Annotated in this window: 52 protein-coding genes and 3 pseudogenes (1 of these 55 running past the window's edge); 35 read left to right on the forward strand and 20 right to left on the reverse strand. The window is 29.2% G+C overall.

Annotated elements, in window-relative coordinates; all coding sequences use genetic code 11:
• Positions 1–136: 136 nt before the first annotated feature.
• The 3 genes and pseudogenes from N5A56_RS00300 to N5A56_RS00310 all read right to left on the reverse strand — a co-directional run bounded on the left by N5A56_RS00300 (position 137) and on the right by N5A56_RS00310 (position 4,120).
• Positions 137–1,108, reverse strand: a complete 972-nt coding sequence (locus N5A56_RS00300) for a transposase (RefSeq protein WP_265724304.1) — start codon at positions 1,106–1,108, stop codon at positions 137–139.
• 427 nt (positions 1,109–1,535) lie between these two features.
• Positions 1,536–2,528: an IS110 family RNA-guided transposase gene (locus N5A56_RS00305; protein WP_265724292.1), complete on the reverse strand. Its 993-nt coding sequence runs from the start codon at positions 2,526–2,528 to the stop codon at positions 1,536–1,538.
• A gap of 620 nt (positions 2,529–3,148) precedes the next feature.
• A pseudogene (locus tag N5A56_RS00310) lies at positions 3,149–4,120 on the reverse strand (IS110 family RNA-guided transposase).
• 368 nt (positions 4,121–4,488) lie between these two features.
• Between N5A56_RS00310 and N5A56_RS00315 the strand changes: the two are divergent.
• The 3 genes from N5A56_RS00315 (at position 4,489) to N5A56_RS00325 (ending at position 6,129) form a co-directional block, all read left to right on the forward strand.
• Entirely contained in the window at positions 4,489–5,310 is an 822-nt protein-coding gene (locus N5A56_RS00315) for an AraC family transcriptional regulator (RefSeq protein WP_265724303.1), read from the forward strand.
• A gap of 87 nt (positions 5,311–5,397) precedes the next feature.
• Positions 5,398–5,772 carry a VOC family protein gene (locus tag N5A56_RS00320; RefSeq protein WP_265724302.1) on the forward strand — a complete coding sequence of 125 codons (375 nt, stop codon included), beginning with the start codon at positions 5,398–5,400 and terminating at the stop codon, positions 5,770–5,772.
• Between the two features lie 3 nt (positions 5,773–5,775).
• Positions 5,776–6,129, forward strand: a complete 354-nt coding sequence (locus N5A56_RS00325) for a TfoX/Sxy family protein (protein WP_265724301.1) — start codon at positions 5,776–5,778, stop codon at positions 6,127–6,129.
• Positions 6,130–6,299: 170 nt separating this feature from the next.
• On the opposite strand, the gene N5A56_RS00330 is transcribed toward N5A56_RS00325, so the two are convergent.
• Positions 6,300–7,292 carry an IS110 family RNA-guided transposase gene (locus N5A56_RS00330; RefSeq protein WP_265724292.1) on the reverse strand — a complete coding sequence of 331 codons (993 nt, stop codon included), beginning with the start codon at positions 7,290–7,292 and terminating at the stop codon, positions 6,300–6,302.
• A 195-nt stretch (positions 7,293–7,487) separates the two neighbouring features.
• Between N5A56_RS00330 and N5A56_RS00335 the strand changes: the two are divergent.
• Positions 7,488–8,381, forward strand: a pseudogene (locus tag N5A56_RS00335) (sulfatase-like hydrolase/transferase); the annotation flags it as partial.
• Positions 8,382–8,547: 166 nt separating this feature from the next.
• Here N5A56_RS00335 and N5A56_RS00340 read toward each other — a convergent pair.
• Together N5A56_RS00340 and N5A56_RS00345 are read right to left on the reverse strand one after the other, a co-directional pair.
• Positions 8,548–9,099, reverse strand: coding sequence for a DinB family protein (locus N5A56_RS00340; RefSeq protein ID WP_265724300.1), 552 nt, complete (start codon positions 9,097–9,099; stop codon positions 8,548–8,550).
• Between the two features lie 53 nt (positions 9,100–9,152).
• Positions 9,153–9,689, reverse strand: coding sequence for a Crp/Fnr family transcriptional regulator (locus N5A56_RS00345; protein WP_265724299.1), 537 nt, complete (start codon positions 9,687–9,689; stop codon positions 9,153–9,155).
• Between the two features lie 317 nt (positions 9,690–10,006).
• Here N5A56_RS00345 and N5A56_RS00350 point away from each other — a divergent pair, with 317 nt between their 5' ends.
• Positions 10,007–10,999, forward strand: a complete 993-nt coding sequence (locus N5A56_RS00350; RefSeq protein ID WP_265724298.1) for an IS110 family RNA-guided transposase — start codon at positions 10,007–10,009, stop codon at positions 10,997–10,999.
• 362 nt (positions 11,000–11,361) lie between these two features.
• Positions 11,362–12,333 (forward strand): transposase, encoded by a 972-nt coding sequence (locus tag N5A56_RS00355; RefSeq protein WP_265724297.1) that lies wholly within the window; start codon positions 11,362–11,364, stop codon positions 12,331–12,333.
• A 161-nt stretch (positions 12,334–12,494) separates the two neighbouring features.
• Here the strand turns inward: N5A56_RS00355 and N5A56_RS00360 are convergent, their stop codons facing one another.
• From N5A56_RS00360 to N5A56_RS00375, 4 genes are all read right to left on the reverse strand, one after another.
• Entirely contained in the window at positions 12,495–12,923 is a 429-nt protein-coding gene (locus N5A56_RS00360; protein ID WP_274270113.1) for a hypothetical protein, read from the reverse strand.
• Between the two features lie 277 nt (positions 12,924–13,200).
• Positions 13,201–14,103: a glyoxalase III HchA gene (gene hchA / locus N5A56_RS00365; protein WP_265724295.1), complete on the reverse strand. Its 903-nt coding sequence runs from the start codon at positions 14,101–14,103 to the stop codon at positions 13,201–13,203.
• Positions 14,104–14,129: 26 nt separating this feature from the next.
• Positions 14,130–15,113 carry an NADP-dependent oxidoreductase gene (locus N5A56_RS00370; protein ID WP_265724294.1) on the reverse strand — a complete coding sequence of 328 codons (984 nt, stop codon included), beginning with the start codon at positions 15,111–15,113 and terminating at the stop codon, positions 14,130–14,132.
• A gap of 83 nt (positions 15,114–15,196) precedes the next feature.
• On the reverse strand, positions 15,197–15,772 hold the full coding sequence (locus tag N5A56_RS00375; RefSeq protein WP_265724293.1) for a Crp/Fnr family transcriptional regulator: 576 nt from the start codon (positions 15,770–15,772) through the stop codon (positions 15,197–15,199).
• Between the two features lie 233 nt (positions 15,773–16,005).
• On the opposite strand from N5A56_RS00375, the gene N5A56_RS00380 reads away from it, so the two are divergent.
• Positions 16,006–16,998 (forward strand): IS110 family RNA-guided transposase, encoded by a 993-nt coding sequence (locus N5A56_RS00380; protein WP_265724292.1) that lies wholly within the window; start codon positions 16,006–16,008, stop codon positions 16,996–16,998.
• A gap of 8 nt (positions 16,999–17,006) precedes the next feature.
• On the opposite strand, the gene N5A56_RS00385 is transcribed toward N5A56_RS00380, so the two are convergent.
• Entirely contained in the window at positions 17,007–17,321 is a 315-nt protein-coding gene (locus N5A56_RS00385; protein ID WP_265724291.1) for a sulfatase-like hydrolase/transferase, read from the reverse strand.
• 120 nt (positions 17,322–17,441) lie between these two features.
• Between N5A56_RS00385 and N5A56_RS00390 the strand changes: the two genes are divergently transcribed.
• From N5A56_RS00390 to N5A56_RS00405, 4 genes are all read left to right on the forward strand, one after another.
• Positions 17,442–18,119, forward strand: coding sequence for a tetratricopeptide repeat protein (locus tag N5A56_RS00390; protein ID WP_265724290.1), 678 nt, complete (start codon positions 17,442–17,444; stop codon positions 18,117–18,119).
• A gap of 82 nt (positions 18,120–18,201) precedes the next feature.
• A complete protein-coding gene (locus N5A56_RS00395; protein WP_337994749.1) occupies positions 18,202–18,657 on the forward strand; it encodes a YfiT family bacillithiol transferase in 456 nt (151 codons plus the stop codon).
• A gap of 63 nt (positions 18,658–18,720) precedes the next feature.
• On the forward strand, positions 18,721–19,143 hold the full coding sequence (locus tag N5A56_RS00400) for a nuclear transport factor 2 family protein (RefSeq protein ID WP_274270114.1): 423 nt from the start codon (positions 18,721–18,723) through the stop codon (positions 19,141–19,143).
• Positions 19,143–19,481 (forward strand): tRNA-binding protein, encoded by a 339-nt coding sequence (locus N5A56_RS00405; protein WP_265724288.1) that lies wholly within the window; start codon positions 19,143–19,145, stop codon positions 19,479–19,481. Before N5A56_RS00400 ends, N5A56_RS00405 begins: the two co-directional genes overlap by 1 nt.
• Before the next feature lie 111 nt (positions 19,482–19,592).
• Here the strand turns inward: N5A56_RS00405 and N5A56_RS00410 are convergent, their stop codons facing one another.
• Positions 19,593–19,751, reverse strand: coding sequence for a YqaE/Pmp3 family membrane protein (locus N5A56_RS00410; RefSeq protein ID WP_076686390.1), 159 nt, complete (start codon positions 19,749–19,751; stop codon positions 19,593–19,595).
• A gap of 232 nt (positions 19,752–19,983) precedes the next feature.
• Positions 19,984–22,473, reverse strand: a complete 2,490-nt coding sequence (locus tag N5A56_RS00415; RefSeq protein WP_265724287.1) for a M14 family zinc carboxypeptidase — start codon at positions 22,471–22,473, stop codon at positions 19,984–19,986.
• A 191-nt stretch (positions 22,474–22,664) separates the two neighbouring features.
• On the opposite strand from N5A56_RS00415, the gene N5A56_RS00420 reads away from it, so the two are divergent.
• Positions 22,665–25,583 (forward strand): FAD-binding and (Fe-S)-binding domain-containing protein, encoded by a 2,919-nt coding sequence (locus N5A56_RS00420; RefSeq protein ID WP_265724286.1) that lies wholly within the window; start codon positions 22,665–22,667, stop codon positions 25,581–25,583.
• Positions 25,584–25,661: 78 nt separating this feature from the next.
• Here the strand turns inward: N5A56_RS00420 and N5A56_RS00425 are convergent, their stop codons facing one another.
• Positions 25,662–26,513, reverse strand: a complete 852-nt coding sequence (locus N5A56_RS00425) for an OmpA/MotB family protein (RefSeq protein ID WP_265724285.1) — start codon at positions 26,511–26,513, stop codon at positions 25,662–25,664.
• A gap of 140 nt (positions 26,514–26,653) precedes the next feature.
• Between N5A56_RS00425 and N5A56_RS00430 the strand changes: the two genes are divergently transcribed.
• From N5A56_RS00430 to N5A56_RS00445, 4 genes are all read left to right on the forward strand, one after another.
• A complete protein-coding gene (locus N5A56_RS00430) occupies positions 26,654–27,313 on the forward strand; it encodes an MFS transporter (protein ID WP_265724284.1) in 660 nt (219 codons plus the stop codon).
• Positions 27,314–27,609: 296 nt separating this feature from the next.
• Positions 27,610–27,879: a hypothetical protein gene (locus N5A56_RS00435; RefSeq protein ID WP_265724283.1), complete on the forward strand. Its 270-nt coding sequence runs from the start codon at positions 27,610–27,612 to the stop codon at positions 27,877–27,879.
• Positions 27,880–28,134: 255 nt separating this feature from the next.
• A complete protein-coding gene (locus tag N5A56_RS00440) occupies positions 28,135–30,042 on the forward strand; it encodes a collagen-binding domain-containing protein (protein ID WP_274270115.1) in 1,908 nt (635 codons plus the stop codon).
• Between the two features lie 35 nt (positions 30,043–30,077).
• Positions 30,078–31,613 carry a T9SS type A sorting domain-containing protein gene (locus N5A56_RS00445; RefSeq protein ID WP_274270116.1) on the forward strand — a complete coding sequence of 512 codons (1,536 nt, stop codon included), beginning with the start codon at positions 30,078–30,080 and terminating at the stop codon, positions 31,611–31,613.
• A gap of 60 nt (positions 31,614–31,673) precedes the next feature.
• Here the strand turns inward: N5A56_RS00445 and N5A56_RS00450 are convergent, their stop codons facing one another.
• Positions 31,674–34,310, reverse strand: a complete 2,637-nt coding sequence (locus N5A56_RS00450) for a valine--tRNA ligase (RefSeq protein ID WP_274270117.1) — start codon at positions 34,308–34,310, stop codon at positions 31,674–31,676.
• Positions 34,311–34,417: 107 nt separating this feature from the next.
• Here N5A56_RS00450 and N5A56_RS00455 point away from each other — a divergent pair, with 107 nt between their 5' ends.
• Entirely contained in the window at positions 34,418–34,780 is a 363-nt protein-coding gene (locus N5A56_RS00455; protein ID WP_265724281.1) for a DUF1573 domain-containing protein, read from the forward strand.
• Between the two features lie 4 nt (positions 34,781–34,784).
• On the forward strand, positions 34,785–35,192 hold the full coding sequence (locus N5A56_RS00460; RefSeq protein WP_265724280.1) for a DUF1573 domain-containing protein: 408 nt from the start codon (positions 34,785–34,787) through the stop codon (positions 35,190–35,192).
• A gap of 33 nt (positions 35,193–35,225) precedes the next feature.
• Here the strand turns inward: N5A56_RS00460 and N5A56_RS00465 are convergent, their stop codons facing one another.
• Positions 35,226–36,527: an aspartyl protease family protein gene (locus N5A56_RS00465; protein WP_265724279.1), complete on the reverse strand. Its 1,302-nt coding sequence runs from the start codon at positions 36,525–36,527 to the stop codon at positions 35,226–35,228.
• 155 nt (positions 36,528–36,682) lie between these two features.
• On the opposite strand from N5A56_RS00465, the gene N5A56_RS00470 reads away from it, so the two are divergent.
• Together N5A56_RS00470 and murB are read left to right on the forward strand one after the other, a co-directional pair.
• Complete coding sequence (locus N5A56_RS00470) at positions 36,683–37,873, forward strand: pyridoxal phosphate-dependent aminotransferase (protein WP_265724278.1); 1,191 nt, start codon at positions 36,683–36,685, stop codon at positions 37,871–37,873.
• A gap of 70 nt (positions 37,874–37,943) precedes the next feature.
• Positions 37,944–38,950 (forward strand): annotated as a pseudogene (murB, locus tag N5A56_RS00475) (UDP-N-acetylmuramate dehydrogenase).
• A gap of 114 nt (positions 38,951–39,064) precedes the next feature.
• On the opposite strand, the gene N5A56_RS00480 reads toward murB, so the two are convergent.
• A complete protein-coding gene (locus N5A56_RS00480) occupies positions 39,065–39,895 on the reverse strand; it encodes a mechanosensitive ion channel family protein (protein WP_274270118.1) in 831 nt (276 codons plus the stop codon).
• Positions 39,896–40,090: 195 nt separating this feature from the next.
• On the opposite strand from N5A56_RS00480, the gene N5A56_RS00485 reads away from it, so the two are divergent.
• The 6 genes from N5A56_RS00485 to lipA all read left to right on the forward strand — a co-directional run bounded on the left by N5A56_RS00485 (position 40,091) and on the right by lipA (position 44,096).
• Positions 40,091–40,294: a membrane or secreted protein gene (locus N5A56_RS00485; RefSeq protein ID WP_265724274.1), complete on the forward strand. Its 204-nt coding sequence runs from the start codon at positions 40,091–40,093 to the stop codon at positions 40,292–40,294.
• Positions 40,295–40,309: 15 nt separating this feature from the next.
• Positions 40,310–40,969: a glycosyltransferase gene (locus tag N5A56_RS00490; protein WP_265724273.1), complete on the forward strand. Its 660-nt coding sequence runs from the start codon at positions 40,310–40,312 to the stop codon at positions 40,967–40,969.
• On the forward strand, positions 40,966–41,121 hold the full coding sequence (locus N5A56_RS00495) for a hypothetical protein (protein WP_265724272.1): 156 nt from the start codon (positions 40,966–40,968) through the stop codon (positions 41,119–41,121). Before N5A56_RS00490 ends, N5A56_RS00495 begins: the two co-directional genes overlap by 4 nt.
• Before the next feature lie 278 nt (positions 41,122–41,399).
• The gene (locus N5A56_RS00500) at positions 41,400–41,963 is read left to right on the forward strand and encodes an RNA polymerase sigma factor (RefSeq protein WP_274270119.1); all 564 of its coding nucleotides are present in this window, start codon (positions 41,400–41,402) and stop codon (positions 41,961–41,963) included.
• Positions 41,964–41,965: 2 nt separating this feature from the next.
• The gene (locus N5A56_RS00505) at positions 41,966–43,186 is read left to right on the forward strand and encodes an Nramp family divalent metal transporter (protein WP_265724271.1); all 1,221 of its coding nucleotides are present in this window, start codon (positions 41,966–41,968) and stop codon (positions 43,184–43,186) included.
• Between the two features lie 40 nt (positions 43,187–43,226).
• A complete protein-coding gene (lipA, locus tag N5A56_RS00510; protein WP_265724270.1) occupies positions 43,227–44,096 on the forward strand; it encodes a lipoyl synthase in 870 nt (289 codons plus the stop codon).
• Positions 44,097–44,968: 872 nt separating this feature from the next.
• Here lipA and N5A56_RS00515 read toward each other — a convergent pair.
• Both N5A56_RS00515 and N5A56_RS00520 read right to left on the reverse strand, forming a co-directional pair.
• On the reverse strand, positions 44,969–46,327 hold the full coding sequence (locus N5A56_RS00515; RefSeq protein ID WP_265724269.1) for a pyridoxal-phosphate dependent enzyme: 1,359 nt from the start codon (positions 46,325–46,327) through the stop codon (positions 44,969–44,971).
• Positions 46,328–46,449: 122 nt separating this feature from the next.
• A complete protein-coding gene (locus N5A56_RS00520) occupies positions 46,450–47,685 on the reverse strand; it encodes an ABC transporter permease (RefSeq protein ID WP_265726083.1) in 1,236 nt (411 codons plus the stop codon).
• Between the two features lie 4 nt (positions 47,686–47,689).
• Between N5A56_RS00520 and N5A56_RS00525 the strand changes: the two genes are divergently transcribed.
• From N5A56_RS00525 to N5A56_RS00535, 3 genes are read left to right on the forward strand one after another with little or no spacing between them, the layout of a single operon-like run.
• Complete coding sequence (locus N5A56_RS00525; protein ID WP_265724268.1) at positions 47,690–48,949, forward strand: exo-beta-N-acetylmuramidase NamZ family protein; 1,260 nt, start codon at positions 47,690–47,692, stop codon at positions 48,947–48,949.
• Between the two features lies 1 nt (position 48,950).
• Positions 48,951–49,325 (forward strand): serine hydrolase domain-containing protein, encoded by a 375-nt coding sequence (locus N5A56_RS00530; protein ID WP_265724267.1) that lies wholly within the window; start codon positions 48,951–48,953, stop codon positions 49,323–49,325.
• A gap of 26 nt (positions 49,326–49,351) precedes the next feature.
• On the forward strand, positions 49,352–50,017 hold the full coding sequence (locus N5A56_RS00535; RefSeq protein ID WP_265726082.1) for a serine hydrolase domain-containing protein: 666 nt from the start codon (positions 49,352–49,354) through the stop codon (positions 50,015–50,017).
• Between the two features lie 4 nt (positions 50,018–50,021).
• Here the strand turns inward: N5A56_RS00535 and N5A56_RS00540 are convergent, their stop codons facing one another.
• Positions 50,022–50,546 (reverse strand): YkgJ family cysteine cluster protein, encoded by a 525-nt coding sequence (locus tag N5A56_RS00540; protein ID WP_265724266.1) that lies wholly within the window; start codon positions 50,544–50,546, stop codon positions 50,022–50,024.
• 88 nt (positions 50,547–50,634) lie between these two features.
• Here N5A56_RS00540 and argS point away from each other — a divergent pair, with 88 nt between their 5' ends.
• From argS to N5A56_RS00570, 6 genes are all read left to right on the forward strand, one after another.
• Positions 50,635–52,410, forward strand: a complete 1,776-nt coding sequence (gene argS / locus N5A56_RS00545; protein WP_274270120.1) for an arginine--tRNA ligase — start codon at positions 50,635–50,637, stop codon at positions 52,408–52,410.
• A 186-nt stretch (positions 52,411–52,596) separates the two neighbouring features.
• Positions 52,597–53,985 (forward strand): dihydrolipoyl dehydrogenase, encoded by a 1,389-nt coding sequence (gene lpdA, locus N5A56_RS00550; protein ID WP_265724265.1) that lies wholly within the window; start codon positions 52,597–52,599, stop codon positions 53,983–53,985.
• 118 nt (positions 53,986–54,103) lie between these two features.
• Positions 54,104–55,234 (forward strand): HEAT repeat domain-containing protein, encoded by a 1,131-nt coding sequence (locus N5A56_RS00555; RefSeq protein WP_274270121.1) that lies wholly within the window; start codon positions 54,104–54,106, stop codon positions 55,232–55,234.
• Positions 55,235–56,260: a glycosyltransferase family 2 protein gene (locus N5A56_RS00560; RefSeq protein WP_274270122.1), complete on the forward strand. Its 1,026-nt coding sequence runs from the start codon at positions 55,235–55,237 to the stop codon at positions 56,258–56,260. It abuts the gene before it with no gap.
• Complete coding sequence (locus N5A56_RS00565; protein WP_274270123.1) at positions 56,229–56,762, forward strand: hypothetical protein; 534 nt, start codon at positions 56,229–56,231, stop codon at positions 56,760–56,762. Before N5A56_RS00560 ends, N5A56_RS00565 begins: the two co-directional genes overlap by 32 nt.
• Before the next feature lie 21 nt (positions 56,763–56,783).
• Positions 56,784–57,671, forward strand: the start of a protein-coding gene (locus N5A56_RS00570) for a tetratricopeptide repeat protein (RefSeq protein ID WP_265724262.1). It continues 2,103 nt past the right edge of the window; 888 of the gene's 2,991 nt are visible here — the first part of the coding sequence; it begins with the start codon at positions 56,784–56,786; its stop codon lies beyond the right edge, outside the window.

Below are 57,671 nucleotides of genomic sequence, written 5' to 3' on the forward strand. Positions count from 1 at the left end.
CTGAGTTAAAAACCAAACAAATTCTTCATTAAATTTAGGCAATAGTCTTCTAGCATTGTTGAAGTAGAATAAATCTCCTTTGGTCGATTTATTTCCAATTCAACAAGCTAAAATTATCATTATAACTTTTATTTTTTTATTTCACTTTTAAGACTGAAACGTGAGCTTCATCATAAGGAATTCCTGATTTAACTATCGAAAAACATTGTTTTAATAGTTTATTGGAAACTGCGATTAATGCTAGTTTTTTACTCTTTCCTTTGTTGGTTATTCGTTCAAATATTGCTGCACAACCCTTATTATGTTTATAGGCGCTAAAAGAACATAAGAAAAGTAAATTCCGTAATTTTCTATTACCAACTTTGCTTATTCTGGCTCTACCTCTTACACTGCTTCCACTTTCTCTAATTGTGGGTGTTATTCCTGCATAACTACACAATTGTGATGACGTCTCAAACTTCTTAAAACCATCTGTAACTACTATTAAAAACAACGCTGTCTTCAAACCAATACCAGGAATACTTTGCAATAGCGTCAACTGTTTTTGATGTTCTTTCTTTACTAAAGACAACAATTTATGCTCTATTCCTTTTAACTCTTTATCTAAATATTTAAGCGTTCGTTTTAGTGAACGATACACATAAGGTGATGGGATTCCTAAAACTTTTTCGCCGTGAATTTTGTTTTTTGTAGCCGTTCTTATTTTTAATTGATTATCCATCAAGCGAAACAACTGCAAACATTCACTTTGAACATCTGTAAGTGCAGTATAAAAAGGTACTTCTTGGGTTAATCCATAATTACAAATCGCTTTTGCATCAGCCTTATCCGTTTTTATCTTTGCTAATTTCATCTGTACAAATCGCTTGATAGACAAAGGATTTACAACTGAAACACAAATACCTTGCTTGTACAAAAACTGAGCAAACCTGTAATGATAATAACCTGTAGCCTCCATAACTACTAAACTATTTTTGGGTAGTAATTTGCGAAACTTTTTAAAGCCTAATTCATCATTCTTGAATTGTAAATGACCTTGTATACTACCATAACAATCGAAGACATTTTTACTAATGTCAATTCCAAAAATTTCACTATATTTATTCATAAGAAAATGTTTTATGAAAGAATAACCTACTGGAATCACAACAACTTAAAATCGAGATCTAAAGTCTCACAGAACTGAACGTAATTTTAGTAGAAAAGAGAGAGGATTATCAGTGTTGTCTGAGTCTAAACTCAACCGTATATAGTAACCTTAATTCTCTCTTTTATTCTTTCTGATTAAGTATCAAATTTATTAAAAGACAAACTTAAGACGTATATAGCTCATAGCTAATTAGTTGCTTAATCGATGTTAAGGTATATTTGGAAAGTCGCCAAATTTTTAAATTTGACGACTTTCCAATAAAAAAGATAAATAGTAAAATTTAAAAATCTGGCTTGTGCTCAATCCGAAAATAATTTTCCAATTTGCACGCTACGAGCCATATACACGACCGAAGATCAAATCCTAATAAAATTTAGTTTTTATTTTAAGCAGCATAATTTTGAAGAACAACATACGGTGTTCCTCTTTTAACTACTGCAAAAGCTCTCGCTATTAGTTTGTTTCTAACATTATTTATTGCTAACATTTTATCTTTTCCTTCTGCTAACTTTTTTTGATAATACAATTTTAGTTCGCTATCATGTTGTATTGCAGAAACACTTGCCATACTTAGTAAACTTTTCATCTTTCTATCTCCTAAATAATGACATTGTTTTCGTCTATGAATACTTGTACCAGAGCGATGCTCAAAAGGTGCAGTTCCACAATAACTGGAGAAAGCACGCCAACTTTTAAAACGTGTAAAGTTACCTGTATGATAAATTAATTGACAAGCAACCACAAGACCAATCCCTTTCATACTTTTTAATAATTCGTAGTTTTTACTCATAGAAATATCATCAAAAATTATTTCTTCAATTCTAATTTCTATTGCCTTTACTTGCTTAGATAAATAGTCAATACTTCGCTTTAAACTGATACAACCTAAATCTGTTGTAGAGCTTGTTAAAAGCTCTTTCATCTCTTTTAAAGTACCTTTTAAACCCGCGTTATTTCTAACTAACTGATCTCTTAAAGCTAACAATCTACCTAACTCTAAATGAGAGCTACTTTTAACAGTACTTGGAGTTAACTCTTCTCTGTAAAGCCAACCATATCTTGCTATTACTTGAGCATCTAGTTTATCTGTTTTCTCTTTTACAATCCCTGAAGAACGCTTAATTTTTAACGGACTTTCCTCAACATAAACTACTTTCTTACTATGCAAATAAAGCGCAAGTTTTAAGGAATAATAACCTGTATTCTCAAAACAATAAAAAACAGCACTTTCTTTTGTTGCTTGTAAAACCCATTTTAAGAGGCTTTTGTAACCAACTAAATCGTTCTTAAACTCTTTATGAACTTGGGCATGATAACAATAAGCATCAATCGTCTTTTTTGATACATCAATTCCTACTACTTCTCTGTAATTTTTCATATTTTTACAATTAGAGTGAATAAATATGTTGCAAAAACTACTTCCTTTATCGGGATTTTTTAAACCTGGTATTCCAAATGGTTCTTTGCAACTTTATAACAACAGAGGACTCGTACGTGTAAGGGAACTACAATTCTAAAACACGTTATAGTTCTCCTCTGTTATTACATAAAGATATTTATTACAAACTAAAGAAACACGTTACAAACAAGTACTCCGAAATTGTAACTCCAAATTAAATAGATTTAAAAAAAACTAAAATTATCGAATTCTTACTCCTGCGGAATTTTTGCATCAAATAGATTTCTATTATTTAAAAAGTTTATAATAAATCAAAAAAATAATCAGAATTTTTACTCTTGCGTAAAATTCATTTTCTTTCATAAGTTTTTTTTGTTTAAAATAGATAAGTCTTTAACAACATTCTGAAAAGGATCTATTCTATTTAAAATGATTATAAGCGAGTTTAAAGATGTTTTCAATTAAAAAGAAACACAATACTGACTCTTCTCTCAAAATGTGATTACTCCTACTTCAACACTCTAATATAAACGTGATCACTCTTATCTGTCGTACCAGTTTATAACAAAGTACTGTGGTAAAAAACAAGTAAAAACTCATTAATTTTGCACTAAAGTACTTTTATAGTTGTTATCATATATTAATCCTGATTTTGCAATTGCAAAAGCCTGTTTTAGTAACTTATTACATACTGCTATTAATGCTAGTTTTTTACTCTTCCCTTTGGCAACAATTCGATCATAAAGTGCCTTACAAGCTTTGTTATATTTACAAGCATTAAAACTGCACATAAATAATAAATTTCGCAGCTTTTGGTTGCCTATTTTACTAATTCTCGGACGTCCTTTTACGCTACTTCCACTTTGCCTAATAATGGGAGTTAAGCCTGCATAACTACACAACTCTTTTGCACTTGTAAATCTCTCAAATCCATCTGTTAAAACAACTAACATTAGAGCTGTCTTATCTCCTATTCCTGGTATACTTTTTAAGCTAATTAAAACTTCTTGATGCTCTTGTTTTACTAAAATTAATAATTTATCCTCTAAACTTTTCATCTGTTTTTCAAGATATTTTAAACTTTGTTTTAAAGAACTTACAACTGCTTTACTTGGTGTACCTAAAACCAATTCGCCATGAATCTTGTTTTTTAGCATTGTGCTCTGTTTTGTATAGGTAGAAAGGAGTCTAGTCATTTATAAACATTCTAATTGATGCTTTGAATTACCTTTCCATAATTTTAATTCTACTTGTTTTGCATACTCACAAATTAATCTCGAATCACTCTTATCTGTCTTAATCTTTGACAATTTCATCTGAATAAATCTTTTTACAGATAATGGATTTTCTACTGATAATTGAAAACCAGATTCTTGTAAATAATAAGCCAATTGATAATGATAATAGCCCGTGGCTTCCATTACACAATGACTATCAGAACCTAAGAGTTTTACAAGCTTTTTAAAACCTGTAATACTGTTTTTAAATTGGTAATAATTACCCCCTGAATCTGTAACATCAAAAACTAAATGACTGACGTCAATCCCAAAATATTTTGTATCTTTAATCATAAGAAAATGTTTTGTGAAAGGACAATCTACGCGAGTTTCAACGACTTAAAATCGAGGTCTAAATAGCCTCATAGAACTGTACGAAATCTGTGTAGAAAAGAGAGGGGATTTTCAATGTTGACGAAGTCTTGGCTTCTGCGTGTATAATAACCTTATTCCTCTCTTTTGTGCTTTCTGTTTATAAATCTAATTTAATGTTTTACAAACTTAAGACGTGTATAATTCATTGCTAGTTCTGGATGGATTACGAAAATTCCTGCGGAATTTCCTATTCGTTTTTTATTTGCTAAATTAGTTGCTCAAACACGCAACTAATCATACACAAACTCGTTAGCGGTCATTGAAAAAAATCTTGCAAACCCAGAACAATGCAATTAAATCCAAAAACATTTGAACCTAACCTTGATTTGACAGAGTACGTTAAACGCTACTGGACATTGGATGGAGAAAAAGAAAATACGCCTTTGAAAAATACCATTGTACCAGACGGAACAATGAAATTAATTTTCCATTATGGCGACACATATAAACATCATTCACAAGGTGGCGAAATAACAATTTTACCAAATTGCTTTTTAATTGGACAATTGACAAAGCCTTATGTGATAGAGCCAACTGGAATAACAGGTAGTTTCGTTGTGCAATTCAAGCCAAATGGCTTTTTGCCTTTTACGACAATTCCAATTAAAGAAATGGAAAATACTGCTATACCATTGGACAAATTATTTGGAGAAAAGGGTAAAAAACTTGGCGAACAAATCTTAAATGCTAACGCTACACCTACAAGAATACAAATAGTTGAGACCTTTCTATTTAAAGAATTATCCAATAAAAAAACTATTGACAATATTGTAAAATCTACAGTTGAAACAATTTTTAATACAAATGGACAATTTTCAGTAAATGAGTTTTCTACAAGTAAAAATATAAGCAGAAGGCAATTATCCCGCAAATTTTCTTCAGTTATTGGTTTAAGCCCAAAGCAACTTGCAAAGACAATTAGAATACAAGCAACTTTGAAAACCTTACTGAATAAAGAACAAGCAAGTTTAACAGATTTGGCTTATGAAAATGAATATTTTGACCAAGCACACTTCATAAAAGACTTTAAAGAGTTTACAGGTTTAACACCAAAAGAATTTTATGGAGAGGATTTAAAAATGTCATTGATTTTTGATAGCAAAAATTAGAATTGTCCCATTTTTACAATTTTACGTTTAAAACTCATCGCATATTTGCATTGCAATAAAGCAAAATAATTATTAAAACAAATAAAAATGAAAAACGTAAATCCTGTAAACTGGTTCGACATCAATGTATCAAATTTAAACAATGCCAAAGAATTCTATGAAACTGTTTTTAACATCAAACTCGTAGATTTTCCAATTGAATTCGGCAAACAATCTGGTTTCCCTTTTGACCCAAAAGGTTTAAATATAACTGGAGCATTAGTTGAAAAAGAAAACTTTGTATCAAATAGTAATAACACTATAATTTATTTTGAATCAAAAGACTGCATAACGGAGGAAAATTTAGTAGAGAAAGCAGGCGGAAAAATTATTAGACCAAAAATGTCGATTGGAGATTTTGGTTTCGTATCTATTATAATGGATAGAGATGGCAATACGATTGGACTTCACTCAAGGAAATAAATTATGACTTATGACGTAAATCTTGTTAATAGAGTTAGAGAATATATTGCCGAAATACCGAAGATAGAAGTTGAAGAAAAGGAAATGTTCAATGTTCTGAACTTTATGGTAAATGGAAAAACCTGTATTTGTATAAGCGGTCAAAACTTAATGTTGCGATTTGACCCAAAACTACAAGAGGAACTTTCGGAAAAAGATGGCTACGAAACAATGTTAATGAAAGGCAAAGAATATAAAGGCTATTGTTACATCAATCCTGATGGCTATAAGGACAGAAAAGATTTTGAATATTTTGTGAATTTGTGTTTAGAATTTAATAAAATTGCAAAATCATCAAAGAAACAAAAGGCGAACTGAAAAACAACGACCGCTAACACGGTATATAAAAAATAGCGGTTTAGGTGCTTACCTGAACCGCTTTTGTGTTTTATTAAGTATATTGCCTTGCGAAAAGTAAGTGCATTTTAATCCGCTACTTTTCATATACGTATTCCAAGATCAAATCCTAATAAAATTTAGTTTTTATTTTAAGCAGCATAATTTTGAAGAACAACATACGGTGTTCCTCTTTTAACTACTGCAAAAGCTCTCGCTATTAGTTTGTTTCTAACATTATTTATTGCTAACATTTTATCTTTTCCTTCTGCTAACTTTTTTTGATAATACAATTTTAGTTCGCTATCATGTTGTATTGCAGAAACACTTGCCATACTTAGTAAACTTTTCATCTTTCTATCTCCTAAATAATGACATTGTTTTCGTCTATGAATACTTGTACCAGAGCGATGCTCAAAAGGTGCAGTTCCACAATAACTGGAGAAAGCACGCCAACTTTTAAAACGTGTAAAGTTACCTGTATGATAAATTAATTGACAAGCAACCACAAGACCAATCCCTTTCATACTTTTTAATAATTCGTAGTTTTTACTCATAGAAATATCATCAAAAATTATTTCTTCAATTCTAATTTCTATTGCCTTTACTTGCTTAGATAAATAGTCAATACTTCGCTTTAAACTGATACAACCTAAATCTGTTGTAGAGCTTGTTAAAAGCTCTTTCATCTCTTTTAAAGTACCTTTTAAACCCGCGTTATTTCTAACTAACTGATCTCTTAAAGCTAACAATCTACCTAACTCTAAATGAGAGCTACTTTTAACAGTACTTGGAGTTAACTCTTCTCTGTAAAGCCAACCATATCTTGCTATTACTTGAGCATCTAGTTTATCTGTTTTCTCTTTTACAATCCCTGAAGAACGCTTAATTTTTAACGGACTTTCCTCAACATAAACTACTTTCTTACTATGCAAATAAAGCGCAAGTTTTAAGGAATAATAACCTGTATTCTCAAAACAATAAAAAACAGCACTTTCTTTTGTTGCTTGTAAAACCCATTTTAAGAGGCTTTTGTAACCAACTAAATCGTTCTTAAACTCTTTATGAACTTGGGCATGATAACAATAAGCATCAATCGTCTTTTTTGATACATCAATTCCTACTACTTCTCTGTAATTTTTCATATTTTTACAATTAGAGTGAATAAATATGTTGCAAAAACTACTTCCTTTATCGGGATTTTTAAACCTGGTATTCCAAATGGTTCTTTGCAACTTTATAACAACAGAGGACTCGTACGTGTAAGGGAACTACAATTCTAAAACACGTTATAGTTCTCCTCTGTTATTACATAAAGATATTTATTACAAACTAAAGAAACACGTTCTTCTATTATTACAGGAAAATATGGTAATAGTACAGGTGTAATAGAAGTAGGAGATATTATTTCTATAGCAGAAATATCATTGCAGAAATATATTAATAATGAAACGAATAACGCCTATGCTACAGCAATTATAGGTAAATGGCATATTTCTAATGATGTAAATGATCCTGCAATTATGGGAATAGATTATTATGCAGGCATTCTTAATGGTGGTATTCCAGATTATTATAATTGGAGTGTTGTAGAAAATGGAATAAGCGCAAATACAACAGAATATGCAACTACAAAATTAACAGACTTAGCCATAGATTGGGTTTCATTACAAACTAAACCTTGGTTTTTATGGTTATCATACAACGCTCCACATACACCTTATCATTTAGCACCTACAAATTTACATTCTCAGGGGAGTTTAGCTACAGATGCTGCCTCAATAGAAGCAAATACATTGCCTTATTATTTATCTGCATTAGAAGCTTTAGATACAGAAATGGGAAGATTGTTAAATAGTTTATCCCTAGAAGAAAAAGCCAATACTACAGTTCTATTTATTGGAGACAATGGATCTCCAAACAAAGTAGCGCAAGGGCCATATACTAGGTTTACTGTTAAAGGGAGTTTGTATCAAGGAGGTATAAATGTACCTATGGTAGTTTCTGGAAATGGTATTAATAGAATGGGCGCTAAGGAAGAAGCTTTAATAAATACAACAGATTTTTTTACTACTATTGCAAATCTTGCAGGAGCTTCTTCAACAGAAATACATAATAGTAAAAGTTTTTATTCTCTGTTTACAGATGAAAATGCAAAAAAAGAAATTATGTATATTCTGAAAAAAAGATGCGTATACAATTCGAAATACTACATACAAATACATAAAATTTGATAATGGAACAGAAGAGTTATATAATCTTTCTCTTGATGCTTATGAGAATTCTAATTTAATGATGAATACTTTAAGCACAGAAGCAAATACAGCAAAAAATAATTTAATATTAGAAGCTACTAGAATTAGAAATTAAAATAACTCTCTTATTTTTTTGAAGTGTTATTTATTTCATTTTTGCAAGTACCTTTTCTGCTTGTACTAAATGTCTTTCGTTATGATAAATAACAACTCTAAAAGTATCTCCTATTTTTAATTTAATTAATTTAGAGATACTAATTGCTGTTTTTGTTTTGTTTAAATCTATTTTTCGAGATAATTCTAAAAGATTTAAAGTTTGTTTTTGTTGCTCAATAAAGCGATCAATAGTAGTTTTTTGTAATTCACTGCCAGCAGGATTTTTATCATTAAACGTTTTCATTTTGTTTAATTTCTCTTTCGGTAACATACTTTTTGCAAAATAATTACCTAAAATTCCCGATTTAAAATCCTTTTTAGAATTAGTTTTAGAGCTTTCAATTCTCTTTTTAAGTTCTGGTATATAAAAATCGCCATACAAATTTAAGTGCTCTATACATTCTAAAACACTCCAACTGTCTTTTTCTTCTTTCCAATTCAGTTTCTCAATTGATTGTGTGTTCAGTTTTTCGGCTTTATTAATATGTATCCTTGTTCTTTCTATTAAATCTTGAATTAACTTCTCAGATGCTATTGTCATTTTATTTTTTATACAAAAATCGAAAATGTTCTTCTCTAAAACATTGATTTGGATTAAGATTTTTTTATTCTAGATAATGTTTCTGGTGTCATTCTTAAATAAGAAGCAATATATTTGTTTGGAATTTCTTGAAATAATTGCGGGCTTCTGGCTAAAACTCTTTTATACCTTTCTAAAGGGGAAGAAGTTAAAATATCTCGTTCTCTTTCCATTTGCTGAAAAATTAAATCACCAAGCATTAATTGCCAAATCTTGGTGTTCTCTGCAGAACTCTCTACAAAGTTCATAAAAGTACTTTTTTTAATAACTTTTAATTCCGATTTTTTAATAGCTTGTATATATAAATCCGAAGGTTTTTCGCTAATAAAAGAATCTAAAGCCGCTATAAGGTTATTTTTGTAACCAAACCGTATTATGTTTTCTTCGAACTCTTCTAAAACATAAATTCTTAAACTTCCGCTAATAACAAAATACAAGTTAGTGTCAATACTACCTTTTACTTTTAAATATTCTTTACGATTTAAAGATAGAGAATTTTCCCATAAACCCTGTTCTTCAATTTTTTCTAGAATGGTTTTTATTGGGTTCATTTTTTTAGGATGTTTTTAAAGTACCTAATTTATAAAAAATAAATGTAGCGTTTGTAATTTTTGATTTTTTGTGCAAAAATAAATTACTTCTATATTTTTGATATGTCGATTTCGAACGTGTTTCTTTAGTTTGTAATAAATATCTTTATGTAATAACAGAGGAGAACTATAACGTGTTTTAGAATTGTAGTTCCCTTACACGTACGAGTCCTCTGTTGTTATAAAGTTGCAAAGAACCATTTGGAATACCAGGTTTAAAAAATCCCGATAAAGGAAGTAGTTTTTGCAACATATTTATTCACTCTAATTGTAAAAATATGAAAAATTACAGAGAAGTAGTAGGAATTGATGTATCAAAAAAGACGATTGATGCTTATTGTTATCATGCCCAAGTTCATAAAGAGTTTAAGAACGATATAACAGGTTACAAAAGCCTCTTAAAATGGGTTATAAAAGAGACAAAAAAAAGTGCTGTTTTTTATTGTTTTGAGAATACAGGTTATTATTCCTTAAAACTTTCGCTTTATTTGCATAGTAAGAAAGTAGTTTATGTTGAGGAAAGTCCGTTAAAAATTAAGCGTTCTTCAGGGATTGTAAAAGAGAAAACAGATAAACTAGATGCTCAAGTAATAGCAAGATATGGTTGGCTTTACAGAGAAGAGTTAACTCCAAGTACTGTTAAAAGTAGCTCTCATTTAGAGTTAGGTAGATTGTTAGCTTTAAGAGATCAGTTAGTTAGAAATAACGCGGGTTTAAAAGGTACTTTAAAAGAAATGAAAGTACTTTTAACAAGCTCTACAACAGATTTAGGTTGTATCAGTTTAAAGCGAAGTATTGACTATTTATCTAAGCAAGTAAAGGCAATAGAAATTAGAATTGAAGAAATAATTTTTGATGATATTTCTATGAGTAAAAACTACGAATTATTAAAAAGTATGAAAGGGATTGGTCTTGTGGTTGCTTGTCAATTAATTTATCATACAGGTAACTTTACACGTTTTAAAAGTTGGCGTGCTTTCTCCAGTTATTGTGGAACTGCACCTTTTGAGCATCGCTCTGGTACAAGTATTCATAGACGAAAACAATGTCATTATTTAGGAGATAGAAAGATGAAAAGTTTACTAAGTATGGCAAGTGTTTCTGCAATACAACATGATAGCGAACTAAAATTGTATTATCAAAAAAAGTTAGCAGAAGGAAAAGATAAAATGTTAGCAATAAATAATGTTAGAAACAAACTAATAGCGAGAGCTTTTGCAGTAGTTAAAAGAGGAACACCGTATGTTGTTCTTCAAAATTATGCTGCTTAAAACAAAAACTAAATTTTATTAGGATTTGATCTTGGAATACGTATATGGTTTGTTGCGTGTTTCAAGCAACTAATTTAATAAATAATTACCGACCAAGAAAGTCCGCGAGGACTTTCGTAAGTAGGCTAAAACTAGCAATAAATTATATACGGCTTAAGTTTGTCTTTTAATAAATTTGATACTTAATCAGAAAGAATAAAAGAGAGAATTAAGGTTACTATATACGGTTGAGTTTAGACTCAGACAACACTGATAATCCTCTCTCTTTTCTACTAAAATTACGTTCAGTTCTGTGAGACTTTAGATCTCGATTTTAAGTTGTTGTGATTCCAGTAGGTTATTCTTTCATAAAACATTTTCTTATGAATAAATATAGTGAAATTTTTGGAATTGACATTAGTAAAAATGTCTTCGATTGTTATGGTAGTATACAAGGTCATTTACAATTCAAGAATGATGAATTAGGCTTTAAAAAGTTTCGCAAATTACTACCCAAAAATAGTTTAGTAGTTATGGAGGCTACAGGTTATTATCATTACAGGTTTGCTCAGTTTTTGTACAAGCAAGGTATTTGTGTTTCAGTTGTAAATCCTTTGTCTATCAAGCGATTTGTACAGATGAAATTAGCAAAGATAAAAACGGATAAGGCTGATGCAAAAGCGATTTGTAATTATGGATTAACCCAAGAAGTACCTTTTTATACTGCACTTACAGATGTTCAAAGTGAATGTTTGCAGTTGTTTCGCTTGATGGATAATCAATTAAAAATAAGAACGGCTACAAAAAACAAAATTCACGGCGAAAAAGTTTTAGGAATCCCATCACCTTATGTGTATCGTTCACTAAAACGAACGCTTAAATATTTAGATAAAGAGTTAAAAGGAATAGAGCATAAATTGTTGTCTTTAGTAAAGAAAGAACATCAAAAACAGTTGACGCTATTGCAAAGTATTCCTGGTATTGGTTTGAATACAGCGTTGTTTTTAATAGTAGTTACAGATGGTTTTAAGAAGTTTGAGACGTCATCACAATTGTGTAGTTATGCAGGAATAACACCCACAATTAGAGAAAGTGGAAGCAGTGTAAGAGGTAGAGCCAGAATAAGCAAAGTTGGTAATAGAAAATTACGGAATTTACTTTTCTTATGTTCTTTTAGCGCCTATAAACATAATAAGGGTTGTGCAGCAATATTTGAACGAATAACCAACAAAGGAAAGAGTAAAAAACTAGCATTAATCGCAGTTTCCAATAAACTATTAAAACAATGTTTTTCGATAGTTAAATCAGGAATTCCTTATGATGAAGCTCACGTTTCAGTCTTAAAAGTGAAATAAAAAAATAAAAGTTATAATGATAATTTTAGCTTGTTGAATTGGAAATAAATCGACCAAAGGAGATTTATTCTACTTCAACAATGCTAGAAGACTATTGCCTAAATTTAATGAAGAATTTGTTTGGTTTTTAACTCAGTTCTTTGTTAGCCACTGGCTTTATTTCAATTCAATTTTTTTAATAAAATTCTTAAATTTTCTTTATTTGTTTCTGTTGGATTATACTCAAACGATATTCCGCAATTATTTCCACTACCTGAAGGTGATCCCCATTCAATTAGGTTTTCATTCTCGTCATAAAAATTAAATACTCCATCTATTCCTCCAGATTCCCATCTTCCTTTTTTCCATAAACCAACTCCAGGAATAGTGTCAAACTCATACGTTCCATTTCTTTTTAATGTTAGAAATCTCTCTTTGTCATATAATCCGTTTCTTTTCAAGAATTTCGTTGATTTAATTTTATGAGTTGAATAAACTCCAACAAAATCTTCAGATATATTTTCATTAGAATTAGGAATTATAACTTTATACCAAAATTGAATTATTCCATAACAAAAAACAGGAATCATTAATAGAACTATTCCAGTCATTTTCAGTTTTCTTGATTTTCTAATTAGTCCAATTAATAATACTATTATCGAAATAATAAATCCGATTATTCCGATAAAGGATAAAATCATAAATATTATACTTTCTATCATTATTTTTTGAGTTGAGTGAGTGCTTGTGCCTAACGGCCTTGTATAAGAGCAGTAGCGGATTAAAATGCAATTACTTTTCAGATAGCAAGATACTTAATTAAAACAAAAAGCGGTCTGAGAATACTCCCAAACCGCTATTGCTTTTATACCTTGTTGTAAGTAGTTTTTAATTGAGCTCTTTCAATAAAGTTTTAGCTGCAAGTTTTCCTAATTCATTTGATGCTAAGGGACTTGCACCAGTTATAAGTTTTCTATCTACACAGACAGTGTTATCAGATTCGGTATTCACTATGGTTGCACCTAAGTTTTTTAATCTTTCACTCACACCGTTTTTCATGTGTCCTGGTAAATATCCTATCATTGGAGTCATTTCATCCACAGCATCTGGAAATACCGCCATTTTGTATCCATCGTAGAGAAATTTTTGATTATCCAGCGTGGTAGATAATAATGCTCCTGGTCCATGACAAAGCGTAATGGTGAATAAATCACTTTGATGTGCCCAATTCAATACCTTACTTACGTTTTTATCTTCTGGAATACCAATCATTGCACCATGTCCGCCTGGCACAAATACAGCAGCATAAGAACTATCATTCGCAAATGAATTAGCGATAAAGTCTGTCAACTTTTTCGGCTGCTCAAAATTCGTTTTGTACTCATTGTAAATAACTTTCACATTCTCGTCTTCATTAGGGAAAGCCCACATTTCGAATACAACAGGTTTACCAGTAGGAGTTACGATTTCAAAATCAAACCCTGCATTTTTAAGGTGTAACATTGGTAAAAGTGCTTCCACGGGATGATTTCCTGTAGAAAAGAATTTACCATTTTTCATCTCCAAGTTTTTTTGCTCAGTGAAAATCACCAAAACCTTAGTTCTCGCTCCTTGGTATTTCGTGTACTTAATGTCTTCAAAGTCTGTTACAGAAACAGTTCCTAAATTCAATGCTAAACTTGATGGACTATATGAACCATCATCTTCTAGCGTAGGTCGTGACATAAAGTAGATTACTATGATTGCAAGTACAATTACACTCGCTAGTCCAATTAATATTTTTTTTATCATGATTTTAATTTTTATTAGAATAATACTTAACTGATTTTAATTACTATTTTACCTTTTGCTCTTCCTGACGAAAGGTGTGTGAATGCATCAACACTCTCTGAAAAGGAATATATTTTATCAATAATTGGTTTGATTTTTTCATCTTCAACCAATGATTTTATTTCATTTAAATGGGCACCATTTGGGTGCATGAAGATGAATTTGTACTCAGCGTTTTTTTCACTGCTTGCGTTAGCCAATTCTTTTGGTAATTTATAATCGGCCATGCCGAACATTTTCGCACTCGCTTCATCCAAAGGACCAACAACACTAACCACTATTCCACCTTGTTTTACAACTTCAAAAGATTCAAGCGAATAGTTTTGACCAAGAGTATCAAACACGATATCTACATCTTTGGCTATGCTTTTGTAATCCTCCGTTTTGTAGTCGATTACTCTGTCTGCGCCAAGCTCTTTCACCCATTGTACATTATTTGTGCTTGTTGTGGTATAAACATAAGCTCCTTTAGCTTTAGCATATTGAATAGCGAAACTTCCAACACCTCCAGAACCAGCATGAATAAGAACTTTATGGTTCTCTTTTATACCTGCGTACTCCAAAGATTGCAAAGCAGTAAGTCCTGCCAATGGTAAACTTGCCGCTTCTTCGAAAGAAATGTTACCAGGTTTTTTTGAAACAGCATCACTAGTTACAGCAACAAATTCAGCCAATGTACCCATTTGTTCTTGCGGAACTCTTGAATAAACCAAGTCTCCAATTTCAAAATTACTTACTTCATTTCCTGTTTCTACAACAATTCCACTTAGGTCATAAGCAGAAGTGCTTGGCAATGGTATTGGGAGCATACCTTGGAGGTTTCCAAGAATAATACTCTTGTCTATAGGGTTAATGGCAGCAGCCTTAACTTCAATAAGTACATCATTTGCTTGAACTGTAGGTTTGTTAACTTCATTAATGGCTAGACTGTCTTTAATCTCACCGTATTTTACTATTTGTAATGCTTTCATATCTGTATCGATTTATTTAATCCTTAATTCGTTACAAAAATAGGATGAGCATTCCAGAGAAAATTTACCCTATGGTAAGAAAGCTATTTTTTTACTTTTTCTACTCTAATACGACTCAAGCTTTGTTGAGTGATGCCTAGATAAGATGCGATATGAAAATTTCGAGTATGCTGCTCTATGTCGGGATATTGTTTTAAGAATAAATCATACCTCTTTGCAGCACTTAATTGTAGTTGATTTAAGATACGCTTTTGCAAACTAACTACATGACGCTCTAAATTATGTCTTTGATAAGATTCAAATTCAGGAAAACGTGAATGAATTCCATCTAGTTCTTTGGCGTTGAATTCTATAACTGTCGATTCGGTAAGACATTCTACTGTTAATGTTGCAAGTTCATTAGTGTGAATAGCTATATAATCGCTTATCCACCAATCTTTAATAGCAAAAAGTAAGGTGTGTTCCTTTCCGTTTTTATCAATACAGTAAGATCTTAGGCAACCTGATGTAACAAAGAATGTCTTCTTTACAATTTGTCCTTGGCGAATTAAAACTTCTCCTTTAGAATGTGTTTTTTCTTTCGAAATGGAATAAAGAAACTTTTCAGCCTCAGGTCTTAAGTGCAGTCTTGTTTTTATTTTATCGATTAAATCTTCCAATTCTTAATTATAGTGGTATTAATTACTTACAACGTGTTTCTTTAGTTTGTAATAAATATCTTTATGTAATAACAGAGGAGAACTATAACGTGTTTTAGAATTGTAGTTCCCTTACACGTACGAGTCCTCTGTTGTTATAAAGTTGCAAAGAACCATTTGGAATACCAGGTTTAAAAAATCCCGATAAAGGAAGTAGTTTTTGCAACATATTTATTCACTCTAATTGTAAAAATATGAAAAATTACAGAGAAGTAGTAGGAATTGATGTATCAAAAAAGACGATTGATGCTTATTGTTATCATGCCCAAGTTCATAAAGAGTTTAAGAACGATTTAGTTGGTTACAAAAGCCTCTTAAAATGGGTTTTACAAGCAACAAAAGAAAGTGCTGTTTTTTATTGTTTTGAGAATACAGGTTATTATTCCTTAAAACTTGCGCTTTATTTGCATAGTAAGAAAGTAGTTTATGTTGAGGAAAGTCCGTTAAAAATTAAGCGTTCTTCAGGGATTGTAAAAGAGAAAACAGATAAACTAGATGCTCAAGTAATAGCAAGATATGGTTGGCTTTACAGAGAAGAGTTAACTCCAAGTACTGTTAAAAGTAGCTCTCATTTAGAGTTAGGTAGATTGTTAGCTTTAAGAGATCAGTTAGTTAGAAATAACGCGGGTTTAAAAGGTACTTTAAAAGAGATGAAAGAGCTTTTAACAAGCTCTACAACAGATTTAGGTTGTATCAGTTTAAAGCGAAGTATTGACTATTTATCTAAGCAAGTAAAGGCAATAGAAATTAGAATTGAAGAAATAATTTTTGATGATATTTCTATGAGTAAAAACTACGAATTATTAAAAAGTATGAAAGGGATTGGTCTTGTGGTTGCTTGTCAATTAATTTATCATACAGGTAACTTTACACGTTTTAAAAGTTGGCGTGCTTTCTCCAGTTATTGTGGAACTGCACCTTTTGAGCATCGCTCTGGTACAAGTATTCATAGACGAAAACAATGTCATTATTTAGGAGATAGAAAGATGAAAAGTTTACTAAGTATGGCAAGTGTTTCTGCAATACAACATGATAGCGAACTAAAATTGTATTATCAAAAAAAGTTAGCAGAAGGAAAAGATAAAATGTTAGCAATAAATAATGTTAGAAACAAACTAATAGCGAGAGCTTTTGCAGTAGTTAAAAGAGGAACACCGTATGTTGTTCTTCAAAATTATGCTGCTTAAAATAAAAACTAAATTTTATTAGGATTTGATCTTGGAATACGAGTACATACAGAATAAGACCAAGCATTATTAAAAGTTATACCTTTACTCATTAAACTTTCTAAATTAGGCATATTTGCTTTTATGCTACCTTCTGTATAATTAGCAATTGCATCTTTACTAACATCATCTGCTATTACTAATAAAATATTTGGTTTTGAAGTAATTATTGGCACATCAATTTCATCTTCATTGTCTATAATCTCATCTATAATTTCTGGAGACGAACTACAACCAATTAGAAAAATGCTTACTAATAGTATCTTAAATATTGATATTTTCATTAATTATATTTTTTACCTTAGACCCAAGTATTTGTTAATAGTTTTATTTAACATAAAATTTTTGTAACAAAAACTGTAAATTAGTCGTCTAAAATATAGAATCATTTTAGAAAATCAACCATGAAAAAATTATTACCCACTTTATCATTACTAGTTTTATTAATTAGTTGTACTTCTCAAAAAAACTCTAAAGAATTTATAAAAGAAACTTCTGGACGCTATTTATTTAATGCTAATGAAGTTTTAGAAATATATTTTAAAGAAGAAAAACTACACGCAAAATGGCGAGGAAATAACGATATTGAGTTGTTAAAAGTAAATGATAGTTCTTTTTATATGAAAGAACTAAACGAAAAAATGGTTTTTGTAAAAGATCCTCAAATGCATATAGAATTAACTCCTAAAACAGAACACGAAGGCATTCTTTATCATTTTAAAAAAATGAATGAAGATGAAAAAACCCCTAGCGAATATTTTAAAGCTAAAGAATTTAATAAAGCCTTAGCTGCATTTTTATTGATTAAAAAGAAAGATTCTTTAAACTCTATTATAAGAGAAAGTAAATTTAATAGTTTAGGCTATGAATTTATGAGAAAAAAAGATTTTATTTCTGCTATAGAAATCTTTAAAATAAATGTTGCGCTACACCCAAAAAGTTCAAATGTATTTGATAGTTTAGGAGAAGCTTACCTAAAAAATAACGATACTATTAATGCCATCGATAACTTTAAAAAAGCTTTAGCTATTAATTCTGAAAATAGAAGTGCTAAAAGATATTTAAAGAAGATTACACAATAAAAAATGACTCTAGAAAAATTAAAATATCCAATAGGACAAGCAAATATACCTACCACAATTACAAAAAAATATCGAAGATTGGATTACTGTACTCGATACTTTTCCACAAAATCTAGAATTTTTAACTCGTAAATTATCCGACTATCAATTAGATACTCCTTATAGAGATGGAGGTTGGTCTATTAGACAAGTTGTACATCATTGTTATGATAGCCATCATAATTCTTATTTACGTTTTAAATGGGCTTTAACCGAAGACAATCCTGTAATTAAAGCATATTATGAAGAGAGATGGGCAGAATTACACGATTCTAAATCTGCTCCTATATTTTTATCTATAGATGCTTTAAAAGCACTTCACTCTAAATGGGTTTACCTTTTAAAAAACTTAACAAGTTTAGAATTAGAAAAATCTTTCATCCATCCATCTAGTAATGAAATTGTGGGTTTAAAAGATAATATTGGAATTTATGCTTGGCATTGCAATCATCATTTTGCACATATAGAACAATTAATGATTCGAAAAGGTTGGAAATAAATTTATCAACTTTTTTTAACTTCAAAAATTAAAATAAATGAAAATTAAAATCTTTTTTTAATATTGTTTCTTAGTGTATTTAGTTCTTCTAAAACACACGCTCAAAAGACAACTAAAACCGATTTAGAACAAATTACTGAAACTCTAACTCACTATATAGAAGGTACTGCAAACGGAGAACCAGATCGTTTAAAAATAGCTTTTCATCCAGATTTTAATTTATATACAATTCGTAGAGATAGTTTATGGATAAGATCTGGAGAGCAATATATTTCTAAAATAAAAAAAGGAAGAAAATCTAACCGAGTTGGTAGAATTATTTCTATCGATTATGAAAACAATGCAGCTAGCGCAAAAGCAGAAATTATAATTCCGAATTGGAGGGTTTATACAGATTACTTTTTACTATTAAAATATGAAGGAAGTTGGAAAATTGTACAGAAATCATATTCTTTCAGAACTTATTCTAATGAAAATAAAAAATAATGAATTCAGAAATTACATTTGAAGATTTTTTAAAAGTTGATATTAGAATAGGAACAATAATAGAAGTCAATGATTTTCCAAAAGCCAGAAAGCCTGCATATCAATTAAAAGTAGATTTTGGAGATTTAGGCATTAAAAAATCGAGTGCTCAAATAACAGATTTATATACTAAAGAAGAACTATTAAACAAACAAATTTCTGCTATAGTAAACTTTAAACCTAGACAAATTGCAAACTTTATGAGCGAAGTTTTAGTAATTGGTGTTTATAATACAGATGGTAATGTTGTTTTATTACAGGTTTCTAAAACTATAAAAAACGGAGAACAAATTTCTTAAGGTCATTACGAACAACAATGAAGTAATCTGTAAATATAAAACTCACTACATCTATTATGAGATTGCCACATCAAGTAAAAAAACTCGATTCGCAAAGACAAATTCGTTTTTTTAATTCTTAGGATTATTCAAAATCACTAACGCTCCAATAACTCCAGGAATCCATCCACAAAGTGTTAGTAAAAAAATTATAAAGAAAGAACCACAACCTTTGTCTATTACAGAAAGTGGCGGAAAAATAATAGCAAATAAAACTCTAAAGAAACTCATTTATGTATTTAGTTGGTTACACATATAAGACGTTTAACAACTACTTTTGTTACAAAAGTAAGTTTCAAAGTTGCAAAACTTGATTATGAAACCTTGCAACTTTAAAAATCTTCTCGATACAATTTTTATAAAAAATTAAAATCACTCAAAACATATCGTGTTATAAAAACGGACATTGTAACTCAAAAACTTTGAAACTTTGAAACTTTGAAACTTTGAAACTTAAAGAAACCTACATTTTATCACCAAAGAAAACAGCATTCATTAACAACTTATTTGTACCAAACCAAAAAGCTCTAAAATTGGTGTTGTCTGTAAAAACAATAACTCTACCTCTTCCCATTCTCTGTACTTTAAATGGAACAGTGTTTTTAATAACCTTAGCATTTTCTTTAGAAATATAACCACTCAGTAACGGGTTAGATGTGTATTGTATGGGATTGTTATAGCTATTTTTATCGGCTTTTATAAATAGTGTAGAATTTCTAAACAAGGCAATTTTATCGTTCTTATACCCAAAACTTATGGGATGAGACCTATCTAAATCAGCTTCAAAAATTGCTCCACCAATATATTGAGCACCAAACTGCAAAGATTTATTTTCGAAAGACACGTTTTTTATTGAATCTATTTTAGCCTTTTCAAATTGTAGGTTAACCATTTTATTGCTTGCTAACCATTTTGCGGTGTTTTTATAACCAACTAAAACACCACCGTTTTTAACCCAAGTTTTTAATTTATTAATAGCAGACTTTTCTATACTACTACTCGGTATTATAATATGCGTGTATTTCTGAAGATTTATTCTTGTAAAATAACTCATATCTAAACGTGTTATATTCATATCGAAACGTTGGTCAAACAAATGCCAAATTTCTCCTGAATCATTACCAGCAATTCCGTTACCAACTAACATGGCTACTTTTGGTATTGTTATTGGTTTAAAATTATTAGAACCTAAATCTATTCCTTCGTTTAAACCTGTATTTACAGCCGCAATTTTTAAATTACTTTCTTCTGCAATTTTTTGTAGGAATTGATATAATTCTGAAGCGTCTAATTTTTGATTTTGCACCGGAATAAAAACAGTTCCGTATTCATAAGAAGCACCACCGTTTTTAAAATTTTTCATCGAAACTTTTGCTCTAATTCCTTTTTGTAAAATTGTGTTTAAGGCTTTTGGTGCATAATATTCATTCCAAGGCATTAAATAACCATAATCACTTTTAAAAGAAATAGTACCAGCATTCAATTTTAATTCTGTAATCTCATCTCCTGCTTTAGAAAGCGATATGTTTTCTGCATAATCAACTCCAAATGCATGATTAAAAGTCCATGCAGAAACATCATAAAATAAACTGTCTTTAAATTTTGTTCTTACATCAAACATCGCTTTTACCAATCGTTGATTTTTCTGATTCATAGGAACTACATAACTATAGCCCTTTTTAAAATTTTTACCGTTCTTAGTAAAATCAGACTTAACATCATACATTTTTACTTGATGACGTTTTAATACTTCTGCCAAATGGAAACTTTTTGCAGCATCTTTTTCATCACCAAAAACAATAGCTTGTTTAACACCTGTATTTCTAGATTCTTTGTAAAAATCTTGTTGGTATTTTAAGATTTTTACACGCATACTTTTTGCTGCTTCTAAAGTAGATAATGCTGCTGTAAACTGGTTTCTAATGGTAAAAGGGAATGTTAAAATTCCGTTAGTAGTTTCTTGTGCATGACCTCTAGAACTTGCTTGTTCAAACAAAATTCCAATACTTCCATTAATATCCGGAAACGTAGATCCTTTACCGTAATAAAAATCATCGAAACTTTCTTCTGAATAATATAAAGAACCTATTTTATCTAACGCTTTTGCATGATATGTTGCAATTTCTTTGGTTAAATCTTGGTTCATTTGTGGGGTTAACGGATTTGTTCTACTCGGAATACCAGGTTGAAAAAAGAAACTAGAATTAGATCCCATTTCATGATGATCTGTTAAAATATTTGGCAACCATTTATGAAAACTTGCTATACGTGCTTTACTTTCTGGCAACTGAACAGGCAACCAATCTCTATTCATATCAAACTGATAATGATTAGTTCTACCTCTTGGCCAAATCTCTGTATATTCTCTATCGTTAGGGTCTGGATTTATGTTTTTACTCCTATTGGTATTTGCCCAATATGCAAAACGTTGCAAACCATCTGGATTAAAAGAAGGATCAAAAAGAATAACTGTATTTTTTAATAGATCTTTTATATTTTCTGCTGCTGCTAAATAATAAGCAACTGCTAAAGCTGCATTAGAACCACTTGCTTCATTACCATGAATAGAAAATCCTTGATACACTACAATAGGATTTTTAGATACATCTATAGAACTATCGTTTGTAGCATCTATATGTTCTTGTTTTATTTTATTAATATTTTTATGATTTTCTGGTGCTGTAATTGTTAATAACAACAAAGGTCTATCTTCATAAGTTTTACCTCTATTTTCTATAGAAATTCTATCTGATGAAGCTGCCAAAACTTTCATATATTCTACTAATTTATCGTGTGTAATATGCCACTCTCCTACCTCATGACCAATTACAGATTTTGGCGTTGGTATGTTTTTATTATAAGTAGTATTTTGAGGTAAATAATAAGATAAATCAACTTTTTGAGCTGAAATTGAAAAAGTTACAAATAAGAAAAGTAGTAGTATTTTTTTCATGTAAAATATAATATTGGTTATTTCACAAATATAGGAATTCAAAAATGCTAAACTGGAACTTTAACATTGATTCAATAACTTTTCAATCTATTTTTTATCAATTCTATAAAAATGAACAAACTCCTTACCTATTTTCTTTTAATGATAATATTATGCTGATATTTGTTTACTTAGATAAATTTAGTGTTTAGATGATTAATACCGCTACTTTACAAAACCTACACAACTCACTTTCTGGTGATGTTCTTTTTGATAATTTGCATAAAACTTTTTATGCTACAGATGCCTCTGTGTATAAAAAAATTCCTTTAGCAGTTGCTTTTCCTAAGGATGAAAAAGACATTATTAAATTAATTGAATTTGCTAATAAAAACAGCATCACTTTAATACCAAGAACTGCAGGAACTTCTTTAGCAGGACAATGTGTTGGAGATGGTATTGTGGTAGATGTTTCTAAACATTTTACAAGTATTATTTCTTTTGATGAACAAGCAAAAACAATTACCCTACAACCAGGAATTGTAAGAGATTCTTTAAACGTTTTCTTAAAACCTTATGGTTTGTTTTTTGGCCCAAATACATCAACATCAAATAGATGCATGATTGGTGGCATGGTAGGTAACAATTCATCTGGAAGTACATCAATAAAATACGGTGTTACTCGTGATAAGGTTTTAAGCATTGATGCTATTTTGAGTGATGGTAGCACAGCTACTTTTAACGAAATTTCATCAGCTGAATTCATCAAAAAAACAAAAGAGAATACTCAAGAAGGAAAAATTTATAAGTCAATTTTTGAAGAATTATCTTCTGTAGAAAATCAGCAAGAAATAAAAAATGAGTTTCCAAAGCCAGAAATTCATAGAAGATGTACAGGTTATGCTGTTGATGAGTTTTTAACTTCAGATTTATTTGGAGGAACTTCTCCAACCATAAACGTTGCAAAATTATTATCTGGTAGCGAAGGTACTTTGGCTTTTTCAACAGCAATAACTTTACAATTAGATGCTGTTGCGCCAAAAGAAAGCATTATGGTTTGTACCCATTTTAAGAGTATAAACGAAAGTTTAAAAGCGACTGTAATTGCCATGAATCACAATTTATATAATTGTGAATTAATGGACAAAACCATTTTAGATTGTACTAAAAATCATCCAGATTTAGCAAAAAATAGATTCTTTTTACAAGGAGATCCAGAAGCGGTTTTAATGTTAGAAGTTTCTGCCAATACTATTGAAGAAACAGAAATTTTAGCAGATAAATTAATAGCAGATTTAGAAAAAAACAATTTTGGGTATCATCATCCTAAAGTATATGGTTCTGATATTGCAAAAGTGCATTATTTGCGTAAAGCTGGTTTAGGTGCTTTGGCAAATATTGTTGGAGATAAAAAAGCGGTTGCATGTATAGAAGATACTGCTGTTGCTTTAGAAGATTTACCTAATTACATTGAAGAGTTTACCAAAATAATGGATAAATATCAGCAAAATGCTGTGTATTATGCGCATGCTGGAGCTGGTGAATTACATTTACGTCCTATTTTAAATATCAAGAAAAAAGAAGATGTTGTGTTGTTTAGAAAAATAACTACTGAAACGGCTCAGTTAGTAAAAAAATACAAAGGTTCTTTTTCTGGAGAACATGGAGACGGAATTGTACGTGCAGAGTTTATTCCGTTAATGATTGGTGATAAAAATTATCAACTTTTAAGAAGAATAAAAAAAGCATTTGACCCTAATAATGTTTTTAACCAAGGTAAAATTACGGATGCTTTTGCTATGGATGAAAGCCTACGTTATGAAGTTGATAGAGAAGAACCTATAATTAAAACGTTGCAAGATTTCTCTAAAGATGAAGGTATTTTAAAACTCGCAGAAAAATGTAATGGTTCTGGAGATTGTAGAAAACCTGTAGAAGCTGGTGGAACTTTATGCCCAAGTTATAGAGCCACAAAAGATGAAAAAGACACTACAAGAGCAAGAGCCAATACTTTACGAGATGTTTTAACCAATAATACAGCTGTAAATAAATTTGATTCTAAAGAACTAAAGAAGGTTTTAGACCTTTGTTTAAGTTGTAAAGCTTGTGCTACAGAATGCCCAAGTAATGTAGATATTGCAAGTATGAAAGCAGAGTTTTTGTATCAATATCAAGAAACAAATGGCTATTCATTTAGAAGTAAAATGTTTGCCAATAATGTTAAATACAACAAATTAGGAAGTAAATTCCCTGCAATTACAAACTTTTTTACCAATACAACAATTGCTAAAAAAGTACTTGGTGTTGCTGTTGAACGCTCTGTTCCTAAATTAGCAAATCAGACTTTAGATAATTGGTTAAAGAAAAGAAATGTCACTTCGTGCGCAGTCGAGAAGTCTTCTAAAAAAGCGGTGTATTTATTTAATGATGAATTTACCAATTATTACGATGCAGAAATAGGTAAAGACGCTGTTATTCTATTAGAAAAATTAGGCTATGAAGTTAAAAATATAAATCACGAAGAAAGTGGTAGAAGTCATATTTCGAAAGGTTTTTTAAGAGAGGCGAAAGAAATCTGTAATACAAATATTGCTATTTTTAAAAATTTAATTACAGATAATATTCCTTTAGTTGGTGTAGAACCTTCTGCAATATTAACTTTTAGAGACGAATATTTAAGGTTAGCTGATGATAAAACATCCGCAGAAAAAATTGCGAAAAACAGTTTTACTTTCGAAGAATTTTTAGCCAAAGAAATTAAAAAAGAAAACATTGATAAAGGTCTTTTTACATCAGAAAAAAAGACATTAAAAATTCATGGGCATTGTCATCAAAAAGCATTGTCTGGTACAATTGCTAGTTTTGAGATGTTAAATCTGCCAGAAAATTATTCTGTAACGATTATGAATACTGGTTGTTGTGGAATGGCGGGTTCTTTTGGATATGAAAAAGAACACTATAAAGTTTCTATGCAAGTAGGTGAAGATACGTTGTTTCCAAAAGTTAGAAATTGTAGTGAAGACACAGAACTTGTTGCTGCAGGAACAAGTTGTAGACATCAAATTTATGACGGAACAAAGCGTATTGCAAAACACCCAATTACGTTATTAAGAGAGGCTCTTTTAAAATAAGTTAATTTAAAAACTTTAATTAAATAAAAAAGTATCGTTTAAAACGATACTTTTTTATGAATGTATTTAAGAAAAAGTCTACTTTTCAATTACTCCTTCTTCTGCTAATAAAGCAAAAAACTTATTTAGATTAGGAAGAATTATTATTTTAGTTCTCCTATTTTTTGCTCTATTTTCTTTTGTTGTATTTGAATATAGAGGCATTGTATCTCCTCTACCAGAAGCAATTAACCTACTTCCATCTATATTAAATTTATTTTGAAGAAGTCTAACAATAGAAGTTGCTCTTTTTACACTTAAATCCCAATTATCATTTACACTTTCGTTTTTAATGGTTTGAGAATCTGTATGTCCTTCAATCATAACATCCATACTTGGTTCAGACTCAATAATGTCTGCCAATTTAGTAATTAATTCTAAAGCGCTACTTTTAACTTTATAACTACCAGAGTTAAATAGTAATTTTTCTGAAACCGAAATCATTACTACTGTTTGATCAATTTCTATATCAATTTCTTTAGAATTTTTAAATTCCGATTTCCCTAAAGCTTTTCTAACAACATTGTAAGAAACAGCTAAGTTTAATGAATCTTTTAAAGTTTTGGCAGTTGCTAATTTCTCAGGATCCATTTTTGCTAACGTTTTGTTCATTAGCACTCTTACTTCTTTAGATATTACAGTTTTACCATCTACCATATCTAACTTTAAAGAATTTTCTTTTTCTAAAGTAATATTATCTCCTTTTAAAGAGTTAATTTTATTATTATAAATTTCTACTCTTTTATCAATTTTATCAAATTTTACTTCTAATTTTTGCAAATTTCCTTTAGCATCTATATATTTAGATTCTAGATCTACATACTTTTTTTTAGAAACACAAGAAGTTGCTAATAAAACAATAATTGATAAAGGTAAGATTAGTTTTTTCATTTTTTATTTTTTTACTTACCTCAATAATACGCATTTAAAGTTTTTATTCCAATAAAAAACAAGGTCTTTTATAATATTCTCTTATATAATAAAAGAAACACTACTTTAGAGGAATGCAAAAAAAGAATAAAATAACCTCGATGTTTGCCCTAATTATTGCTGGTGAAGCAATTTTTTTATTACCCTTTATATTAATGAGAGTTTTTAAACCAATTATTAGAGAAGCATTTGTTATTTCTGACGCTCAAATTGGCGAAGCTCAAGCATTATATGGTATTACTGCTGTACTCTCCTATTTTTTTGGAGGTTTTATTGCTGATAAGTGGGAAGCACGTAAGTTACTATCTCTTTCTTTATTTTTAACAGCAATTGGTGGTTTTTGGATGACAATGATACCATCAATATTTACCTTAAAAATTTTATATTCTTTTTGGGGTGTATCTACTATATTATTCTTTTGGGCTTCATTAATAAAGGCTACTAGGCAATGGGGAAATGAAAATAATCAAGGTCTTTCTTTTGGTCTTTTAGACGGAGGAAGAGGTTTGTTTGCAGCCTCAATTGCTCTTTTTGGAGCAACAATACTCACCTATTTTTTTCCAGATAAAGGCATTGAAATTACTTTTACGAATAAAGTAGAAACGTTACAATACATTATAGGAACTATAACCGTAATAGTATTTTTAGTAGCAATGTTAGTATGGACAGTTTTACCTAAACAAAAAGTCGATATAAAAACAAACAAAGAGTTCCAATTCAATTTTAAACAAGCTTTTTCTTTAATGAAGCAAAAAAAGTAATATTTCATTCTATAATTATTTTTTGTGCATACTGTTCTTATAAACTTACAGGAGTTTACGGTACTTATGCTAGAGATGTTTGGGAGTACTCTTTAGAAGATGCTACTTATTTTGCCGTATTAATTCAATATATTAGACCTTTAGCTGCAATTGCAATAGGATGGGTTGCTGATAAATTTATTCCTTCAAAAATAATTATTCCTTGTTTTGCAATTTTAATTTTTGCATCAATTACTTTAGGATTAGGAGTATTAAATGAACAACCAATATTTTTATCTTTTACTTTTTTTGTTCTTATGGCATTAGGAACATATGCATTAAGAGGGTTATATTTTGCCATTATAGAAGAAACTAAAACTCCAATTCAATTAACAGGTACTTTAGTTGGTATTATATCTGTTGTTGGTTTTACACCAGATATTTTTATGTCTTTATTTGTAGGTTACATGCTAGGAGAAAACCCAACTATCATAGAATATCAACACTTATTTAGTTATTTCTCAATTATACCAATTATAGGCCTATTGGCTACTATAGGATTTAGAGCTAATTTAAAAAAAACTTAATTAAAACAAGATTTACAAGCTAATATTTATTCACCTTTACAAATAAAATATTTTCGTTTTGGTAAAAATTAAAATATTTATTGTACATTTAAATAGACATTCTAATTTAAATGTATCTATTTTTTTATTTAAAAACAAAAAATATTTCAATTAAATACTTAAGTTCACATTATAACATATTATCGTAATTATCCCCCGAGCCTAACATTTAAGTTCTAAGTATTAAGACCTTAAATTAATTAATAAACTAAAGCTATGAATTACACAAAAAAACAATCTCCAATAGTAATATTATGTATATTACTATCTTTTCAATTTCTTTTTGGAAACAACTATTCTTCAGAAAATGCAGTAAATTTTAAATTACCTAAAACAGAATTAAATTCTGTAAAAATAGTTCTTAAGAATTCTTTTTATGAAAGGCATATTTCTAACTGGAAAAACCTTGAAGTCTTTAACCATAGTAAACAAGAACAAAATATAGAAATAACTAACAATCTAATTCAAGTTGATAAAAAGGAATGGAATTGTATACAAACTAGCCCAACCGCTCCTGCATTAGGTTTTAATGTATTTACATTAGAAAGTTTAAAACTATCTACAAATGAAACCGAAGGAAGTGTAGCAACTGGAGGAGACTTAACAATTGCTGGAAATTACCAAATAGCTACTAATGATAACGGAACATTTGAAATAGACAATACACCTATAGGTTTACTTGTTGGAGGTAAAGTAATTTATCAATCAGGAAATTCATTACAAATAAATCAAAATAGTTATATTAAAATAGGTGACAATCAAGGTTCTACTGTTTGGTATAAAGATCAAAATAATGCATCTTCAAATATTAGGATTACACCAAATTCTAATTATAATTCATCTCCAAGAATACTTCTACAAACAAATGCCAACCAGTTAAATGTTTCATCAACAAATAACCCTGTTTTTGAAAATAATTTAATCGATTTTTCAAGTGCATTTCAAACATTAGAAACTAATGCTTTAAGTTTATCTCAAAATACTAATAATGCACAGTTAACAAACCCAAATGGACAACCAATATCTAACACCTCTTTACCTAATCAAATAAAAATAAACTTACAAAATGGAGTAAACTACTTAAATGTTACTGGAAACGATATAAACAATGTAAGTGTATTTACTTACAACAATAAGCCTAGTGCAAACAAAATATTAGTAATTAACGTAAATACATCTGATACCTTTGATTGGAATGTTTGGAATCAATCTGGAATTGGTCAACAAGAAGCACATTATATTATATATAATTTTTACAACACAAAAACTTTAAACATTAAAGGAAATTCTACAATAGAGGGAAGCGTTTTTGCTCCTTTTGCAGATATAAATAAGTCTGTAAATCAATCTAATATTGAAGGGCAAGTAATTGGTAAATCCTTTTTCCATTCAGGTGGAGAAGTTCATTCAGCAAACTTTACTCCAGCTATAACTAGTTGTAGTAACTCAAATGGAGTAGCTCCAACTTCTGAATTCACAGCAAATAATGAAGAACAATGTATAGAAACTAATGAATTTATTTTTAATAACACATCAAATACAGGAGCTACTGCACAACCAGAAGATCCTATTACTTATGCTTGGAATTTTGGAGATGGTACTACAAGTACTTTAATGAATCCTACAAAAACTTATACTAGTTCAGGTGTTTTTACTGTTAGCTTAGTTGCAACCAATACTTTTGGGTCAGACACAGAAACAAAACAAATTACAGTAAAAAATGCAATTAATACTCCTATTATTAATGAAATAACCGTACCCTCACCTTCTGGGGCGGTAAGTAGAGAATTCACTTTAAATAACGATACTTACTATGATAGTTTTTCTTGGGGGTTAGTTAATGTGGGCAGCAATTTATATCCAAATCAAAAAGTAGTTACCTTTGATTTTACTGCTGAAGGCTCTTACGAACTTATAGTAACCGGTATTAAAAATGGATGTTCGCAATCTTTAACACATTCTGTAATTATTACTTCTGGAGAGGTTACAACGGGAAACAACGGTGGTACTGAAAGTGAATCTTTGGGTGATGCAATTTCTAAAATGTATGTGAAACGCAAAAAAAATAGTGAACCTACTATTTTTGTAAAATCTAAAAAAACATCTACAATAAAAGTAAACTAATTAAAAATCAAATTTATCAAGGAAAAGGACAGACTATGTTAGAAATGTTCCCTACAGAATTAGTCGCTGGAAATGAATCTAATGTAACTTCTCCAACAGATATTTTAGATTACACTGTTGCTGATGAAGTTTTATCTGTAGACTTTTCTATTAATGGAAAAACAAAAGGAGTGGTTCTAGGTATTAAAACTAGTGATAAAATTTATAATCATACCAAAGCTTCTTGTGATAGGTTACGTGGTGCAGAAATATTAAATATACAAACTGTAGAACTTGATGGTTATAACTTTTTAATGCAAGGTATTAAACAAAGAAATGGGGCTATTGAGTATGCGATTTCATTTGTAGCTGCAAAAAATACGAGTGACAACAATTATACAATTCAAACTAATTGGTATGTAAACGAATATATTAAATTTAACGATGTATATAATTTCCAAGTTTGGTCTACAAACCCTTCTGATACTAAAAAATTAGTAAAAGATATTTTAGATAATTTAAATGGATACCTTCCTGTTAACCAAACAGAAATCTTAAAAATACCTAAAACTTTTGCTACTAAGATTTCGAGAATAAACTCAAATTTAATAATTGACTTTAAAAGTGTAAAAGAAGGACTGAATACTGAAATTTCAATGATTGAAATTTATTCTGAAACTACAGACAAATTAGAACATAGATACAATCCAATAAACACAAAACTAAAACAAACTTTAACGATTGATATTAAAGATGGCTATGAATATGAAGGATTAATAAAGGTTGGAGATGAAATACAGGATGCTTTTTATCATGCAGATGGAAATTGGGGATTAGATTATGATACTAAATATACAGAAGTTCAAGAATACATAGTTTCTAATAACTTCGATAGAGAATATAATAACGATGAATATGCAATTAATAGAAATGTTAAAATTAAAGCGGTAAGTGAATATGATTATTTAGGCATTTATAAATCTTTATTACCAGGTAATTTATCTGCAGATTATTCAGCTTATAAATACTTATCATTTACTGCTAAAGGTGGAGGAGGTTTAATTGAATTAGGCCTAATAAAATCTTCTATTGAAGAATGGAAAGAACAATATAGAGTAATGATTGACTTGTCTGAAGAAGAGCAAACTTACTATATCCCTTTTGAAAAATTTACATCAGTAGGGACATCTAATAAAATTACTGCAGATGATTTAACAACAGTATTATTTACATTTTTAGCTGTTGAAGCAAAAACTAATGATTTAGATTTATCTATATCTAATGTGAAATTCACTAAAACTGCAGCTTTAGATATAACAACAGAAACTATAAATGAATTTGATAATAAATTAATTACATATCCTAACCCTACATTGGGTAATGTTAATATTATTTTATTTAGTAATACGAATACTAAAGCTATTATTTCATTATTCGATATTACAGGTAAAGAAATTTATTCTTCGCCTACAACCTTAACCACAGGTAAAAATGAGATTGAGATTAACGCAAAAGTAAATCCAGGAATTCTGTTTTTAAAAGTTAGAAGTAATGAAACAAACTATGGAACAACTAAAATAATTTTTAGATAAGTTTAAGCAAAAAAAGAGGAACTTTATAAGTTCCTCTTTTTTGTACTTAAAAATAAATAACTATTGTAAACTAGCTAAACTACTTTTTATTGTTTCAATTTTAGCAATTGTATCTGCTTCTTTCTTGCGTTCTAAAGCCAATACTTTTTCTGGCGCGTTATTAACAAAACGTTCATTAGACAATTTCTTATTAATTCCGAATAAGAAACCTTCAGCTCTTTTTAATTCGCCCTCTAATTTTTTAACTTCTGCTTCAACATCTATATTTTCTATAGAAATAGGGGTAAAGTATTCATTAGATTTTACTCTAAAAGAAGCTCCATCTACCTTTTCTGAAACGTAATTTATTACTGATGTATTTGTTAATTTCTGAATAACAGCATCAAATTCTTTCGTGCTTTTATCATTATCAATAACAAACAATTCTACAGCATCTTTAAAAGAAATATTTTTATCTTTTCTTATAGTTCTTATACCAGATACAACTCCAGTTGCAAATTCGAAATCTGAAATAATTTGAGCATCAAAATCTTTAATTACAGGATATTTTGCAATAATTAAAGCTTCTTCTGGTGTTCTATCTGTAATATATTGCCAAATATCTTCCGATAAAAATGGCATAAACGGATGTAATACTTTTAAGTTGTTTTCTAAAACTGTAATAATAGCTTCAAACGTTGTTTTATCAATTGGTTGTTGATATGCAGGCTTAACAATTTCTAATAACCATGAAGAGAAATCATCATTGATTAATTTATAAATTGCCATTAAAGCATCAGATAAACGATATTTAGAAAAATGATCTTCTATTTCTGCTAACGTTTTTTGAAACTTAGCTTCATACCATTCTAAACCAATTTTAGAAGTTTCTGGTTGTGTTAAACTTGCGTCAACTTCCCAACCAGTTATCAAACGAAAAGCATTCCAAATTTTATTTGAAAATCCTTTTCCTTGCTGACATAAATCTTCATCGAACATTAAATCGTTACCAGCTGCAGAACTTAATAAAAGTCCTACTCTTACTCCATCTGCTCCATAATCAGAAATTAACTTTAAAGCATCTGGTGAGTTCCCTAAAGATTTAGACATTTTACGTCTTTGTTTATCTCTAACTAAACCTGTTAAATAAACATTGTTAAAAGGTTTTTGGTCTTTAAATTCGTAACCAGCAACAATCATTCTAGCAACCCAGAAAAATAAAATATCTGGTCCGGTTACTAAATCGTTTGTTGGATAATAATATTTAATTTCTTCGTTTTCTGGATTTCTAATTCCGTCAAAAACAGACATTGGCCATAACCAAGACGAAAACCAAGTATCTAATGCATCTTCATCTTGCCTTAAGTCGGACGCCGACAGCGAAGTATTTCCTGTTTTTTCTTTTGCAAGAATTAATGCATCTGCGGTGCTTTCTGCAACTACAAAATCTTCTTTTCCGTCTCCGTAGAAATACGCAGGAATTTGTTGTCCCCACCAAAGCTGACGAGAAATGTTCCAATCACGCACATTTTCCATCCAATGACGGTATGTGTTTTCGAATTTCTTTGGATATAAATTAACCTCAGCATCTTCACCTAAAACAGCATCAATAGCTGGTTTTGCTAAATCAGTCATCTTTAAAAACCATTGATCAGACAATCTTGGTTCTATAACTGCTTTTGTTCTTTCTGATGTTCCTACTTTATTTGTATGAACTTCAGTTTTTACTAAAATTCCTTTTTCTTTTAATTCTTTGGCGATTTCTTTACGAACTACAAAGCGATCTTTACCTTGATAATGTAATCCGAAAGAATTTAAAGAAGCATCATCATTAAAAATATCAATTACTTCTAATTTATGCTTGTCTCCTAAATTCTTATCATTTTCATCGTGTGCAGGCGTAACTTTTAAACAACCTGTACCAAATTCTAAATCTACATATTCATCTTCAATAATAGGAATTACTCTTCCACATAAAGGCACAATTGCATTTTTCCCTTTTAAATGTGTAAAACGTTCATCATTAGGGTTGATACAAATTGCTGTGTCACCGAAAATAGTTTCTGGTCTTGTAGTTGCAATGGTTAAAGTATCAGAAGAACCTTCAATTTTATATTCTAAATAGTATAAATTACCTTGTCTTTCTTCATGAATTACTTCTTCATCAGAAAGTGTTGTTTTAGCTTCAGGATCCCAGTTTACCATTCTGTAACCTCTATAAATTAAACCTTTGTTGTATAAATCAACAAAAACTTTAATTACAGATTCAGACATTTCCGGATCCATTGTAAATGCAGTTCTTTCCCAATCGCAAGAAGCACCAAGTTTCTTTAATTGTTCAAGAATTTTTCCTCCATATTCATCTTTCCAATCAAAAGCGTGTTGTAAAAACTCTTCTCTCGTTAAATCGCTTTTACTAATTCCTTGTTCTTTTAACTTAGCTACAACTTTTGCTTCTGTAGCAATAGATGCATGATCTGTACCAGGAACCCAACAAGCATTTTTACCCAACAAACGTGCACGTCTAATTAATACATCTTGTATTGTATTATTTAACATATGCCCCATATGTAAAACACCGGTAACGTTTGGTGGCGGAATTACAATGGTATAAGGCTCTCTTTCATCTGGTGTTGAATGAAAATAGTTGTTTTTCATCCAGTAATCGTACCATTTATCTTCTACTTGTTTTGCATCGTATTTAGATGGAATTGTCATACTTTGGTATCCTTTTTGATATATAGTTTGCAAAAATACAATTATCTAATTTCTAGAGAAAATGTGAGGTTGATTTTTTTATCATTTTAAAATTGTAAATTTGTATTATGAATAAGGGTTTTCTTTTTGCTTTAGGTTTGTTGTTTTCTATTGGTATTTCTGCGCAAGAATTTCAATTTGAAAAAGAAATTATTAATTATGGTAAAATTAAAAAAGGAGATGATGGTAAACGAGTTTTTGAGTTTACAAACATTGGTAAAGCACCTTTAATTATTAAAGAAATTAAGACCTCTTGTGATTGTGCGGTTCCTAAAAAACCAGAAAAACCAATAATGCCAAACGAAAAAGCAACAATAACTGTTTCTTATGACACATCAAAAACTGGTGGTTTCTCTAAAGAAATTGTTATTTTTTCAAATGCTAAAAAATCTATAAAAAAGATAAAAATAAAAGGATTTATAAGTAAATAACACTATGAAATCTATATATACGATACTGTTTATTGGAATATTACATTTATCAACTTCTGCTCAAGAATTTAAGTTTGAAAAAGAGACAATTAACTATGGTAAAATATTGAAAAACTCTAATGGTGAAAGGATATTTATTTTTACAAATATTGGTAACAAACCATTAATTATTAAGAACATAAAATCTTCTTGTGGTTGTACAATTCCTAAAAAACCAAAAGGACCAATTTTGCCAGGAGAAAAAGGCGAAATCAAAGTTTCTTATGATACAAAAAGGATTGGTGGATTTTCTAAATCAATTACTATTTTTTCTAATGCTAAAAACCCTAGAAAAACGATTAGAATTAAAGGATTAGTTAATAATGGTATTTCTCTTGAAAGAGAAAAAAGTATTCTTTCTAATTTTAAATAAATTTAAATTCTTTTTTTAGTCGAAACTCAAACTTCATTTTTTTCCATTTCTACTTACTTCGATTTTTATTTTTTTATTGTCTCTTTGCTGAAACTTAAACATAATATCATTTAATGTAAATTCATATGAACGTTTTCCATTTATTTTTAAAATAATATCATCTTTTAGAAGCCCTGCTTTTTCAGCGGGTGAATTTTCAACTACACTATTTACTATAAATGAAGGTTTAAACTTATAAGAAAAGCTGGTAATAAAATTAATAGAGTTTTCACCTCCAGCAGAGGCATTATTAGAATAAGACTTTACATTTTCTTCTTTTACAAGCTGTTTACCATAATATATTACATCTAATCCACTCATATTATAATTAAACCCACCAGAAAATGATCCACTCTTTTTTAACGTTATTTTTTTATTTGGATAATCAATCCAAACTTTAAATCTCTTTAAAATACCAGCGCCAATACTTCCGTTTCTATCTTTAAAAGTTCTTGCGTTTTTAGTAGATAATGAATCTAAAAAAGAAACTGTAGGGTTTTCAATTTCAAAAGAACCCATTTTTATTTTTGGCATTCTACTTCTATTTCCATAGATAGCGCCACTTAATCCTTCTCCTAAAATATCATTAAAAAATTGTTTTGGAGTTTTAATATCTTCTTTAGAATCTTCAAATAACCAAACTGCATCACTACCTCCAGAATCAATTAACATTTTTACATCTATTAATTTATTACCAATAGTATCTAACTGAACTTTTAAGTTCATATATGGTTTGTTTCTAAAGAGTTTTAAAGGAAAAACTTCACATTTTTTACATTTTCTATATTTAAATTTATTAGGATTATAAAAGTCTATCGTTTGTGATTTATAATTTATTTTAAGAATAAATTCTTTTAATAAATCATAACCTATTATGCCATGAATTGTAGTTCCCATTTTACTTGATAAATCAAAATTATCTTTTAGAATTACATAAATAGTTTCTGTTTTACTAGCTATTTTTTTTATTGAAACATTGTTATTTAAAGACATTAAAGCATCTATAGACTCCCCTTTACCTAACCCTTGAAGTTTAACTTTTTTTACATTATTTAAACCTATACTATCATTCTGAGAAATATTAAAAAGGATGGTTTTATTAACTCCAGTATCTAAAATAAAATGAAGCTTCTTATCGTTTAAATGCAATGGGATTACAATTAAATTATTAATTAACTTAAAGCTAATTTGCTGATGTACTTTATTCTTATTTATAAAGTGGAAACCATCTTGAGCTTTTACTTTTACTGAAAAAGCAAAAAATAATATTAAAAAAAGTTTAAATGTTTTTTTCAAAAAAAAATAAATTATCAATAAAAATGAAGATACAAATTATGATTAGTATTCTAGTATTTTTACCAAAAAATTAACTTTTTAAAGAATCAAGAAATTAAAGGTAGATATAAAATATATTTCGCAAATTTGCATCTTAAATCACCTAAGAAATTATTATGCCTTCAATATCTAAAAAAGGAAATCAAATGCCAGAATCACCAATTAGAAAATTGGTGCCATTTGCAGAAGATGCTAAAAAAAGAGGAACTAAAGTTTATCATTTAAATATCGGTCAACCAGACATTAAAACACCTCAAATTGCTTTAGATGCAGTAAAAAATAATGATATACAAACATTAGCTTATGCACGCTCTGAAGGTTCTGAAGAATACAGAATAAAACTTGCTAATTATTATAAAAATCATAATATTAATGTTTCTGCTAATAATATAGTAATTACAACAGGAGGTTCTGAAGCTTTACTTTTTACTATTGGTAGTATTACAGATCCAGGAGATGAAATTATAATTCCAGAACCATTTTATGCTAATTACAATGGTTTTTCTACTGCTTCTGGAGTTACAGTTGTACCCGTAATTTCTAAACTTGAAGACAATTTTTCTTTACCTAAAATTGAAGATTTCGAAAAATTAATTACTAAAAACACAAAAGCAATATTAATTTGTAATCCAGGTAATCCTACAGGATATTTATATTCTGAAGAAGAAATGAAAAAACTAAAACAAATTGTTTTAAAACATGATTTATTTTTAATTGCAGATGAAGTGTATCGTGAATTTGCTTATGACGGATTAAAACATACCTCTGTAATGGCTTTAGATGGCTTAGAAGAAAATTCAATAATAATAGATTCTGTTTCTAAACGCTATAGTATGTGTGGGGCTAGAATTGGTTGCATTGTTTCTAAAAATAAGCAGTTTATGAATACAGCTATAAAATTTGCACAAGCAAGATTAAGTCCGCCAACATATGCATTAATTGCAAGTGAAGCAGCTTTAGACACACCACAGAGTTATTTTGATGATGTAAAAACAGAATATGTTGAAAGAAGAAATACTTTAATAACTGAGCTTAAAAAAATTGAAGATGTAAAAGTTGCCAACCCTAAAGGAGCTTTTTATTGTGTTGCAGAATTACCTGTTGAGGATTCAGATCATTTTGCTCAATGGCTATTAGAAAAATTTAATCTTAACAATGAAACGATAATGGTTGCACCAGCAAGCGGATTTTATTCTACTCCAGGTGAAGGAAAAAACCAAGTTAGAATAGCTTATGTTTTAAATAAAAAAGATTTAATTAAATCTGTTGAAATTTTAGGGGAAGCTTTAAAACAATATAACTCATAAATGTCAGTTCGAACGCAGTAGAGAACTTAATAAACCTTTAGACTGCGCTCAAGGAGACAAAAAAGAAAATTTGAATATTCAACAAAACATATCGCTTAAAAAATATAATACATTTGGTATTTCTGTAAATGCAAAACGTTTTATATCTGTAAATTCAGTTTATCAATTACAACAACTTTTAAAAATTGAAAAAGACATTTTTTTAATTTCTGGAGGCTCTAATATGTTACTTACTAAAGACATTGAAAAACTAGTTATTCATATTGATATTAAAGGGATATCTATTGACAGAGAAAACGAGAATGATGTTTATTTAACGGTTAATGCTGGCGAAAACTGGCATGAATTTGTATTATGGTGTGTTTCTAATAATTATGGCGGAATAGAGAATTTATCTTTAATACCAGGTAATGTTGGAACTTGCCCAATCCAGAATATTGGGGCTTATGGTGTAGAAGTTAAAGACACCATTACAAAAGTTGAAGCTATAGATATTGAAAATCAAAAATTAGTTTCATTTTCTAATATTGAATGTAATTTTGGTTATAGAAATTCAATTTTTAAAAACGAGGTTAAGGGAAAATACATTATAACTTCTGTTAGTTTTAGACTTACTAAAAAAAACATAAATTAAACACTTCGTACGGTGCAATAAACACTGAACTAGAAAACAAAAAAATAAAAAAACCAACTTTAAAAAATATTTCTAACGCAGTAATTTCTATCAGAAAATCTAAGTTGCCAGATCCAAAAATGATAGGAAATAGTGGTAGTTTTTTTAAAAATCCTGTAGTTAAAACTTCTCAATTTTTAGAATTACAAAAAAAATATCCTACAATTCCTAGTTATAAAATATCTGAATCTGAAATTAAAATACCTGCAGGTTGGTTAATTGAACAATCTGGATTTAAAGGTAAACGATTTGGAGAATATGGTGTTCATAATAAACAAGCTCTTGTTTTAGTTAATTATGGAGAAGCAACGGGAAAAGAAATTCATTTACTAGCTAAAAAAATCCAAGAAACAATTTTAAATAAATTTGAGATTTCCTTAGAGATAGAAGTAAATATCATATAAAAAGTAAATTCTTTTAAAAAATTAAGCGTAAAAAGGGTGGTATTTTAAAATACCACCCTTTTTACGCTTAATCAAATTTTAGTTTTTATTAGAATTCTTAACAATTACAAAAGACTATTTAGTCATTGTAACAACTCTTTGAGGTAATGGAGCTTCATAACCAGCTTTACCTAAAGCTTCAACAATTTCTTGCCTTGTATCCCAATACACATCCCAATATTTATCGCAATTTACGTAAGGCATCGCTAATAATTCTATGCTATTTTGCCCTAAATTATTAACTGCAACTCTCGGTTTACAGTTACTTTCTTTTAATACATTTTCATCCTTTTTTAATACACCTAAAACAATCTCTTTAGCTTTTGAAACATCAGCATCATATCGTATTGCAAACGGCATATCAATTCTTAAATTTCCAATTTTTGTAAGGTTTGTTATTTTATTAGCTGTGATTGCTGAATTAGGAATTATTTCTGTTTCGTTCTGAAAAGTTTCTATAACCGTAACAAATACAGAAATTTCTTTTACAAAACCAAATGCTCCGTTCGTTTTTATTAAATCTCCTACTTTAAATGGTCTAAAAATTAATAGCATTATACCAGAAGCTATATGCCCTAAAGAACCATTAAAAGCTGCTCCAATTGCTAAACCTACACCTGCTAAAAGAGCTGCAAAAGAAGCCATTGGCATACCAACAATACCAGCAATAGAAATAATTAGTAATAATTTTAAAAGAAACCCAAGTGAAGTTAATAAAAAAGGTTGCAAGGTTTCGTCTATACTCTTTTTTTCAAAAATTTTAGAAATAGCATTCATCAGTATTCTAATAATCCATAAACCTATAATTAATGCAGCTATTGCTCCTATTAATTGTAAACCCCAATTACCCAATCCTGAAGAAATTGTGAAGTAAAAATTCTTTAATGACTCTGTTACTGTATCCATATTTATTTTTTTTGTTAGTAGATATTTTTTTGACACATTGTTTTTTAGAAAGTCACTTTCACTTTTTTTTAGCCTTAAAATTATATTTTTTATACTTGTAATTTTGTACATTTGTAACGAATTAAAACTTAATTTTTAGCTTTAAAACTACTTAGGTTTTATGTACATTTTTATTTTTTGTAAACTTTACTTATTATGAAATTATTATTTCTTACTATTGGACTATTAGCACTAGGTATTGCTGGACTTGCCATTAAAATTTGGGCAAAAAAGGATGGAGAATTTGCAGGTACTTGCGCTAGTCAAAATCCAATGCTAAATGAAAGTGGAGAAGCTTGCGGTTTTTGTGGTAAAACACCAGATAAATTTGATTCTTGTTCAGAACCACAACATAATTAATACGTTTACTAAATAATGATTTTATCTATTGTCTTCTACTCTTTTGTGGTTTGCGCAGTAATACAGGCAATTTATTATCTTAGTTTTTCTAGTTTTTTATTTGTAAATAAAACTGCAAAAGAACAGACAACAGAGCACCCATTTTCTATAATCGTGTTTGTAAAAAATGAAGGAGAAAATTTACATAATTTTTTGCCATCTATTTTAGCTCAAAAATATTCTAAATTTGAAATTGTTTTAATAAACAATGCTTCCACAGACAATACTGATGAAATTTTAGAAACTTATAAAGCTAATAATTCTAATATTAAAATTGTTAATGTAGAGAATAATGAAGCTTTTTGGGCAAACAAAAAATATGCATTAACACTAGGAATTAAAGCTGCAAAACATGAACATCTTTGCTTCATCGATGCAAAAAGCAAACCTGTTTCTAAACATTGGATTACAGAATTAAACAAGAAACATACTGTAGAAAAAACAATAGTTTTAGGGTACAGCAAAATTAAAAAAGAGAAAAAACTATTCAATCTTTTTATTCGTTTTGAAAACTTATTAAATGCAATTATCTGTTTTACTTTTACAAAACATGGAGCATCTTTTATGACTTTTGGAAATAATTTATCTTATCAAAAAAAGAATTCTTTAAAGCTAATGGTTTTATCAATCACATGAAAATAAAAAATGGTGAAGCCGATTTATTTATAAAAGATGCCTCTAACAAACAAAATACAACATTTACAATCTCTAAAAACAGTTTTATTGAAACTGAAGGTTCAAAATCATTTTTTAATTGGATATTACAAAAAAAGAAGCAACTCAACTAAAAAGATTATATAAGCCAAAATATCGTTTTTTCTTAGCCCTTTTTAATGTTACAAAACTTCTTTTCTTAATTTTGGCAATAGTTCTTTTTTTATTATCCTTATATCATAATTTTAAGTATTTTATTAGTTTACTATTTACTACAGTTTATTGTTATTGGGTTTTCTTCAAAAAAATTAAAAGAACCACAAATTATTTTTTTCTTACCTTTTTTAGAAATAGCATTATTATTGATTCAAATTAGTATATTTAGTGCTAATTTGATTTCAAAACCCAATCATTGAAAATACACGATCATAAACTTGAAATAAATATTTCTAAAGCTAAAGAAGGAAATCAGGCCGCATTTAGATTTTTGTTAGATACTTTTTGGGCTAATGTTTTTAATTATCAGTTAAAACGCACAAAAAGTGAAAATGATGCAGAAGACATAACGATACAAACGTTCTCTAAAGCTTTTGATAAAATTCATACTTTCGATAATAAATATGTTTTTAACACCTGGTTAATTACTATTTCTAAAAATGTACACATAGATTTATTGCGTAAAAAAAATGCATCAATTTTAGCAGAAACTACAATTGAACAAGAAGAAAAAGTATACTTAGTTGCTGATGAAAATCCTACTCCAGAAGATATAATAATAAGAGAACAAAATTTAGCAAAACTTCTAAAAGATATAAAACAATTAAAACCCAAATATCAAGAAGTCATTCAATTGCGTTATTTTCAAGAATTAAGCTATAAAGAAATTTCTGCTCAAATTAACGAACCAATGAATAACGTTAAAGTTAAACTTTTAAGAGCTAAAAAATTACTTGCAGAAATTATTAAAAAAACCTAAAAATGAAAAAATCATTTTTAAATTCTTTAGGACCAGGTTTACTATTTGCAGGTGCTGCTATTGGCGTATCTCACCTAGTACAATCTACAAAAGCAGGTGCTGAATTTGGTTTTGGCTTGCTATGGGCATTATTATTAGTTCACATTGTTAAATACCCATTCTTTCAATTTGGACCACGTTATGCAGCAGCCACAGGAGAAACTTTATTAGATGGCTATAAAAAACTTGGTAAAAGTGTTTTAACATTGTATTATATTTTAAATTTTGCAACAATGTTTACCATACAAGCTGCTGTAACAATAGTAACTGCTGGTTTAGCTTCTCAATTATTTGGTTTTACAAATGATTTGGTAATTTGGTCTACAGTTTTAATATCTTTTAGCGTTATTATTTTATTGATTGGTAAATACAAATTGCTAGATAATCTAATGAAATACATAATCATTATTTTAACCTTAAGCACAATTATAGCAGTATCTGTAGCTTTATTTAGCTCTAAAGAAGCTTTTGATGTTCGTCAGATTCTCCCTTCCGGAACTGTTGAAATAACTTTTTTAATTGCTTTTTTAGGTTGGATGCCAGCACCACTAGATGTTTCTATTTGGCACTCGATTTGGTCTGTAGAAAAAAGTAAAAATACATTTATAAAAATAAAACCAAAAGATGCCATTTTCGATTTTAATGTAGGTTACATAAGCACATTAGTTCTAGGTATTTGTTTTGTTCTTTTAGGTGCTTTAGTTATGTATAAATCTGGCGAAACATTTTCTAATAAAGGAAGTATTTTTGCATCACAACTCATTACTTTATACACTAAAAATTTAGGTGAATTTTCTTATATTTTTATAACTATCGCTGCTTTTACTACAATGTTTAGTACCTCTATAACAACCTTAGATGCTTCTCCTAGAGCAATGAATAAAACTTCCAAATTATTATTTAATAAAGAGTTTAAATTTGGCTACTGGTTTTGGATTATCTTCCTTTTAATTGGTACACTATTTATACTACATTTCAATTTAAATAATATGGGAGATTTAGTAAAAATTGCAACAATCCTATCTTTTTTAACAGCTCCTTTTTATGCTATTTTAAATTATATTTTGATAACAGGAAAACATACTCCTAAAGAACATCAACCAGGTATTTATTTAAAATCAATTAGTATTATAGGAATTGTTTTTTTAATTGGATTTAGTATTTGGTTTATAAGTAATATTTAAATCTTTTCTTCGTAAATTTGTATTTCAATTACTTTAGAAAATGGCAATAGATTCTGTAATACTACCAGAAAGAGTTAAAAAACCGAATTGGTTACGTGTAAAATTACCTGTTGGTAAAAAATACACCGAATTAAGAGGATTGGTAGATAAATATAAGTTAAATACAATTTGTACTAGTGGAAGTTGCCCAAATATGGGTGAATGTTGGGGAGAAGGAACTGCTACATTTATGATTTTAGGAAATATATGTACTCGTTCTTGTGGTTTTTGTGGTGTAAAAACAGGTAGACCAGAAACAGTAGAATGGGATGAACCTGAAAAAGTTGCTCGCTCTATAAAAATTATGAGTATTAAACATGCTGTAATTACTTCTGTTGATAGAGATGACTTAAAAGATGGCGGTTCTATTATTTGGGCTGAAACTGTTGATGCAATTCGTAGAGCTAACCCAAATACTACTTTAGAAACATTAATTCCAGACTTTCAAGGAAATACTAAACAAATAGATCGAATTATAGAAGTAGCTCCTGAAGTAGTTTCTCATAACATGGAAACTGTTAGAAGGTTAACACGAGAAGTTAGAATACAAGCAAAATATGATAGAAGTTTAGGAGTTTTAAAATACCTAAAAGAAAAAGGTATGAGAACAAAAACTGGTTTAATGCTTGGCTTAGGAGAAACCGAAGAAGAAGTTTTACAAACTATGAAAGACCTACAAGCTGTAGGATTAGATGTTTTAACAATTGGTCAATATTTACAACCAACAAAAAAACATTTACCAGTAAAAGAATTTATTACTCCTGCACAATTTAAAAAATACGAAACAATTGGCTTAGAAATGGGCTTTATGTATGTAGAAAGTGGAGCCTTAGTGCGTTCATCATACAAAGCACATAAACACGCTAAATAAAAAATAAATAATTTTTATAAAATATATTTTTGGCACAAAAATTGATAAGAACTAATTGAAAACAGCCTTGTAAACTGTTTTCGTTATGTAAATTATTTGAATTATTTGATTAAAAAAAGACTGCTTATATAGGCGGTCTTTTTTTATTTCATTCTTAAAAAAATAGCTAAAATAAATTATAAAAACTATCAGTATAAAATGCATTACAAAAAAAGAGTCATCTAAAAAACTAATTTTAGATGACCTTCACTACATTTTATAAGTCCCCCAACTTATAAAATACTTTAATGCTTTTTTAATTTCATTATAAAGAGAAACAATTCTAGGTTTAAAATTTAATTTTTCGGTTAATGACTTTTTGCTTTAGTTGAAATACAACAATGTTCTTTTATTAAGAATTACTAGTCTTGACTGAAAATAAACAATAAATCACAATCCTTTTATTAAAAAAACATCTAGAAACTTAATTCTAGATGTTTTTTAATCCTCAGTTTATAAATCCCCCAACTTATAAAACTTGATATTGTATTTTAATTACACCTCAAAGAAACAAAGATTATGACTCTAATTCCAAGCAATTCGTTTAATGACATTTTACTTTCGTTGAATTACAGCAAAGTACTTGTAAATAAAAATTAACACTAAAAAACAAGAATAAACAACTTAATATTAAGCAATTATAAATACAAAAAAATCATCTAAAAAATTAATTCTAGATGATTTTATACTACAATTTATAAATCCCCCAACTTATAAAACTTGTTATGTATTTTATTAAATACACTACAAATAAACAATTATTACTTGTTAGATTTTTTTGTTTTCGCTCACTTGTTATCATAAACCGATGAAATGACGAAAAAGTCCGTTAATTAAATAGCACTAATTATATCATACTTTGTAATAATGTGGTGATTTCCATTTTCTAAATCTACTAAAACAGCTTGATTCTCTTTGGTAATCAATTTAGAAATCTCTTCTAATTTTGCAGATTTCTTAACTATAGGATATGGTTCCCCCATAATATCTTTAATAGGTTTATCTGCTATATTTTTATCTTCAATAAAACTGTGTAATAAAACAGACTCATCAATAGACCCCACAAAACCATTAATATCTTTTACAGGAATTTGTGAAATTTTATAATCGCGCATACGCTCAATTGCATGCGAAACTAATTCTTCAGTTTGTGCAGCAACTAAAGGCTCATCAGAATGATTTTTAATTAAATCTGCAGCCGTTTTAATTTCCTCTTCTAAGAAACCTCTTTCACGCATCCAATCGTCATTAAACATCTTACCAACATATCTACTTCCATGATCGTGAAACAACACAACAACAACATCATCTTTTGTAAAATGCTCTTTTAATTGTAACATTCCTTTAATAGCAGAACCTGCAGAATTACCAACAAAAATTCCTTCTTCTTTGGCAATTTTTCTTGTGTAAACAGCAGCATCTTTATCTGTTACTTTAGTAAAACCATCAATTAGAGAAAAATCTACATTTTTAGGTAAAATATCTTCTCCAATTCCTTCAGTGATGTAAGGATAAATTTCATTCTCATCAAAAATACCTGTTTCATGGTATTTTTTAAATACAGAACCGTAGGTATCAATTCCCCAAACTTTAATATTCGTGTTTTTCTCTTTTAAATATTTTGCTGTACCAGAAATAGTTCCTCCAGTTCCTACTCCAACTACAAAATGCGTTATTTTCCCTTCAGTTTGTTCCCAAATTTCTGGTCCAGTTTGCTCATAATGTGCTAATGCATTACTTGGGTTGTCATATTGATTTACGTACCAAGAATTTGGTGTTTCTGCGCCCAAACGTTTAGAAACAGAATAATAAGAACGAGGATCATCTGGTTCTACATTAGTAGGACAAACTATTACTTCTGCCCCAACTGCGCGAAGAATATCCATTTTTTCTTTAGATTGCTTGTCCGAAATTACAAAAATACATTTATAGCCTTTTATAATTGAAGCTAAAGCTAAACCCATTCCTGTATTTCCAGAAGTTCCTTCAATAATTGTTCCGCCAGGTTTTAAACGTCCATCTGCCTCAGCATCTTCAATCATTTTAAGAGCCATTCTATCTTTTATAGAATTTCCTGGGTTAAAAGTTTCTACTTTTGCTAATACTAAAGCATCTATTTCTTTAGTAACAGAATTTAATTGAACTAGTGGCGTATTACCAATTGTTTCTAATATGTTTTTTGCGTATTTCATGTCTTATTTTCAAAGTACAAAGAAACGAAAATAAAAAGAAATATTATGAAGTTCATACTACAAGTAGAATACAAGTAACAATATTACAAAACACTCTTCTATAAAGAGCTTACTATTATAAACTATGCAAACTTAATAGACTTAGAAGGATTAATTTTTGTTATTATATATGATGGAATAATTAGCATTAAAAAGCATAGAAAAAGTGTGCCAAAATTTAAAACCAAAATTGCTCCAAGAGATATATATACTGGCATTTTAGCAACATAATAAGTTTCTGGATCTAAAGTAATAACGCCAAAAAAATACTGAATACCAATTATTATTAAACCAATAATATTACCCCAAAAAAGGCCTTTTAAAATTAAGTAAGAAGCGTTATATAAAAAAACTTTTCTAATACTAGTATTACTACTACCTAAAGCCTTTAAAATGCCTATCATTTGCACTCGCTCTAAAATTAAAACCAGTAAAGCAGTAATCATGTTAATACCAGCAATAATAATCATGATACCAATAATTACCCAAACATTGTTATCGAAAAGCTGAATCCATTCAAAAACATTAGGGTACGTTTCAACTATTGTTTTTGCATTTAAAGTAACTCCTATTTCACTATAAATTTCTGCTCCTTTCACATCAATATCATCAAAATCATCTAATAAAACCTCAAAACCTCCAACCTCTTTTTCTGTCCATTTATTTAATTTTTGCACCTCTCTAATATCACCAATCATCATGTTTTTATCAAACTGATCAAAACCAGAGTTGTAAATACCAGAAATTATATACTTTCTGTTAGATGGTAGTTTACTGTTTTTTGTTTTTAAAAAAGTAGCTAAAATAGTATCGTTTAACTTTAAGTTTAAGCGATTTATAATTGTTTGAGAAAGTAGCACTTCTTTAGTTCTACTTTGGTTAAAGTTAGGTACAAAACCATCAATTAAATATTCTTTAAAAAAAGACCAGTCATAATCTGAAGAAACTCCTTTAAAAACAATTCCTTCAAAATCATTATCAGTTCTTAAAATACCTCCTTTATTTGCAAAAACCTGAACATTTTTAATTCCTTTTAAATTCTTAAATTTTGGATAGAAATCTTGTTCTTTTTTTATAGAAGTAGTTGAAATATCAGAATTATTATTATCATAATTCACAATTTGAATATGCCCTTTAAATCCGGCCATTTTATCACGAATTTTATATTGCAATCCAGCTCCTGTTGCAACCGCAATTAGCATAATGATAATTCCTAACGCAATTGCAGTGATTGCAATTTTTATAATTGGCGATGAAATGCTATTTTTATACTTTTTGCCAGCAATAATGCGTTTTGCAATAAATAACTCGTAATTCAAATTGATGATAAATTTTAAACCTTTCAAAAGTACATATTTAATCTTATTTTTATTACTAAATTTTCAGCTGATTTCTTGTGCTCAAAAACCTGTTGAGATAGTAAAAAAAGTTATAGGAAAATCACCATCTATTAAAACAGGTGCAGAAAGAACAAATTTATATCTTAATTTATTAAAAGGTAAAAACGTTGCTATTGTTGCAAATCAAACATCCGTTTTATCGGTTTTACAACGTGCAGAAGTGGCTCCAAATGTTATGGGCTCTAAAGAGGTTATGCATCATTTAGTAGATTATTTACATACTCATAATGGAATTAACGTACAAAAAGTTTTTGCTCCAGAACATGGTTTTAGAGGAAAAGCTGATGCTGCGGAACATATAAAAGACGGAATTGATACCAAAACAGGTTTACCTATTCTTTCTTTGCATGGAAAAAGCAAAAAACCTTCAGCTGAACAATTAAAAGGAATTGATGTTATGGTTTTTGACATTCAAGATGTTGGAGCGCGTTTTTACACTTATATTTCTTCGTTGCATTTTGTTATGGAAGCTTGTGCAGAAAATGGAATTCCTTTAATTATTTTAGATAGACCAAATCCAAATGGACATTATGTTGATGGACCAGTTTTAAAAATGAAACATTCTAGTTTTGTTGGTAAACATCCTGTTCCTCTTGTCTACGGAATGACAATTGGTGAATACGGACAAATGATTAACGGAGAAAAATGGTTAAAAAACGGAATTAAATGTGATTTAACAGTGATTCCGTTAGAAAATTATACTCATACTTCTGAATACAGCTTAACAATAAGACCTTCTCCAAACTTACCAAACGATAAATCTATAAACCTATACCCGAGTTTAGGTTTTTTTGAAGGAACTATTATAAATGCAGGAAGAGGAACCGAATATCAATTTCAAAGATATGGAGCTCCTTTTTTTGAAAAAAGTAATTTTGGCTATACTCCAATAGCAAATTTTGGAGCTAAATACCCAAAGCATAAAAATAAGCTTTGTTATGGTGTAGATTTAAGTAGTGTAAAAAAATTAAGTGCTATTAATTTAGAATGGTTAATTGATGCTTATAACAAAACACCAAAAACAGAAAAATTCTTTGGTAAAACTTTTACTATTCATGCAGGAAACACAAAACTGCAACAACAAATTGAGCAAGGTTTAAATGCAAAAACAATAAGAGAATCTTGGAAACAAGACATTGAAGTGTTTAAAAAAATTAGAAAAAAATATTTAATCTATAATTAAAATGAAAAAGACATTTCTATATTTTATTGCAGCTTTTTTATGCATAAATGCGCCTATCTATGCTCAAGAAAACACAAAAAAACAAAAAGTACAAATTATTTCAGAAAATTTTTTGGCAGAAAACAAAATCCCAGGAATGGCTATTTCCATATCAATAAATAATAAATTGTTCTTTTCAGAAGGATTTGGCTACTCAAACCTTAAAACGAAAGAGAAAGTAAAACCTAATCTTACAAAATTTAGAATTGCAAGTATTTCTAAAACTCTAACTGCTGTTGCTTTGGCAAAATTAGTTGATGATAAAAAAATAGATTTTGATGCGAGTTTGTACACTTACTTACCTAATTATCCTAAAAAAAACATGATTTTACCATAAGACAAATTGGTGGTCATATAGCTGGAATAAGGCACTATAAAGGCGATGAATTTTTATCAAACAAAAAAATGACAATTATTAATGGTTTAGATCTCTTTAAAAATGATCCTCTTTTATTTAAACCAGGAACAAGCTACAAATACAGTACCTATGGATGGAATTTATTAAGTATTGTTATTCAAAACGCTTCTAAAAAAAACTATTTATCTTATATGAAAGATGAAATTTTTTCTCCTTTAGAAATGAAAAACACTGTTGTTGGAAACCCAGATATTGCTATAAAAAACAAGACGATCTTTTATATCAAAAGAAACAATAAAATTAAAATTGCGCCTGTTGTAAACAATATTTTTAAAGCTGCTGGTGGTGGCTATTTATCTACTTCTGAAGACCTAATTAAATTTGGAAACGAATTAATTAATCCAACTATAATTTCAAAAAAATCATTTTTAGATTTAGTAAAAACTCAAAAAACAAGTAATCAAAAAAATACAAATTATGGTATTGGAGTTGTAGTTTCTAAAACTAAAAATAACCATTTAAAATATAGTCATTCTGGTGGTGGCGTAGGAGCTTCTACATATCTTTTAATATATCCAAAACAAAACATAGTAATTTCTATTTTAACGAATCTTTCTGGAGTACGAATGAAAAATTATATTAAAAATTTGGAACAAATCCTTATAGAGTAAACACCTACCCTCTTCTCTTTTTTACCTTAGAAACCATAGGTATTTTTTTCTTTAATTCTTCTACTATAGAATAAGCTGCAGGGCAAATTGCAGTATTTGCTACCGTTAGTTCAGAGATATTAATAAACTTTTTACGATTTGTATGAGGATATTCTGCGCAAGCTTTTGGGCGAACATCATAAATAAAACAACTATTATCAGACTCGTCCAAAAAAGAACAAGGTGCAGTTTTTAAAACCATAAAATCATCTTCATCTCTTTCTAAGTATGTGTTTTGAAAATCTGCTACTTTCATTTTCAAATGCTTAGAAATACGCTCTATATCTTTATCTGTAAAAATAGGGCTTGTAGTTTTACAGCAATTTCCACATTCTAAACAATCTGTTTTTTCAAATTCTTTATCATGTAATTCATGTACAACATAATCAAAATTTTTAGGCACTCTTTTCTTTACATTCGCAAAATACTTTAAACTTTCTTTTTTAGATTCTTCTGCTAATTTTGGTAGTTGTTGTAAGCGTTTTTCCATGATACAAAAATACAATTATTCTTGACCAAAAATCATTCTAAAAAACAAATAAAAATATGTAATTTCGCATTTCAATTTTCAATAGCAAATGAACATTCAAAACACTATAGAAACCAAAGTAAAAGAGGGTTTTTTAGCTTTATATAACACAGAAATTCCATCCGTAGAATTTCAAGCAACTAGAAAAGAATTTGAAGGAGATATTACAGTAGTTGTTTTCCCTTTATTACGGTACAAAAAAGGAAACCCTGTTCAAATTGGTGAAGAGTTAGGTAAATACTTAGTAGAAAACGTTAGTAATATTACAAACTACAATGTAGTAAAAGGTTTTTTAAACTTAGTAATTAATGATGTTTTTTATACAGATTTCTTTAATTCTGTGTATTCAGATTCCAATTTTGGTTTTGTATCTCCAAAAACAGATGAAAAAGCAATAATGGTAGAATATTCTTCTCCTAACACCAATAAACCTTTACATCTAGGACATGTTCGTAATAACTTGTTAGGATATTCTGTAGCAGAAATTATAAAAGCTGCAGGTAAAAAAGTATATAAAACTCAAATTATTAACGATAGAGGTATTCATATCTGTAAATCTATGTTGGCTTGGGAAAAATTCGGAAATGGAGAAACACCCGAATCTACTGGTTTAAAAGGCGATAAGTTAGTTGGTAATTACTATGTAAAATTTGATCAAGAGTATAAAAAAGAAATCGGCAACTTAGTTGCATCTGGTATTTCTGAAGAAGAAGCTAAAAAGCAAGCTCCGTTATTTATTGAAGCACAACAAATGCTTTTAAAATGGGAAGCTGGAGATAAAGAAGTTGTTGCTCTTTGGGAGACTATGAACTCTTGGGTTTATGCTGGTTTTGATGTTACTTACAAAAGTATGGGTGTAGATTTTGACACGTTATATTATGAAAGTAACACCTATTTATTAGGAAAAGATGTAGTTGCACAAGGTTTAGAAAAAGGTGTTTTCTATAAAAAAGAAGATGGTTCTGTTTGGTGCGATTTAACTGAAGACGGTTTAGACGAAAAAATTGTATTACGTTCTGACGGAACTGCAGTTTACATGACGCAAGATATTGGTACTGCTATACAACGTGTAAAAGATTATGAAGATGTTGGAGGAATGGTTTACACCGTTGGTAACGAACAAGACTATCATTTTCAAGTATTATTTTTAATCTTAAAGAAATTAGGTTTTGATTGGGCTAAACAATTACATCATTTAAGTTATGGAATGGTAGATTTACCTTCTGGAAAAATGAAATCTAGAGAAGGAACTGTTGTAGATGCTGATGATTTAATGGTTGAAATGACAGATACTGCAAAAACTATCTCTGAAGAACTAGGGAAGTTAGACGGATATTCTGACGAAGAAAAAAATGAATTATATAGAACAATAGGTCTAGGAGCTTTAAAGTACTTTATTTTAAAAGTAGACCCTAAAAAAAGAATTTTATTCGACCCAAAATCTTCTGTTGATTTTCAAGGAAACACTGGGCCTTTTATACAATACACATACGCAAGAATTCAATCTATAATTAGAAAAGCTAATTTCGATTATTCAAAACCTGTAGTTATTGAATTACACAAAAAAGAGAAAGAACTTTTAAAACAGTTAGAATTATACCCAGAAACAATTCAGCAAGCAGCAGCAAATTATTCGCCAGCAGTTATTGCTAATTACACGTATGATTTGGTAAAAGAATTCAATTCTTTTTATCAAAACGTATCTATTTTAGGAGAAGAAAATCAAGATAAAAAAATATTTAGAGTACAATTAGCTAACAAAGTAGCAGAAACTATTAAATCTGCCTTTTTATTGTTAGGAATAAACGTGCCAGAGAGAATGTAAGTTTTTATATTAAAAGATAGAAAAATTAAAATAATCAAAAATTCTTTTTATAAAAAACTAAAGTTAGTAAATTAGCAAGAGTTAGGGATTGTAGTGACATCCTTTTTATTTTTCATAAAAAGATATAACGGAAAGCCCGCTCGAACGCCATAAAAAAGAAACAAACAACTAGTAAAAATAAACAACATGAAATACGATATCATTATTATTGGAAGTGGTCCTGGAGGATATGTAGCTGGAATTAGAGCTTCTCAATTAGGCTTTAAAGTTGCAATAGTAGAGAAAAGTGAAATTGGTGGTATATGCTTAAATTGGGGATGTATACCTACTAAAGCGTTATTAAAATCTGCACAGGTTTATGATTATTTAAAACATGTAGATGATTATGGTTTAAAAGCAGAAGCTATTGATAAAGATTTTGATGCTATTGTTAAGAGAAGTCGCGGTGTTGCTGATGGTATGAGTAAGGGTGTTCAATTTTTAATGAAGAAAAACAAAATTGATGTTATTAACGGTTTTGGAAAGATTAAAACAGGTAAAAAAGTTGATGTTACTACCGAAGATGGAACAGTAACAGAATATAGCGCAGACAATATTATTATTGCAACTGGAGCTCGTTCTAGAGAACTACCAAACTTACCTCAAGATGGTAAAAAAGTAATTGGTTACAGACAAGCTATGACTTTACCAGAACAACCTAAATCTATGATTGTTGTAGGATCTGGAGCAATTGGTGTTGAATTTGCTCATTTTTATAATTCAATGGGAACAGAAGTAACCATTGTAGAGTTTATGCCAAATGTTGTACCTGTAGAAGATGTTGATGTTTCTAAACAATTTGAACGTTCTCTTAAAAAATCTGGGATTAAAGTAATGACAAATTCTTCTGTAGAATCTGTGGATACCTCTGGTGAAGGCGTAGTTGCTACAGTAAAAACGAAGAAAGGAGAAAAAACTTTAACTGCAGACGTAGTGCTATCTGCTGTTGGAATTAAATCAAATTTAGAAAACATAGGATTAGAAGAAGTAGGAATTATAACTGATAGAGACAAAATTTTAGTTAACGATTGGTACCAAACTAATATACCGGGTTATTACGCTATTGGAGATGTAGTTCCAGGTCAAGCTTTAGCACACGTTGCTTCTGCAGAAGGTATTACTTGTGTAGAAAAATTAGCTGGTTTACATACTGAAGCTATAGATTATGGTAATGTTCCGGGTTGTACATACGCTTCACCAGAAATTGCTTCGGTTGGTATGACAGAAGCAAAAGCTAAAGAAGCAGGTTATGAAATTAAAGTTGGGAAATTCCCATTCTCTGCATCTGGTAAAGCTAGTGCTGCAGGTAATAAAGATGGGTTTGTAAAAGTAATTTTTGATGCTAAATATGGCGAATGGTTAGGTTGTCATATGATTGGTGCTGGTGTTACAGATATGATTGCAGAAGCAGTACTTGGTCGAAAATTAGAAACAACTGGTCATGAAGTTTTAAAAACGATACATCCACACCCAACAATGAGTGAAGCGGTAATGGAAGCTGTAGCTGACGCCTATGATGAGGTCATTCACCTATAAACAAGGTTAATTGATAGAAAAGAGCAATTAACTTGGTCTATTTTTTATTACTTTTGACCCAGCAATTAAACATCCCTCACTTAAGCTATTTAGTTAAAAATATAAACAGATTATATAAATGAGTTTCGTTGAGTGGTTTCTTTCTTTTATTTACAAGATAAAGACGTTTCCGTTAATTATACAAATAACAATTGTATTAACACTTACTTTTATTGTTGTAACTTTTTCTGTACTTATTACTGTTTATGTTATTAGAAGAAAACATAATAGAGTACAGAGAAAGTTAAAAGACAGTCTTCCTAAAATAGAAGACCTTTTTAACGACGTCTTATTTAGTGATAAAAATTATTCTGAAAATGAAATCTTTAATAGTTTTGAAGATATTGTTGGTGAGATAAATTATGAATCTATAGACACTGGTTTAGATGTTCTTGTAGATATAAAAAATGATTCTATTAAAGAGTCTGAAAAATACCCCGTTATAATTAGCGCTTTAAATTTAATTGAACATATCGAAAGTAAATTCGATTCTCGTTCAAATAGTAGAAAAATGGATGCCTTTCAGCAATCATTTGTTCTAGGTTTAAATAGATTTGATTCTAAAATACTACAATACGCTTATAGTAAAAACAAAAAAATTAGAAACGAAGCAAGAAACTCTTATCTAGCTTTAAGTGCGAATGATCCTTATCGTTTTTTTGATGAAATTGAAGGTTCTCTAACAAAATGGGATGAAATAGAATTAATGCAGTATCTTCAACAACAACATAAAAGAGGAAACTTAGAAGGGTTAGGTAAATGGATTAACTATTCTAAAAACACTTCTCTTGTAGTTTTTCTTATAAAAATGGTTGGTTTTTTTAAACAAAGAGGTATTGATGAAATTTTAATTGATAAATTAGTAGACGAAGATACTAAAGTTAGGGCTGCTTCTATTGAAACTTTAGGGGAGTTAAATTTAAAAAACACAGAACAAACATTAATAGATAGATATTATACAGAGCCAGATCTTTGTCAGGTTGCAATAGTAAATACTATTAGAAAGTTCAACTCAGGTAAATCTTTAAATTTTTTACAACAAATTTTTAAAGATTCAAATAGTACCGATATGAAAAAAATTATTGCAGAGGCAATTATAAATTACGGTTATGAAGGTAAAATGGCTTTTCAAGACTTAAAAAATGTATTAACAGGTTTTGACTTACAAATTTTAAAACATATCGAAACACCAATAATTAAATTTAAATAAATGTTTGAAATTTTTGTAAAAGTTTACGAATATTTTATATTCTTCTATGCAACTGCACTAATTATAAGTTATATGGTGTTAGCTGTTTTTTCTTTTATATCTATAAATAGATATAAAAGTTATAATACAGATATAGATGATGAAGAATTATTAAGTTCTGAGCTTGCACCTGGTATTTCTGTAATTGCACCAGCATATAACGAAGAAAAAACGATAATTATTAATGTAAAATCGCTTTTAACTTTAAACTACCCTTTTTTTGAAGTAATTATTGTAAATGATGGTAGTAAAGATGATACGTTAGACTTATTAATAAAAGAATTTGATTTAGTTGAAGCTCCTTTTGCATATGTAGAAAAAATTAAATCGAAACCATATAAGAGAACTTTTAAGTCTCAAAACCCAAAATATGATATTTTAACAGTTATTGATAAAGAGAACGGTGGTACTAAAGCAGATGCGTTTAACGCGGGGCTTAATGCTTCTGTTTTTCCATATTATTTAAACACAGATGTAGATTGTATTCTTGCTAGAAATACACTTTCTAAAATGATTAAGCCAGTTTTAAACTCTAAAACAAGAGTAATTGCTGTAGGTGCTACATTAAGAATGTCTAATAACTGTGATATAGAAGAAGGTATTATTACTAGAGTTAGACCTCCAAAAGCATTAATTCCTCGTTTTCAAGAACTAGAATATATTAGATCTTATCTTCTAGGTAAAATGGGATGGGAACTTATAAACTCTGTACCTAATGTTTCTGGAGGTTTAGGTATGTTTGATAAAGAAATTGCAATTAAAGCCGGTGGTTATGGTGCAGATTCTCACGCAGAAGATATGGATATGATGACCCGTATGGCTGTGCACATGATGAATAATAAACTAGATTACAAAATTGGTTATATTCCTCTATCGTGTTGTTGGACAGAAGGACCACCAAATATTCAGATTTTAGGAAAGACAGAGAACAAGGTGGGCCAGTGGATTATTTCAAATGTTTTACGAACACAAGAAAATTTTATTTAATCCAAAATATAAAAACTTAGGATTAATTACCTTTCCTTATGTATTTATTTTTGAGTTTTTAGCTCCAATTATTGAAGCCTTTGGTATACTTTTTACATTATTTTTAATATTTTTTGGACAAGTAAACTGGACTTTTGCTCCTTTAATTTTATTTTACTCATATGCATTTGCCGTTATGATTTCTTCCATCGTAATAATCTGGGATCAAATGACGTTTAAATACTACAACACTACTGGAGAAGTTTTAAAACTCTTTGTAATTGCTTTAATTGAGCCTTTTTTATATCATCCAATGATTATGTTCTTTTCTCTTAAAGGGTATTTTAGTTTTATTACTTCTAGAGAACTTGCTTGGGGAACAATGACTAGACAAGGGTTTGAAAAAGATAAAGATGGTAATGATAAAAATTCTGGAAGTAAAGAACCTGAAGAAAAATCTGGAATTTTCAATAAATTAAAAAAGAATAAAGAATCTGATACATTTGAAGATATTAAACCTTAAAATGTACTACAAAATATAAGTATGAAAACGAATAAGCTATTTTACATCTTTGTATTATTTGCATTAAATCAAATAAATACATACTCTCAAGTATATGATTCTTCAGATTTATATTTCGAAGAAGCTAGAGCAGATATTAGAGCTCAGAATTTTACCAAAGCTGCTAAAATGAGTTGGAGAGGTTTACAATTAGCTCCAGAAGATTTAGATTTAAAAACACTACTTGGTAAAGCCAATTTAGAGCTTGGTAGATATGATACAGCTAGATATGTACTTAAACAGGTTTACTTAAAAAGGAGAAAAGATATTGAAGTTTTAGAGTACTTGGTAAAAATTGAACATACTACTAAAAGATATTCTGATGCTATTTGTTTTGTTAACGAATTATTAGAAATTACCCCATATAGTAGAGGTTGGTGGATGAGAAAAATAGTTATTTATCAAGAAATGGGGAACTATGAAGAGGCTGAAAGAGCCTTAAAAAGATTATATCAATTATACCCAAATGATACTGAAATAGAAGACCAATATAATTATATAAGACTTAGAGACGCAAATGTTGCTTTAGAAGGTAAAAACTATAATAAATCTAACGAGATTTATAAAACTATTATAGATAACAACCCTGACAATAAAGATGCATATTTAGGTATCATTAGAAATGAATTAGCAAAAGGAAACCCAGAAGCAGCTCTACAATATACGAATAGATCTTTATTAGAGTTACCAGGAGATAGAGTATTAATAGAGAAAAAAATTGGTTTATTAGAAACTCTAGGTAGACATGCAGAAGCAATATCTTTTATAAATAGCCCTAAAGTTCCAAAAAGTAAATTTCCAGATATTCATTCTAGAACGTTGCCTTATTTAATGCAGCAAACTGCTAGTTTTAATGAATATAATGATTCT

It is taken from the genome of Polaribacter ponticola (assembly GCF_026191475.2).
In the GTDB taxonomy this organism is placed as follows: domain Bacteria; phylum Bacteroidota; class Bacteroidia; order Flavobacteriales; family Flavobacteriaceae; genus Polaribacter; species Polaribacter ponticola.

Excerpts from the sequence above, each read along its gene's own strand:
- lpdA (WP_265724265.1), top strand. The coding sequence starts at position 52,597 with ATGAAATACGATATCATTATTATTGGAAGTGGTCCTGGAGGATATGTA.
- N5A56_RS00540 (WP_265724266.1), bottom strand. The coding sequence starts at position 50,546 with ATGGAAAAACGCTTACAACAACTACCAAAATTAGCAGAAGAATCTAAA.
- N5A56_RS00565 (WP_274270123.1), top strand. The coding sequence starts at position 56,229 with ATGTTTTACGAACACAAGAAAATTTTATTTAATCCAAAATATAAAAAC.
- N5A56_RS00555 (WP_274270121.1), top strand. The coding sequence starts at position 54,104 with ATGAGTTTCGTTGAGTGGTTTCTTTCTTTTATTTACAAGATAAAGACG.
- N5A56_RS00385 (WP_265724291.1), bottom strand. The coding sequence starts at position 17,321 with ATGAAAATATCAATATTTAAGATACTATTAGTAAGCATTTTTCTAATT.
- N5A56_RS00450 (WP_274270117.1), bottom strand. The coding sequence starts at position 34,310 with ATGACAATTCCATCTAAATACGATGCAAAACAAGTAGAAGATAAATGG.
- N5A56_RS00560 (WP_274270122.1), top strand. The coding sequence starts at position 55,235 with ATGTTTGAAATTTTTGTAAAAGTTTACGAATATTTTATATTCTTCTAT.
- N5A56_RS00485 (WP_265724274.1), top strand. The coding sequence starts at position 40,091 with ATGAAATTATTATTTCTTACTATTGGACTATTAGCACTAGGTATTGCT.
- N5A56_RS00380 (WP_265724292.1), top strand. The coding sequence starts at position 16,006 with ATGAAAAATTACAGAGAAGTAGTAGGAATTGATGTATCAAAAAAGACG.
- N5A56_RS00315 (WP_265724303.1), top strand. The coding sequence starts at position 4,489 with ATGCAATTAAATCCAAAAACATTTGAACCTAACCTTGATTTGACAGAG.
- N5A56_RS00505 (WP_265724271.1), top strand. The coding sequence starts at position 41,966 with ATGAAAAAATCATTTTTAAATTCTTTAGGACCAGGTTTACTATTTGCA.
- N5A56_RS00320 (WP_265724302.1), top strand. The coding sequence starts at position 5,398 with ATGAAAAACGTAAATCCTGTAAACTGGTTCGACATCAATGTATCAAAT.
- N5A56_RS00420 (WP_265724286.1), top strand. The coding sequence starts at position 22,665 with ATGATTAATACCGCTACTTTACAAAACCTACACAACTCACTTTCTGGT.
- N5A56_RS00340 (WP_265724300.1), bottom strand. The coding sequence starts at position 9,099 with ATGACAATAGCATCTGAGAAGTTAATTCAAGATTTAATAGAAAGAACA.
- N5A56_RS00470 (WP_265724278.1), top strand. The coding sequence starts at position 36,683 with ATGCCTTCAATATCTAAAAAAGGAAATCAAATGCCAGAATCACCAATT.
- N5A56_RS00525 (WP_265724268.1), top strand. The coding sequence starts at position 47,690 with ATGATAAATTTTAAACCTTTCAAAAGTACATATTTAATCTTATTTTTA.
- N5A56_RS00370 (WP_265724294.1), bottom strand. The coding sequence starts at position 15,113 with ATGAAAGCATTACAAATAGTAAAATACGGTGAGATTAAAGACAGTCTA.
- lipA (WP_265724270.1), top strand. The coding sequence starts at position 43,227 with ATGGCAATAGATTCTGTAATACTACCAGAAAGAGTTAAAAAACCGAAT.
- N5A56_RS00495 (WP_265724272.1), top strand. The coding sequence starts at position 40,966 with ATGAAAATAAAAAATGGTGAAGCCGATTTATTTATAAAAGATGCCTCT.
- N5A56_RS00425 (WP_265724285.1), bottom strand. The coding sequence starts at position 26,513 with ATGAAAAAACTAATCTTACCTTTATCAATTATTGTTTTATTAGCAACT.
- N5A56_RS00435 (WP_265724283.1), top strand. The coding sequence starts at position 27,610 with ATGGCATTAGGAACATATGCATTAAGAGGGTTATATTTTGCCATTATA.
- N5A56_RS00515 (WP_265724269.1), bottom strand. The coding sequence starts at position 46,327 with ATGAAATACGCAAAAAACATATTAGAAACAATTGGTAATACGCCACTA.
- argS (WP_274270120.1), top strand. The coding sequence starts at position 50,635 with ATGAACATTCAAAACACTATAGAAACCAAAGTAAAAGAGGGTTTTTTA.
- hchA (WP_265724295.1), bottom strand. The coding sequence starts at position 14,103 with ATGATAAAAAAAATATTAATTGGACTAGCGAGTGTAATTGTACTTGCA.
- N5A56_RS00415 (WP_265724287.1), bottom strand. The coding sequence starts at position 22,473 with ATGAAAAAAATACTACTACTTTTCTTATTTGTAACTTTTTCAATTTCA.
- N5A56_RS00330 (WP_265724292.1), bottom strand. The coding sequence starts at position 7,292 with ATGAAAAATTACAGAGAAGTAGTAGGAATTGATGTATCAAAAAAGACG.
- N5A56_RS00390 (WP_265724290.1), top strand. The coding sequence starts at position 17,442 with ATGAAAAAATTATTACCCACTTTATCATTACTAGTTTTATTAATTAGT.
- N5A56_RS00325 (WP_265724301.1), top strand. The coding sequence starts at position 5,776 with ATGACTTATGACGTAAATCTTGTTAATAGAGTTAGAGAATATATTGCC.
- N5A56_RS00300 (WP_265724304.1), bottom strand. The coding sequence starts at position 1,108 with ATGAATAAATATAGTGAAATTTTTGGAATTGACATTAGTAAAAATGTC.
- N5A56_RS00460 (WP_265724280.1), top strand. The coding sequence starts at position 34,785 with ATGAAATCTATATATACGATACTGTTTATTGGAATATTACATTTATCA.
- N5A56_RS00355 (WP_265724297.1), top strand. The coding sequence starts at position 11,362 with ATGAATAAATATAGTGAAATTTTTGGAATTGACATTAGTAAAAATGTC.
- N5A56_RS00360 (WP_274270113.1), bottom strand. The coding sequence starts at position 12,923 with ATGACTGGAATAGTTCTATTAATGATTCCTGTTTTTTGTTATGGAATA.
- N5A56_RS00440 (WP_274270115.1), top strand. The coding sequence starts at position 28,135 with ATGAATTACACAAAAAAACAATCTCCAATAGTAATATTATGTATATTA.
- N5A56_RS00490 (WP_265724273.1), top strand. The coding sequence starts at position 40,310 with ATGATTTTATCTATTGTCTTCTACTCTTTTGTGGTTTGCGCAGTAATA.
- N5A56_RS00430 (WP_265724284.1), top strand. The coding sequence starts at position 26,654 with ATGTTTGCCCTAATTATTGCTGGTGAAGCAATTTTTTTATTACCCTTT.
- N5A56_RS00350 (WP_265724298.1), top strand. The coding sequence starts at position 10,007 with ATGAAAAATTACAGAGAAGTAGTAGGAATTGATGTATCAAAAAAGACG.
- N5A56_RS00405 (WP_265724288.1), top strand. The coding sequence starts at position 19,143 with ATGAATTCAGAAATTACATTTGAAGATTTTTTAAAAGTTGATATTAGA.
- N5A56_RS00530 (WP_265724267.1), top strand. The coding sequence starts at position 48,951 with ATGAAAAAGACATTTCTATATTTTATTGCAGCTTTTTTATGCATAAAT.
- N5A56_RS00445 (WP_274270116.1), top strand. The coding sequence starts at position 30,078 with ATGTTAGAAATGTTCCCTACAGAATTAGTCGCTGGAAATGAATCTAAT.
- N5A56_RS00410 (WP_076686390.1), bottom strand. The coding sequence starts at position 19,751 with ATGAGTTTCTTTAGAGTTTTATTTGCTATTATTTTTCCGCCACTTTCT.
- N5A56_RS00345 (WP_265724299.1), bottom strand. The coding sequence starts at position 9,689 with ATGAACCCAATAAAAACCATTCTAGAAAAAATTGAAGAACAGGGTTTA.
- N5A56_RS00305 (WP_265724292.1), bottom strand. The coding sequence starts at position 2,528 with ATGAAAAATTACAGAGAAGTAGTAGGAATTGATGTATCAAAAAAGACG.
- N5A56_RS00455 (WP_265724281.1), top strand. The coding sequence starts at position 34,418 with ATGAATAAGGGTTTTCTTTTTGCTTTAGGTTTGTTGTTTTCTATTGGT.
- N5A56_RS00480 (WP_274270118.1), bottom strand. The coding sequence starts at position 39,895 with ATGGATACAGTAACAGAGTCATTAAAGAATTTTTACTTCACAATTTCT.